The following is a 54,699-nucleotide window of genomic DNA, read 5'->3' on the forward strand; positions in this document are numbered from 1 at the left end:
GATCGCGAGGTGCCGCTCGACGGTGGAGCGGATCACCGCCTGGGCCAGCGGGTGGCGGGAGTGGACCCTCCGAGCTGGCGGCGTAGGCGAGGACCTGCTCGGGTTCCCAGGCGGGGTCGAAGGAGACCACGTTGGTCACCACAGGCCGGCCGACGGTCAGGGTGCCGGTCTTGTCGAACACGACGGCGTCTACCCGCCCGGCCGCCTCCAGGTACGAGCCGCCCTTGATCAGGATGCCGCGCCGCGCGCCGTTGCCGATCGCGGCGCTGATCGCCGTCGGGGTGGCCAGGCCCACCGCGCACGGGCACGCGATCAGCAGCATGGTCATCGCCCGGCGGACGTCGCCGGTGACGGCCAGGGTGACGGCCGAGACGATCAACGAGGTGGGAACGAAACGGCGGGAGAAGTTTTCGCCGACCGTCTCGATCGGCGCCCGGTCGTGCTGGGCCTCCTCGACCCGGGCGATGATGCGGCCGATGGTGGTCTGGTTGCCGACGGCGCGGGCGCGCACCACGAGGCGTCCGCGCACCACGACCGAGCCGGCGTGCACCCGCGAGTCGACCGTGACGCTGACGGGCAGGTTTTCGCCGGTGACCGCGGACTGGTCGACGATGGCCTCGCCGTCGACCACCTCGCCGTCCACCGGTATCGCCACGTGGTCGTGGACCACCACCTCGTCGCCGATCTGCACGCTGTCGATGGGCACCTGAACCTCTTGGCCGTCCGTCAGCCGGATCCACGCGGTGTCCTGGCTGCCGCGCAGCAATTCGGAGATGGCCCGCCGGGTCCGCCGCAGGGTGAGGTCCTGCAGGTACTCGCCGATGTTGAGCAGCCACAGCACGGTCAGGGCGACGACGTTCTCCCGCAACACCAGGCTCGCCACGGTGGCCGCCGAGACGAGCGCGTCGGTGCCGGCCCGGCCCGAGCGCAGCGAGCGCAGAGCGCCGCGCAGGAAGGGGTAGCCGGTGAAGACGGTGACCCCGGTGGCGAACAGCCGGCCGCTCGGGCCGAGCAGCGGCGGCCGGGCGAACACGTAGCGGCGCACGCCGAGCAGGGCCAGCGCCGCGCCGCCGATCACCATGCGCAGCACGTCGGCGTTGCGGATCTCCGACGAATGCGGCGCGCGCGCCGGGATCAGCTCGGCGGCGACGTGCGCGGCACCGCCGATCGCGTCCAGCACCGCTTGGCGGTCGCCGCGCCGGGGCGAATACCAGACGACCACCGAACCGGTGCGCGGGTAGGCGTGCACGGCGCGCACGCCCTGCTGCTGGGCTATGGCCGCTACGGCCTCCTCGACCGCCACGGCACGCCGGGGGTCGCCGCGCACCCACCCGACCGACACCCGCATGCGCCCGGCCGCATCCGAAAGCACCTGCAGCGCGGGGCCTTCCGCCTGTGTCAAGCGATCAGTGCTCGTGGGTGTCGGCGACCGACGGAGTGGGCGCTTCCTCGCCGATGCGCTCGCGGGCCTCGGCCATGACGTCGGCGAGCTTGAGGCGCGCCGACTCGGCGGCCTCCTCGGCCTTGCGGGTGCCGCGCAGCCCCAGTTCCGCGGCCGACACCGCGGTCTCGTGCAGTGGCGCCTTGGCCATGGCCTTGCGCACCACCTCGTAGGCCGTCACGCCGACCAGGCCGGTGACCACCGTCCCCGCCGCCTTCGCCAAGAGCCCGTACACCGCCATCGCCTCAAACCCTCCAGTCATTGCCGCGTCGGCCCATGCTCGCACGACGTTAACATTGAAATATTGCGATATCAACATGCGTCTTCGGCCGTTGACCATTGCCCACCCCCGGCATTGAGCCTATGGTTAACGGGCGCTCGTCACTCATCGGCGGGCTCTGCCGTCTAGCAGGTGGCGGCAATCGATACCCCATGTTCCGTGGGAGGGACAACCGCGCGGCGGGACATTTCGGTTTACCGAAAGGTGCTGCCGTTCATGGCTTTTCCCATTGCGCCCGCAGATGCGGTGTTCCTGGCCGCCGAGACGGCCAACCGGCCGATGCACGTGGGCGCGCTCGCGCTGCTGAGCCCGCCGGACGGCGCCGGCCCGAGCTTTGCGCGAGACGCGTTCGCCGCCGCCGTGGATCGCGATCGGGTGGCACCGCTGTGGCGGCGGCGGCCGCGCCGCTCGGTTGGTTCGCTCGGTCAGTGGTATTGGCACACCGACGCCGCGGTCGACCTGGATTACCACGTCCGGGTCAGCGCGCTGCCGCGGCCGGGCGCCCGAAACCTGCTGTGGGACACGGTGTCCGAGCTGCACGCCGAAACGCTGGACCGGTCCCGCCCGCTGTGGCGAATGCATGTGATCGAAGGCCTCGGAGACGGTCAGTACGCCCTCTACCTGAAGATCCACCATGCGCTGGCCGACGGCGTCTCGACGATGCACCTGCTGCGGCAAACCGTCGGCCCGGACCCCGATCGGCGCGGGATGCCGGCCCTGTGGGAGGTGACCGGGCGCGCACCGAACGCCGGCGCAAACGCGCCGGCCCCCGGCGTCGGGCCCTTGGCCGCCGCCCGGCGGGTGTTCGCCGCGGCCCGCGACCTGGCGAGCGTTCCGCCGGCGCTGGCCGACACGGCGTGGCGGGCGGCGCGCCGGCGCGGCGGTCCGCTGACCCTGACCGCCCCGCGCACGCCGTTCAATGTGTCGATCGAGGGCGCCCGGTCCTTCGCCGGCCGCAGCTTCGCGATCGATCGGCTGCGGCTGGTCGCCAAGCACACCGACGCGACCCTCAACGACGTCGTGCTCGCCATGTGCGGAGGGGCGCTGCGCCGCTATCTTCTCGCCCGGCACGCGCTGCCGGGCTCGTCGCTGATGGCGACCGTGCCTGTCTCGCTGCGTGGCGACGAACCCTTCGGCGCGCCAGACCCGGTGCCGGGCAACAAGATCGGGACGCTGGCCTGCTGCCTGGGCACACACCTGGCCGACCCCGCCGAGCGGCTGGCGGCCGTGCAGGCCAGCATGCGCGAGGGAAAGGCGGCGTTGGCGGGCCGAACCCGGACGCAGGTGCTGGCGATGAGCGCGCTCGGCGCCACCCCGCTCGCGCTCGCCGTCGCGCTGGGCCGCGCGGCCGGACCGCTTCGCCCGCCGAACGTGATGATCTCCAACGTCCGGGGACCCGAGGACCCGCTGTACTGGAACGGCGCCCGCTTCGATGCGCTGTACCCGCTGTCGGTCGTGGCCGACGGCCAGGCCCTCAACATCACCTGCACGAGCATCAATCACCAGGTCTCGTTCGGATTGACGGGCTGCCGCCGCGCCGTTCCCCGGATCGACACGCTCGCCGATGCCCTCGGCCGCGAACTCGATCTGCTCGACGCCTTCCACCGGATCGGGCGGACGCGACGCGGTGGGCGCCGCGGCCCGCGACGACGCCGCATGTGACGCTCGCCGGGCCCTAGAGGACCCGGGTGACCTTTTCCGTCTCGATCCTGCGCTGCAGCGCCGCCGGGTCGGGGTTGGCCACCTGCACTAGCGACGCGCCGGCGGCCAGGATTGCCAGCAGGCCGTCCACCAGATCGCCGGGTCGCGTCCAGGACGCGCTGGACAGCACCCGGTCCGCGGCCGTCAATCCCCTTGCGGCGGCGGATCTTCGGCAATCGGCCAGGACCTCGTCCACCGAGCGTCCGGCCAGCGCGGGACCCGGGCGGCGTTCGCCGACGATCTGGTCGGCGTGGACCCGCACGGCGGTGGCGTAGTCGGTCACGCCGATCGGCACGTCCGGTGCCGGCCGGCCGAACGGGTCCAGCGACAGCACCGCCACCTCGCCGGCGCCCGTTTCGTCCGCCTCGTCGAGCCGCTCCGCGGTGCACAGCGCCAGGTCGGCGGGGCCGTCGAGCACCGCCTCGGCCCCGATCCACCACACCCCGAACAGGACGGCCGCCGTCTGCCAGTGCGCCGGCAGCAGGATCGCGACCCGGCTTTCCGGGCTGGCGCCCAGCTCGTCGCGCAACAGGTTGCCGGTCTTGGCGGCCCAGTTGGCCAGGGTCGCCGCGGACAACTCGATCCGCTCGCCGGTCGCGTCGTCGTAGTAGGTGATGCGCGGGCCGACCGGGTCGTCCCGCAGCATCGGGTCCAGGATGGCGCCGGCGAGCGTGCTCAGTTGATGCACTCGGGCTTGTCGGAGCCGGCGGTGAGGATCGGCGACGGCGGCGGCACGTTCGGGTCGGCCCCCGGTGCCGGGAAGGCCCCGGCGTTCGACACCCGGGCGGACACGGCGGAGCCGCCGCCGCCCGACAGCCCCGAGCCGGGCCCGGTGTAGTCGTTGGCCAGCACCACCCGGACCGAGCCGGGCGGCAGGGAGGGGTCGGCGACGACCGGCAGGCCGCCGAGCTCCTTGGCGACCTCCTGCGCGCCGAGGTCGTCGGTCTTGGCGGCGCGCACCTGGCTGCTCTTGACGTGGCCGCCGTCATTGTTGCCGACGGTGCCGGTGGCGAATCCCTTGGCGCTCAACACCTCTGACACCGACGCCGCCAGGCCGTTGATGTCGGTGTCGTTGACCACGCTGGCGGTGGTCTTCGCCGGGGTGTAGGCCAGTTCCTCGGTCTTGCCCTGGGCCTGGTCGTGCAGCAGGCCGGCGACCCACTCCTGTACCTGGTGCGGGTCCACCCGCACCACGCTTTGCATGCCGTCGTCGCTCCAGCCGGCCCCGTCGAGCACCGGGACGGTGGCGAAGGCGACGTTGCCGCCGGCCAGCTTCTGCATCTGCTGGACGAAATCCATGACGTCCCAACCCGAGGAGATCACCACCGAGCGCTGGACGGCCGCCTCCAGCCGGCGCAGCGTGGTGGGGCTGGACAGCGTCTTGCCGGAGATGACCCGGTGGGCCAGCGACGCCATCACCACCTGCTGGCGCACCACGCGGTCCAGGTCGCCGCGCGGCAGGTCGTGGCGCTGGCGCACGAAGCTGAGCGCCTCCGGGCCGTCGAGCCGTTGCTGTCCGGCCGGGAAGTCGGCGCCCGAAAGCGGTTCGAAAACAGGCTGTTTGAGGCAGACGTCGACGCCGCCGAGCGCGTCGGTGATCAACGCGAAACCGAGCAGGCCGATCTCGGCGTAGTGGTCGACGGTGACGCCGGTGAGGTCGGCGACGGTCTTGATCAGGGCCTCGCGGCCGGCCTCGGTGCCCTGGGCCGCCGCTTCGGCGGCGGAAGCGCCGGCCTTGACGAGGCTGGCCCGCTTGGCCTCCCTGGTCTGGCCGTAGACGCCGTTGATCTTGGTCTTGCCCAGGCCGGGGGCCGCGACGTAGGAGTCCCGGGGGATCGAGATCGCGGTGGCCGACTTCCCGTTGTTCGGTATCCGGATCAGGATGATCGTGTCGGTGTTGGTGGCTTCCTCGTCGCCGGCCCGCAGGGTGGCCAGCTCCTCCTGGGACAGCGGGTTGCCGTGCGCATCGGTGCGGCTGTCCAGCCCGACCAGCAGGATGTCGATCGCGCCGTCGTCGCCGCCCTTGCCCAGCGAGGGCGCGGACATGTGGAAGATGCCGTCCTCGAAGGACCGGACATTGCCCCAGGCCATTCCGGTGCCGACGACGACCGCGGTGGTCAGGACACTGGCAACCACACGAAGCACACGTTGCACAGGCATCACACTAGGTTACTTGCGACACAGCCGCTTCGCGGGTAGCCGGGGGCGGCGTGCCCGCGCCGTGCCAAACTCGACACATGTCGGGCAGGTCGGAAAGAATCGCGATCACTGGAGCCGGGGGGCAACTGGGCAGCTGTTTGGCCGCGCTGGCGAGCGAGCGGGGGCGCGAGGTGCTCGCGCTGGCGTCGGCGCAGTGGGACATCACCGACCCGGCGGCGGCCGAACGGATCATCCGCAACGGCGACGTGGTCATCAACTGCGCGGCCTACACCGACGTCGACGGCGCCGAGAGCGACCAGGCACGCGCATACGCGGTCAACGCGACCGGGCCGGAAATCCTCGCGCGGGCGTGCGCGCGGGTCGGCGCCCGCCTGATCCACGTCTCCACCGACTACGTCTTCAGCGGCAACTTTGACGGCGGGCCGCCCCGACCCTACGAGCCGAGCGACGAAACCGACGCGCGCGGCGTCTACGGGCTGAGCAAGCTCGCCGGCGAAAACGCCGTCCTGGCGGCGCTGCCGGGGGCCCGGGACGGGATAATCGTCCGGACCGCCTGGCTCTACACCGGCGGAACCGGCAAGGACTTCGTCGCCGTCATGCGCCGCCTGGCCGCCGGGGACGGACCGGTGAACGTCGTCGACGACCAGGTCGGGTCTCCGACCTACGTGGCCGACCTGGCCGTCGCGCTGCTGCAGGTCGCCGACGAGGGCGTGCCCGGCCCCATCCTGCACGCCGCCAACGAGGGTGCGGTGTCCCGCTTCGAGCAGGCCCGCGCGGTGTTCGAGGAGTCCGGCGCCGACCCCGAGCGGGTGCGGCCCGTCAGCACCGATGAGTTTCCGCGCCCGGCGCCGCGGCCGACCTACTCCGCGCTGGGCTCCCGGGAGTCCGCCGCGGCGGGCCTGACGCCGCTAAGACCCTGGCGCGCTGCGCTTGTCGCGGCGCTGGCCGCAGCGGGCAGTGACCGACCGTTACCCTCTACGCGTGACTGACATCCTGCCGGTCGTGACGGTGACCTACTCGCCGGGCCCGCACCTGGAGCGGTTCCTGGCCTCCTTGTCGCTGGCCACCGAGCGCCCCGTCAGCGTGCTTTTGGCCGACAACGGCTCCACCGACGGAACCCCGCAGGCCGCGGTCGAGCGCTACCCGAACGTGCGGCTCTTCGAGACCGGGGCCAACCTCGGGTATGGGACGGCCGTGAACCGCGCGGTGGCGCAGCTGTCCGAGGTTGGTGGGGTCGACGACGACTGGGTGATCGTGGCCAACCCCGACGTGCAGTGGGGCCCGGGCAGCATCGACGCCCTGCTGGACGCCGCCACCCGCTGGCCGCACGCCGGCGCCCTGGGCCCGCTCATCCGGGATCCGGACGGGTCGGTGTATCCGTCGGCGCGCCACCTGCCCAGCCTGATCCGCGGCGGCATGCACGCGGTGATCGGGCCGTTCTGGAAGGCCAACCCGTGGACGGCGGCATACCGCCAGGAGCGGCTGGAGCCCAGCGAACGGGCGGTGGGCTGGTTGTCGGGGTCGTGCCTGCTGGTGCGGCGGTCGGCCTTCAGCCAGGTCGGCGGCTTCGACGAGCGCTACTTCATGTACATGGAGGACGTCGACCTGGGCGACCGGCTGGGCAAGGCGGGCTGGCTGAGCGTCTACGTGCCGTCCGCGGAAGTCCTGCACCACAAGGGTCACTCCACCGGACACGACCCGGCGAGCCACCTTGCGGCCCATCACAAAAGCACGTATTTATTCTTGGCCGATCGGAATTCCGGTCGGTGGCGCGCGCCGCTGCGCTGGACGCTGCGGGCCTCGTTGGCGGCGCGTTCGCGCCTGATGGTGCGCAGTTCGCTGCGCAGCCGGAAACGGAACCTGGCGGAAGGAGGGCCCTGAAGTGGCAGGCCCTGACGTCGACGCCGTGGTCCTGGTGGGGGGCAAGGGCACCCGGCTGCGGCCGCTGACGCTCTCGGCCCCGAAGCCGATGCTGCCCACCGCCGGGCTGCCGTTCCTGACCCACCTGCTGTCGCGGATCGCCGCGGCCGGCATCGGGCACGTCATCCTGAGCACGTCATATCAGCCCCAGGTGTTCGAGGCCGAATTCGGCGACGGCTCCAAGCTGGGCCTGCAGATGGAATACGTGACCGAGGAGAGTCCGCTGGGCACCGGCGGCGGCATCGCCAACGTCGCCGGCCACCTGCGTCACGACACCGTGATGGTGTTCAACGGCGACGTGTTGTCCGGCGCCGACCTGGGTCAGCTGCTCGAATTCCATGAGGACGAGCGCGCCGACGTCACCCTGCACCTGGTGCGCGTGGGCGACCCGCGGGCGTTCGGCTGCGTGCCCACCGAAAACGGCCGCGTCACGGCGTTTCTCGAGAAGACCCAGGATCCGCCGACCGACCAGATCAACGCCGGCTGCTATGTCTTCGAACGCGCCGTCATCGACCGGATCCCCAGGGGCCGCGAGGTCTCGGTGGAGCGCGAGGTGTTCCCGGCCCTGCTCTCCGACGCCGACGTCAAGGTCTGCGGCTACGTCGACGCCACCTACTGGCGCGATATGGGCACCCCGGAAGACTTCGTCCGCGGATCGGCGGACCTGGTCCGCGGGATCGCCCCGTCGCCGGCCCTGCACGGCCACCGCGGCGAACAGCTGGTGCACGACGGTGCGGCGGTGGCGCCGGGCGCGGTGCTGGTCGGCGGCACGGTCGTCGGGCGCGGCGCCGAGATCGGCCCCGGCGTCCGGCTGGACGGGGCGGTCATTTTCGACGGCGCCAAGGTCGAGGCCGGCAGCGTGATCGAGCGCTCGATCATCGGCTTCGGCGTGCGCATCGGTCCTCGGGCGCTGATCCGCGACGGGGTGATCGGCGACGGCGCCGACATCGGCGCCCGCTGCGAGCTGCTGCGCGGCGCCCGGGTCTGGCCCGGTGTCTCCATCCCCGACGGCGGGATCCGCTACTCGAGCGACGTCTGAGCCAAGGCCCCTCTTTCCGCCGAGATCGACGCTACCGTGACGCCCACTCGAACTTCTTCGCGCTGGCGTCGATTTCGGTGAACCTGTCGGTGGTCCCGTCCACCATCTCCTCATGGGGGAGGTGTTCTTAGGCGGCGAAGCGATCGCAGCCGCCACGTTGACCGAATACCAGCTGCGCCGGTGGTATCGGCCGATCTTTCGCGATGTCTACATCCCGAAGCGGCACGAGCCGTCGCTGGATGACCGAATCCTCGGCGCCTGGCTCTGGTCGCGCCGGCGGGCGGTGATCGCGGGGGCCGCGGCCTCCGCTCTGCACGGTGCGCGGTGGGTCGGCGCGGACACGCCCGTTGAGCTCGTCTCGAAGAACGCCCGGCCCCAGCGCGGGCTGATCGTGCGCAACGAAACGCTGGCTGCCGACGAAGTGACCGCCATCAAGCGGCTGCCGGTGACATCCGTCGCCCGCACCGCCTTCGACCTCGGTCGCCACCTGCCGCGCGGTCCCGCGCTGGCGCGACTCGACGCGCTGATGCGTGCGAAGCCGTTCTCATTCGAGGATGTCTCCATCTTGGCGAAGCGGTACAAAGGCGCACGTGGTTTGCGACGGCTTACAGATGTGCTGCCCCTGGTGGACGGCGGCGCCGCCTCGCCGAGGGAAAGCTGGCTGCGGCTGCTCCTCATCGACGCCGGCCTGCCGAAACCGACTACGCAGATACCGGTGAACGACGGCTGGCGATTAGTCGGTTTGCTGGATATGGGCTGGGAGGACTACATGGTCGCCCTGGAGTATGACGGCGACCAACACCGCACCGACCGAAGGCAATTCGTCAAGGACATCGACCGGCTGGCGAAGTTCGCCGACCTGGGCTGGACCGTGATCCGGGTCGTCGCCGAGCATCGGCCCGACGAGATTGTCCGCCGTGCGCGCGAGGCCCTCGTCCGCCGCGGCTATCGCCGAGATTGACGTCAGCGTTCGGGTTACTCGCACTTTTCCGCGCTGGCGTCGATTTCGTTGGCGCGAGCCACCAGATACGCCAGGGCGTGGTCGGTTCCGTGCGGCAGCGCATCGGCCGGCCACCACCGCAGGTCGTCGGACTCGTCGCTGATGGCGATCCGCGCGCCGGCCGGCGCGTGCACCACGAATTGCAGGTCCAAGTGGCGCGTCGGCACGCCCAGCGAGCAGGTGACGGGGTGGACGTGCACGGCGGCCAGCCTGGGATCGATGCGCAGGCCGGCGACACCGGATTCCTCGGTGGCCTCGCGCAACGCCGCCGCGACGACGTCGGCGTCGTCGTCGTCGCAGTGCCCGCCCAGCTGCACCCACCGGCCCAGCCGCGGGTGCAACGTCAGCAGCACCTGCGAAGCGGTGTGGTCGAGCACCAGCGCCGACGCCGTGACGTGGCCCGGCACGCACTCGCGGCGGCAGGCGTCGGGGCGGCCGTGCACGAAGGCCAGCACGGCGTGCCGCAGCGAATCCTGCGCCGGGCCGGGGGCCCGCCAGTCGCTCAGCAGCGAGATCGCGGATTCGCGGAGGCTCAACGGGATCCGCGCCTCGTCCGGCGATCCCGCAGCGAAACCCAGGCCGCGCGGCATGCCCCGACCACCTCGGCGGACAGGCCGAGCCCGTCGATCAGGACCTGACGGTCGACGAGGTCGAGCGCCTTGTCGATCTCGTTGGCCCGCAAGAGCAGGTCGACGTCGCAGGCGAGTTCGGCGCCGGCGTGCCGCGGCGCGGGAAGGGGAAGCTGCTCGGCTTCCGCGGGCTCCAGCTCCAAGACGCCCCCGCCGTAGCTGCGGCCGAGGATTTCGGAGAAGGCGAACGTCACGCTGTTGTGGAACACCGCGGCCAGCGCGCCCGGTTCGACACCGGGCGCAAGCCGCACCCGGTGCACGGTGTCGGTGCTCGTCGCGGCCGCCGCGTTGACGGTCAGCCGCGGGGCCCGGTGGATCTGGCGCAGCAGGAACAGGTCGGGGATCCACAGCGAGGGGGTGACCCACCACGGCTCGCGGATCGAGCACTTGTAGCCGCGGTGCACGCCGGCCGCCTCACCGGCGCCGATGTGCGCGACCAGGGCGGCGTCGCCCGGCTCGGCCGGCGCGTTGAGCAGCCAGGTCCGGTGGCCGGCGGCGACGTCGCTTGCCCGGCAGTCGGCGTCGTAGACCAGCCCGGACAGCTGCGCGCTGCGCGAGACCAGCGGCACGCAGTGGCGCCGCAGCGCGAGGTCGGCGGCTTGGGCGTCGGTGAGCGTGAAAAAGCTGTTGCGGCCCGTCACGATTCCCACGTCCACCTCGGCGACGGATCCGAGCCGGGTCATGGCGTGTGACTGCCTGAGCGTGCGCAGCATCCGGATCGCGGCGGGGTCCAGGAAGTACTTGGTCCACTTCTCCTCTTCGTGCAGCAGGGCAGGCGCTGAAGGAAGATGCGGCACGCCCAGGTCCGCGCCGGCCAGAGCGGCGGCGTCGCGGAGATGGACCGTCCGTATTCGCGCGGGACCCGCGCCGACGACGCCGCAGAACACCACGACCTCCTGCAGGATGCCGTCGAACACCAACCGCTCGAACGTCAGCAGCGTGATCTCGGAAAAGCGGCTCAGCAGATACTCGCGCAGCTGGGCGGCATAGCCGACCTGCAACAGCTCGGCCGGGAGCACCAGGCCCACCCGCCCGCCGTCGCGCACCAAGAGCGTGCTGGCGACGACGAACGGGACCCAGGCGTTGGTGAGCCTGCTGGGGCGCAAACCCTCGCGGCGCATGAGTTCCAGGGCGGGTTCCCGCTCGCCGGCGGCCCAGTTGCCGAACCGGATGTAGGGCGGGTTGCCCGCGGCGCCGTCCCAGCCGCCCGCCTCCGCGCGGGCCAGCCAGGTGAACAGGTTTTCGGCGTCGACGGGAGCGAACCGCCGGGACTTGGCCGCCTCCCGCGCGACCAGCTCCACGCCGTGCGCCCGGCTGCCGAGCTTGGCGAGCTCGCGCAAAATCTGGCCGTCGCCGCAGGAGGGCTCGACGATCCGCGGACCGGCCTCGCGGACCCAGCGGGCCAGGAACCGGGCCACCGGGGCCGGCGTGTAGTAGCCGCCGCGGACCTTGTCGGCCGACGCCGGCGTCTTGCCCGCGAAACCCATGGCCTCAAGTATCACTTGCGGATCAACAAATCCCCGGGGTCTCCCGCGTCGCGCGGCCCGGCGGGCTCCTCGGCGTAGCCGATCGCGATGGCGCCCAACGGCTCCCAGTCGGCGGGCAGCCGGAGTTCGGCGCCGACCAGCTCGGCGGCAAAGATCGTCGAGCCGATCCAGCAGCTGCCCACCCCGCGCACCGCCAGCGCGACCAGCAGGGCCTGCACGGCCGCGCCGACCGCGACCGTGAACATGGTGTGCTCGGCGCCGGTGCGGGCCGCATCGGGATAGACGTGGGCGCCCTCGGGGACCAGGAACGGGATCACCACTTCCGGTGCGTCGTAGAGGATCTGCCCGCGCGCCACCCGCCGGTCGATCGAATCGGCGGGCCGGCCGTCACCGGCGAGGTCGGAGCGCCACTTGTCCTTCATGCGGTCGAGCAGCCTCATCCGCGTGGCCGGCGTCTGCAACCACACGAACCGGACCGGCCGGGTGTGGTGGGGGGCCGGCGCGGTGAGGGCCTCGGCGACGGCCTCCTCGATCAGTCCCGGCGGCACGGGCCGGGCGCTGAACCGTCGCACCGACCGGCGCAACAGCTGGGCCTGCCGGCGGCCCAGGTCGAGGGCCTCGGCGGTGCCGAGCCAGAACAGGTCTTCCTCGCCGGGCCGCAGCAACTGCCGGGCCGTCGAACCGTCGTCGGTCACGGAAAGCCCGCGCACCACGGCCACCGGCACCGCGGTCAGTTTGCCCTTGACCAGATCGGCCGCGGCCGCGACCTCGTCGGCGATGGCGATCTCGGTGACCACCAGCTCGTTGCCGTGCGCATCGACTGCCCCGGAATAGCCGTGCAGCACCCGAAGACCGGCCGCACCGACGGCCGCGTCGGTCTGGCCGTTGCGCCAGGCACGGCCCATCGTGTCGGTGACGACGACGGCGACGTCGACGCCGAGGCGCTCGCGCAGCCCGGCGCGCAGCGTCGCGGCGCTGGCGTCGGGGTCGACCGGCAGCAGCGCCAGCTCGTCGCGGCCGACGTTGGACCCGTCCACGCCGGCGGCGGCCTGGACCAGACCGAGCCGGTTCTCGGTGATCAGGGTTCGGCCCTTGCGCGCCAGCACGCGCACCGCCTCGTCTTCGACGAGCTTGCGGCGCAGCCGATCGCGCTGCTCGCCATCCTGGGGGGCCGGCACCAGGCGCCCCTCGCACTTGGACACCACTTTGCTGGTCACCACCACGACGTCCCCGTCGCGCAGCCAGGGCGCCGCCGCGGCGACGGCCGCGCCCAGGTCGTCACCGGGCCGGAACTCGGGGAGCCCGGCGACGGGCAGGATCTCGACGGTGGCCGCGGTGCCGTGCTCGCTCACCGGGCCACGCCCGCAAGCTCCAGCCCGGCGGCGACCATCTCGGCCGTCGCCCCGGGGTCGCTCATCAACAGCGGCACCGCGCGCACGGCCACCCCCTCGATGCCGGCCTCGTCGCCCTCGTGGACCAGCCAGCCGTCCAGGATCCCGGTGCCGACCCGCGCCCCGAAATGCCGGCCGACCGCCTCGGCGGTGGACTGCACCCCGATCACGGACAGGCAGGCATCGGCCATGCCGCGCAACGGCTTTCCGCCGATGATCGGGGAGTAGCCGACGACCGGGCCGCGGGCCGCCCGCAGCGCCCCGCGGATGCCCGGGACGGCGAGGATGGCCCCGACGCTGACCACCGGGTTGGACGGCGCCAGCAGGATGACGTCGGCATCGGCGATGGCCGACACCGCTTCGGCTGCGGCGCTTGCCTTTTCGGCGCCGACGAACGCGAAGCTGTGCGTGGGCACCTGCGCGCGGTAGCGCACCCACCACTCCTGGAAGTGGATCGCCCGGCGGCCGCCGTCGGCCGGATCGGTGATCACGACGTGGGTTTCACAGCGGTCGTCGGTGGCCGGCAGCAGTCGCGCGCCCGGTTGCCAGCGATCGCACAGCGCGGTGGTGATCTGCGACAGCGGGTAGCCCGCGTTCAGCATCTGGGTGCGCACCAGGTGGGTGCCCAAGTCGCGGTCGCCGAGCTGGAACCAGTCGGGCTGCACGCCGTAGCGCGCCAATTCCTCCTTGGCGTGCCAGGTTTCGTCGCGGTGACCCCACCCGCGCTCCGGGTCGACGCCTCCACCTAAGGTGTACATGCAGGTGTCCAAATCCGGACAGACGCGCAACCCGTGGATCCAGGCGTCATCGCCGACGTTGACGATCGCGGTCAGCTCGTGGCTGTCGGTTGATGGGCGCTGTTGCGTTTGGAACTGACCCAGCCCGAGCAGCTGTTGAACCCCCAGCAGGAAACGGGCGCCGCCAACCCCACCCACCAAGACGGTGACCTTCACTTGACCTTCACAGGGCTCGACAGTACTGCGCGACGACCAAGCGGTCGTGGGCCGTCAACGGCCGGCTGACCGGATGTGATGGACACGCCGAAGATCCCAAAACAACAGAAACGCCGAAATTTCGTCACGAGATGATATGGAAATTGGCCTTTGCGCTTGACCAGGCAGGTCAACAAGTGTCTAATCACATCAGTGTCATTTCCCGGTTGGCCGGCCGATTCCGGTGTCGCAGACCGAGATTCGATCACTTGTTCGAATTGTCTGTACATCAGAACAGTGGGAATCACTCACTCTCTCAAATCAAAGCTGAGGAGGCGGACGAAGCATGTCTTATGAGCACCTTCGGGGCGTTATGACAGGCACACCGCACACCATGATCGGCTCGGCGCTGGCGGCACCCGTCCGTCCGCACCTGACTGTGGTTCCCGACGCCCCAGTCGCTTTCGAGCCCGAGCCCCTGCCGCCGGCGACCCCGGATCAGTGGCAGGACCGCGCGCTGTGCGCCCAGACCGATCCCGAGGCGTTCTTCCCCGAGAAGGGCGGCTCCACCCGCGAGGCAAAGAAGATCTGCCTGGGTTGCGAGGTTCGCCACGAGTGCCTGGAGTACGCCCTGGCGCACGACGAGCGCTTCGGCATCTGGGGCGGTCTCTCCGAGCGCGAGCGACGCCGCCTCAAGCGCGGCGTTATCTGACCTTCGCGCGGCTGCGCGGTATTCGGGTCATTCGTCGTCGATCGTGGGGTCGATGACCGAGGGCTCGACGTCCAGGTAGATGGCCACCTGGGCCACCAGAATCTCATGCAACAACTCGCCAAGTTCGACGGTGTCCTTGGCCCGTCGCTCAATCGGCTTGCGGAACAACACAATTCGTGGGCGCGTGGCGTTGCCGCGGACATCGACGCCGGCGGGGATCAGCCGGGCGAGCGCGATCGGCCCGTCGGCGATGACCTCCGGCGGCCACTGCACGCTGTCGGGGTCCTTGGCGGCGATGCGCGGGATCTCGTCGACGGCGACGTCGAGCTCGGACACCCGCTCCTGCCAGCGCCGCTCGATGGGCTCGTAGGCCTCCAGCACCGCCATGTCGAACCGCTCCGCGCGGCTGCGCCATCCGGGCACCGTCGGCGGCAGCAGCGGACCGCGCATGCCGCGGCCCCGGCGCGCCGCCCGGTAGGAAGCCGAGGGACGCCCCGGCCGATCGCTTTGCGGGGAGCCGCGGGAATCGCCCACGCGCCGATGGTAACGGTTGTACATCGTGGGTCGAGCAGATGCGCGTGTCCGGCGCTTCCGTGGCGTTTGCGCACGATAGCCTTTCGGCGTGAACGTTCCCCGTCGCTGTTGCCGGCCCGGGTGTCCGCACTACGCCGTGGCGACCCTGACGTTCGTCTACTCGGACTCGACGGCAGTGGTGGGCCCGCTGGCCACCGCGCGCGAACCGCACTCGTGGGACCTGTGCGTCGGCCACGCCGGCCGGATCACGGCACCCCGCGGCTGGGACCTCGTGCGTCACGCCGGACCCCTGATCTCTGAGCCCACCCACCCCGACGAGGACGACCTGGTCGCCCTGGCCGACGCGGTGCGTGAGGGCCGCCCGGGCGACGTGGGGCTGTCCCGTCCGGCCGCCGGCGCGCCCCGGAACGGCTTTGACGGCTTCACCGATTCCCACATCCACGCCGGAGCCCAGGCCACCGCGCCGAGCAGCGGGCTGCTCGCGCCACCTGAGCACCGCTCCGGGCGCCGCCGCGGACATTTGCGGGTGTTGCCGGACCCCTCCGACTAGCTCTGACTAGCCGGGTCTCGCTCTGACTGGCCGGGTCGAACGCGCCGCAGGTTTTTCCCGGGCCGATAGGCTGACGCCAAGGGTCCCACCGTCAGGAGCGTCAGGAGTTTCCCATGTCTCGGTCCGCCGCGACCGTTCGCCGCGTCGTCAAGGCGTATGACGTCCGCGGGCTGGTCGGCGAGGAGCTCGACGAGTCGCTGGTTACCGATCTGGGCGTCGCGTTCGCCGCGTTGATGCGCGGCGAGGGCGCCCGGCAGGTGGCGCTCGGCCACGACATGCGGGACAGTTCGCCGGCGCTGTCCGCGGCCTTCGCGCGCGGGGTGATGAGCCAGGGCCTGGACGTGGTCCGGATCGGTTTGGCGTCCACCGACGAGCTCTATTTCGCCTCCGGGCTGCTGGACTGCCCGGGCGCGATGTTCACCGCGAGCCACAACCCGGCGGCCTACAACGGCATCAAGCTGTGCCGGGCCGGCGCCAAACCGGTCGGGGCGGACACGGGGCTGAGCACCATCAGCGACGACGTGATCGCCGGGGTCGGGGCGTACGACGGCCCGCCCGGGACGGTGACCGATCGCGACGTGCTGGCCGAGTACGGGACGTTCCTGCGTTCGCTGGTGGACACCTCCGGGCTGCGCCCGCTGCGGGTGGCCGTGGACGCCGGCAACGGCATGGCCGGCCACACCGCCCCGGCCGTCCTCGGCCCGATCGACTCGATCACCTTGCTGCCGTTGTACTTCGAACTCGACGGGTCGTTTCCCAACCACGAGGCCAACCCGCTGGACCCGGCCAACCTGGTGGACCTGCAGGAATTCGTTGGGGCCGTCGGTGCTGATATAGGGCTGGCCTTCGACGGCGACGCCGACCGGTGCTTCGTGGTCGACGAGCGCGGGCATCTGGTGTCGCCGTCGACGGTGACCAGCCTGGTGGCCGCCCGCGAGCTGGGCCGGGAGATCGGCGCCACGATCATCCACAACGTGATCACTTCGCGCGCGGTGCCCGAACTGGTCACCGAGCGCGGCGGCACCCCGCTGCGCTCGCGGGTCGGCCACTCCTACATCAAGGCGCTGATGGCCGACACCGGCGCGATCTTCGGCGGTGAGCATTCGGCGCACTACTACTTCCGCGATTTCTGGGGCGCCGACTCCGGGATGCTGGCGGCTCTCTACGTGCTGGCCGCCCTCGGCGAGCAGCGTGGCGCCCCAGGGCCCCCAAGAACATTGTCGGAGCTGGCCGCCGACTACCAGCGCTACGAATCGTCCGGCGAGATCAACTTCACGGTGGCCGACGCGCCGGCTTGCGTGGACGCGGTGCTGAAATCCTTCGGCAGCCGGATTCAGTCCATCGATCACCTGGACGGGGTGACGGTCGATCTGGGCGACGGCAGCTGGTTCAACCTCCGCAGCTCCAACACCGAGCCGTTGCTGCGGCTCAATGTGGAGGGGCGCACCACCGAGGACGTCGACGCGGTGGTCGCCCAGGTCCGGGCCGAGATCGCGGGGGCCGCCGGGTGAACGCCACCCACGCGATCGACCTCGAAGACGGCCAGGGCCTGCTCGCCGCCGACCGCGATGGCCTGCTGCGGGCGGCGTCGTCGGCGGGGGCGCAGGTGCGCGCGATCGCGGCCGCGGCCGACGAGGGCGCGCTGGACCCGCTGCGGACCAACGACCGTGCGCGCAGCCTGATCTGGGTGGCCGGCCGCGGCCCCGCCGAGACCGCCGGGGCCATGCTTGCCGCCACCATGGGCGGGGTGGCCCCCGCGCCGATAGCGCTCACCGGCGAGGTGCCGCCCTGGGTCGGCCCGCTGGACGTGCTGATCGTCGCGGGCGACGACCCCGGCGACCCCGCGCTGGTCATCGCCGCCGCCACCGGCGTACGGCGCGGCGCCCGGGTTCTCGTCGTGGCGCCCAACGAGGGTCCGCTGCGCGACGCCGCGGCCGGGCGCGCCGCAGTGCTCGAGCCGCGGATCGAGGTGCCCGACGAGTTCGGTTTGTGTCGCTACTTCGCGGCCGGGCTGGCCGCCCTGCAAACCGTCGACACCGGACGGGGCACCGATCTGGGGTCGCTCGCCGACGCGCTGGACGCCGAGGCACTGCGCAACAGCGGCGGCCGCGAGTTGTTCACCAACCCGGCCAAGGCGATCGCGGCGCGCCTGGCCGGTCGCCGGTTGGTGCTGGCGGGCGACTGCGCCGCCACGCTGGCGCTGGCCCGGCACGGCAGTTCGGTGCTGCTGCGGCTCGCACACGAGGTGGTCGCCGCCACCGGGCTGGCGGATGCCGTGCTGGCGCTGCGCGCGGCGGCGGATTCGCGTTCTGCGGGCTCGGCCGCGGTGGACGACCTCTTCCACGACGAGGAGATCGACGGGCCGCGGCCCGAGCGGTTGCGGGTGCTGGCGCTGACCCTGTCGGCCGAACAGACGGTGGTGGCGGCCCGGACCGCGGGTCTCGAGGACGTGTACCTGCTCGCTGCCGAGGACGTGCCCGACGGGCCCGGCGGCTCGGCCGGCTTTACGGTCGCGCCGGCGTTAGGGGGCGCCATCACCGCCGAGCAGCAACTGGCAGTATTGGCCGTTCGGCTGGAGATGGCCGCGGTTTACATGCGACTGGTGCGGGGATAGATAGACAAGTGGAACTGCTTCGCGGGGCCTTGAGGACGTACGCGTGGGGATCGCGCACCGCCCTGGCGGAATTCACCGGTCGCACGGTTCCGGCGGCTCACCCGGAGGCCGAGCTCTGGTTCGGCGCGCACCCCGGCGACCCGGCCTGGCTGGAAACGGACAAAGGCGAAGTCTCGTTGCTGGAGGAGCTGGTCGCCGACCCGGAGGGGCAGCTCGGCGCGGGGTCGCGCGCCCGGTTCGGGGACGTGCTGCCGTTTTTGGTCAAGGTGCTGGCCGCCGACGAGCCGCTGTCGCTGCAGGCCCATCCCAGCGCAGAGCAGGCGGTCGAGGGCTACCTGCGTGAGGAGCGACTGGGCATCCCGGTGAACTCGCCCGTCCGCAACTACCGTGACGCCTCCCACAAGCCGGAGTTGTTGGTGGCGCTGCACTCGTTCGAGGCGCTGGCCGGATTTCGGCAGGCATCGCGGACCGTGGAATTGCTGCGGGCGCTGGCCGTCTCCGACCTCGACCCGTACATCGACCTGCTGAACGACCAGTCCGACGCCGACGGCCTGCGCGCGTTGTTCACCACCTGGATCACCGCCCCGCAGCCCGACATCGACGTGCTGGTGCCGGCCGTGCTGGACGGCGCCATCCAGTACGTCAGCTCCGGGGCAACCGAATTCGCGGCCGAAGCCAAGACGGTGCTCGAACTCGGCGAACGCTATCCCGGCGACGCCGGGGTGCTGGCGGCGCTGTTGCTCAACCGCATCACCCTGGCCCCGGGCGAGGCCATCTTCGTGTCGGCCGGCAACCTGCACACCTACCTGCGCGGCTTCGCGGTCGAGGTGATGGCCAACTCCGACAACGTGTTACGCGGCGGGCTCACCCCCAAACACGTCGACGTGCCCGAGCTGCTGCGGGTGCTGGACTTCACGCCCACCACCGAGGCCCAGCTGCGCCCGCACATCCGCCGCGAGGGGTTCGGCCGGGTCTACGAGACGCCGACCGACGAGTTCGCCGTCGCCCTCTTGACGCTCGACGGCCAGTACCTCGGCCACGAGGTCGACGCGTCGTGCAGCCACGAGGGCCCGCAGATCCTGTTGTGCACCGAGGGCTGCGCGACGGTGCACGGCAAGTCCCGGTCGCTCACGCTGGAACGTGGGATGGCCGCGTGGGTGGCGGCCGACGACGGACCCATCCGGCTGGTCGCGCGGGAGCCCGCCAAGCTGTTCAGGGCGACCGAAGGGCTGTAGCTAGGCCTGATGGTGGCGACCTGGGGGCACCTCCCGCTTGCGGGGGAGTTCGCCCGGTCCCCCGCAAGCGGGAGGTGCCCCCACCGCCGCGGTCGCGATCGCCATGCGCCGGTCCCGGGCGGCTTCCCGGCGCTCGCGCAGCCACAGCCGCATGTTGTGCGCCATGGCGCGGCCGACGATCCGCGGCGGCGGGACCATGTACAGGCTGTCCAGGAGTGAGAACCGGCGCAGAAACCATTCGGCCAGAACGGGTTCGGTTTCGGCGGCCCCGAGGAACTGGTCGAACAGCGCCGCCGACGGCCGCCACCACCACGGGGCGGGCGCCTTGGTGCCGGCGTGGTGGAAGTTGACGTCGGCGACGCCGTTCATCATCCACACCGGGTAGGTGGTCTTGGCCGTGGCCCGATTCAGTTCGCGGGCGAGGTCGGGGGATCGCAGTGCGCGCCGCAGGTGACCGGCCTGCAACGACGTCATCGTCATGCCCTGCCCGAACGTGGGGTTGAAGCTGGCGACGGCGTCCCCGAAGGCGACGATGCCGGCCGGGAAGCGGTTCAGCTTGTCGTAGCGGCGCCACTTGCTGGCCGGAAACGCGTGATACGCCGGCTCGCCGATGACCTCGGCCTGCGCCAGCGCGGCGTTGAAGTGGGCCGGCAGCAGCTTGTCGGCCAGCGCCAGCATCTCCGGAAACGTCCGGGGCGGTTTGGCGCCCGCCACCCCGAACGTGGTGAGCACCCAGGTGCGGTCCTCGTAATACAGCATGCCCAGCCCGAGCGACTGGTCGTGGGAGGCGCCGGCGACCACCACCTTCTCGGCGATCAGGCCCTCCGGCATCCGGAACCGGTGGGTGGCGTAATTGATGCCGATGTCGATGGTTTCCTCGACGGGGCGCTCAAATCCCCACTGCTCCAACCACACCGGCAGCCGGGTGCCGCGGCCCGCCGCGTCGACGACGAGGTCGGCGGACACGAACTCCGGCTCGCCCTGGCCGGGCGGGTCGAGCAGCACACCGGTCACCCGCCGGCGCGCCCGGTCGAAGCGCGGCTCGAAGACCGACCGCCGCTCGATCTCGACGTTGTCGATGTCTTGCACCCGCCGGCGCAGCTGCCACTCCAGGTGCGGCCGGCTGGGCACGTAGGCGGTGAACTCGTCGCGCAAGGTGTGCCCGGTACCGAGGACGTGGCCGGCGGCGCCCAGGTGGATGCAGTCCGGCCGGTTCTCCAGCATGGGCACGCCGGCGGCCACCATGTCGTCCAGCAGGCCCGGGAACAGGCTCTCGAACTCGGCCGCCCCCCGCGCCATCAGCATGTGCAGGTGCCGGTCCTGCGGGACGGCCGCGCGGTTCGCCGGGGCGCCCGGCAACTCGTCGCGCTCGTAGACGGTCACCCGGGAGTAGCAATTCGACAGCACCCGCGCGGCACACAACCCGGCGATGCTGCCGCCGATGACTACCGCGTGGTCCCACGCGTCCCCCCCGCTGTCCGCCATCCTCGCAGACTACCCAGTACTGTGCGGTCCAACGAGCGTCGGCACTTCGGGAAGGGGCGGGCGGATGGCAAATCGATGGCGCACCAAATCGGTCGAACAATCGATCGCCGACACCGACGAGCCCGAAACCCGGCTGCGCAGGGAGCTGACGTGGCGGGACCTGGCGGTGTTCGGCGTCGCGGTGGTGATCGGCGCCGGCATCTTCACGGTCACCGCGTCGACCACCGGCGACATCACCGGGCCGGCCATCTGGATCTCGTTCTTGATCGCGGCCATCACCTGCGCGCTGGCGGCCCTGTGCTACGCCGAATTCGCCTCGACGCTGCCGGTGGCCGGCAGCGCCTACACGTTCTCCTACGCCACCTTCGGGGAGTTCCTCGCCTGGATCATCGGCTGGAACCTGGTGCTGGAATTGGCGATCGGTGCCGCCGTCGTGTCCAAGGGCTGGTCGAGCTACCTCGGCAACGTGTTCGGATTCGCCGGTGGCACAGTGCAACTCGGGTCCGTCCCGCTGGACTGGGGCGCGCTGCTGATCGTCGCGACGGTGGCCACGCTGATCGCCCTGGGGACGAAATTGTCGTCGAGATTCTCCGCCGTGATCACCGGCATCAAGGTGTCGGTGGTGGCGCTGGTCGTGGTCGTCGGCGCCTTCTACATCAAGGGCTCCAACTACTCGCCGTTCATCCCGAAGCCGGAGTCCGGGCAGGAGGCGTCTGGCATCAATCAGTCGGTGCTCTCGCTGCTGACCGGGGCCCACAGCAGTCACTACGGCTGGTACGGCGTGCTGGCCGGGGCGTCCATCGTGTTCTTCGCGTTCATCGGGTTCGACATCGTCGCCACCATGGCCGAGGAGACCAGGAACCCCCAGCGCGACGTCCCGCGGGGGATCCTGGTGTCGCTGGCGATCGTCACCCTGCTGTATGTCGCCGTCGCGGTCGTGCTGTCCGGCATGGTGTCCTACACCCAGCTCAAGACCGTCCCCGGCCACCAGCCGGCCAACCTCGCCACGGCATTCGCAGCAAACGGGCTCCACTGGGCCAGCAAAATCATCGCCATCGGGGCCCTGGCCGGATTGACCACCGTGGTGATGGTGCTGATGCTCGGGCAGTGCCGGGTGTTGTTCGCGATGGCGCGCGACGGGTTGTTGCCGCGGCCGCTGGCCAAGACCGGTGCGCGCGGCACCCCCGTGCGGATCACGGTCCTGGTCGCGGTGGTGGTGGCGGCGACGGCGTCGGTGTTCCCGATCGCCAAGCTCGAGGAGATGGTCAACGTCGGAACGCTGTTCGCGTTCGTCCTGGTGTCGGCCGGCGTCATGGTCCTGCGCCGGACCCGGCCGGACCTGGAGCGGGGCTTTCGGGCGCCGTGGGTGCCGGTGCTGCCCATCGCGTCGATCTGCGCCTGCGTGTGGCTGATGATCAACCTCACCGCGCTGACCTGGGTGCGGTTCGGCATCTGGCTGGTGGTGGGAACCGCGATCTATGCCGGCTACGGGTACCGCCATTCGGTGCAGGGGCGCCGGGACGCCGGGCGGGGCGAACCGGCGCGCGCCGGGGCGGGACAATTTACAAACTAGCATTCTTTGTCTAGACACGAGACGCAGACGACGGTAATGTCCAACTCCAACGTGGCATGACTCACAAGGAGGTTTGGCATATGACCGCACTGAGCCCGGACGCGAGCCCACTGGCCCCGGAGGTCTGGCGCGACAAGAAACGCCATCTGTGGCTGATGGGACTGATCGCCCCGACCGCGCTGTTCGTGATGCTGCCGATCGTCTCGGGGCTGAACCGGCTCGGCTGGCACGCCGCCGCGCAGGTGCCCTTGTGGATCGGGCCGATCCTGGTCTACGTCCTGCTGCCGATCCTCGACGTGCGTTTCGGGCCCGACGGGCAGAACCCGCCCGACGCGGTGATGGAACGCCTGGAGAACGACAAGTACTACCGCTACTGCACCTACGTCTACGTCCCGTTCCAGTACCTCAGCGTGGTCCTGGGCGCCTATCTGTTCACCGCGTCGAACCTGAGCTGGCTCGGTTTTGACGGCGCGCTGGGCTGGGCGGGCAAGCTCGGCGTGGCGCTGTCCGTCGGGGTCCTCGGAGGGGTGGGGATCAACACGGCGCACGAGATGGGGCACAAGAAGGATTCGCTGGAGCGGTGGCTGTCCAAGATCACCCTGGCGCAGTCCTGCTACGGGCACTTCTACATCGAGCACAACCGCGGTCACCACGTCCGCGTGTCGACCCCCGAAGACCCCGCGTCGGCGCGCTTCGGCGAGACGTTCTGGGAGTTTTTGCCGCGCAGCGTTCTCGGGAGCCTGCGTTCGGCGTTGCGGCTGGAGGCCCAGCGGCTGCGCCGGCTTAACAAGAGCCCCTGGAACCCGGCTACCTATCGGTCCAACGACGTGCTCAACGCCTGGCTGATGTCGGTGGTGCTGTGGGGTGCGCTGATCGCGGTGTTCGGCCCGGCGCTGATCCCGTTCGTGGTCATCCAGGCGGTCTTCGGGTTCAGCCTGCTGGAGGCGGTCAACTACCTCGAGCACTACGGGCTGCTGCGGCAGAAGAACGCGAACGGCCGCTACGAGCGGTGCGCGCCCGTGCACAGCTGGAACTCCGACCACGTGGTGACCAACCTGTTCCTGTACCACCTGCAGCGGCACAGCGACCACCACGCCAACCCGACCCGTCGGTACCAGACGCTGCGGAGCATGGAGGGCGCGCCCAACCTGCCGAGCGGGTACGCGTCGATGATCTCGCTCACCTACTTCCCGCCGCTGTGGCGCAGGGTGATGGACCATCGGGTGCTGTCCCACTACGGCGGCGACATCACCAGGGCGAACCTGCAGCCCCGCCTGCGCCAGAAACTGCTGGATCGCTACGGCGCCCCCCGGGAGGCCGCGGCATGAGCGCCGCCTACCGGTGCCCGGTCTGCGACTATGTCTACGACGAGGCCAAAGGTGATGCGCGGGAAGGCTTCCCGCCGGGTACCCGGTGGCAGGACGTGCCCGACGACTGGTGCTGTCCGGACTGTGCGGTGCGCGAGAAGCCAGATTTCGACCGGATTCGAGAAGGGGTAAGCCAGTGACCGACTACAAACTGTTCCGCTGCATCCAGTGCGGGTTCGAGTACGACGAGGCGCTGGGCTGGCCGGAGGACGGCATCGCGCCCGGGACCCGCTGGGACGACATTCCCGAGGACTGGAGCTGCCCCGACTGCGGCGCCGCGAAGTCCGACTTCGAGATGGTCGAGGTAGCTCGATCGTGAGCCGCCCAACCACTACAGTCGCGGCTGTGAAGCGGATGCCGTACGCGGAGGCGTCACGCGCCCTGTTGCGCGACTCCGTGCTGGACGCGATGCGGGAGCTGCTGCTGGCGCGCGACTGGTCGGCCATCACGCTGTCGGACGTGGCCCGCGCCGCAGGCATCAGCCGGCAGACCATCTACAACGAGTTCGGCTCGCGGCAGGGCCTGGCGCAGGGTTACGCCCTGCGCCTGGCCGACCGCCTGGTCGACGCGGTCGGAAACGCGATCGACGCCAACGTCGGCAACCTCTACGAGGCATTCCTGCAGGGATTTCGTTCCTTCTTCTCCGAGTCGGCGGCCGACCCGTTGGTGATCTCGTTGCTGACCGGGGTCGCCAAGCCCGACCTGTTGCAGCTCATCACCATCGACAGCGCGCCGATCATCACCCGGGCCTCGGCGCGGCTGACCTCGGCACTGACCCACAGTTGGGTGGCCATTAGCGACGAGGACGCCGGCGTGCTGGGGCGCGCCATCGTGCGCCTCGCGCTCAGCTACGTGTCGATGCCGCCGGAGGCCGATCACGACGTCGCGGCCGACCTGGCGCGGCTGATGACGCCCTTCGCCGAACGCCACGGCGTCACCGAGGTTCCCTGACGCCCAGCGCCGGCGCACCCGCGGCTACAGTGGCGGAAGAACATACCTAAGCTAAGTACCGCTTGGATCCGATAAGCCCCTGAAAAGGAAATCACGCTATGACGACGACCGAAAGTTCCCTGACCGCCGACGTTGGCAACGGCATCGATTTCAAGGTCGCCGACCTGTCGTTGGCGGATTACGGCCGCCGGGACATCGAGCTCTCCGAGCAGGAGATGCCGGGTCTGATGTCGTTGCGCCGCGAGTACGCCGAAGTGCAACCGCTGAAGGGGGCGCGGATTTCGGGCTCGCTGCACATGACGGTGCAGACCGCGGTGCTGATCGAGACCCTCGTCTCGCTGGGCGCGCAGGTCCGGTGGGCGTCCTGCAACATCTTCTCCACCCAGGACCACGCCGCCGCCGCGGTGGTCGTCGGCCCGCACGGCACGCCGGAGGAGCCCAAGGGTGTCCCGGTATTCGCCTGGAAGGGCGAGACGTTGGAGGAGTACTGGTGGGCGGCCGAGCAGATGCTGACGTGGCCTCCGCTCGCGGACGGGACTGAGGCGCCCGCGAACATGATCCTCGACGACGGCGGCGACGCCACCATGCTGGTGTTGCGGGGCGCGCAGTACGAGAAGGCCGGTGTGGTGCCGCCCGCCGAGGACGACGACCCCACCGAGTGGAAGGTCTTCCTGGAGCTGCTGCGCCGCCGGTTCGAGACCGACAAGGACAAATGGACCAAGATCTCCGAGTCGGTCAAGGGCGTCACCGAGGAGACCACCACCGGCGTGCTGCGGCTCTACCAGTTCGCGGCGGCCGGCGACCTGGCGTTCCCGGCGATCAACGTCAACGACTCGGTCACCAAGTCCAAGTTCGACAACAAGTACGGCTGCCGCCACTCGCTGATCGACGGCATCAACCGCGGCACCGACGTGTTGATCGGCGGCAAGAAGGTGCTGATCTGCGGCTACGGCGACGTGGGCAAGGGCTGCGCGGAGTCGGTCAAGGGCCAGGGCGCGCGCGTGGTCGTCACCGAGATCGACCCGATCAACGCGCTGCAGGCGCTGATGGAGGGCTACGACGTCAAGACGGTCGAGGACGCGATCGGCGAGGCGGACATCGTCATCACCGCGACCGGCAACAAGGACATCATCACGCTGGCGCACATGAAGGCGATGAAGGACCACGCCGTCCTGGGCAACATCGGGCACTTCGACAACGAGATCCAGGTCGCCCAGCTCGAGAAGTCCGGCGCCACCAAGGTCAACATCCGTCCCCAGGTCGACGTGTGGACGTTCCCCGACAGCGGCAAGTCGATCATCCTGCTGTCCGAGGGCCGGCTGCTGAACCTGGGCAACGCCACCGGCCACCCGTCGTTCGTGATGAGCAACAGCTTCTCCAACCAGGTGATCGCCCAGATCGAGCTGTGGACCAAGAACGACGAGTACGACAACGAGGTGTACCGGCTGCCCAAGCACCTCGACGAGAAGGTGGCGCGCATCCACGTCGAGGCGCTCGGCGGCCGGCTGACCAAGCTGACCAAGGAGCAGGCCGAGTACATCGGCGTCGACGTCGACGGCCCGTACAAGGCGGACCACTACCGCTACTGAGCGCCGGTCTTGCGCCCAGCGTGAAGCTGTTGCGAAATTCCGCGCCGAAACTAGCAACAGCTTCACTTTCGGCGCGCGACGATAGGCTCGCGCCGTGCTGATCGCGATCGAAGGCGTCGACGGCGCCGGCAAGCGGACGTTGTCGGCGGGACTGCAGAAGGCTTTCGAGTCCGCCGGGATGTCGGTGGCCACGCTGGCCTTCCCGCGCTACGGGCGATCGGTGACCGCCGACGTCGCCGCCGAGGCGCTGCACGGCGAGCACGGCGACCTGGCGTCGTCGGCGTATGCGATGGCGATGCTCTTCGCGCTCGACCGCGCGGGGGCGATCGGCGAGATCGAGGCCCTGCGCCGCGACTACGACGTGGTGATCCTGGATCGCTACGTGGCCTCCAACGCGGCCTACAGCGCGGCGCGGTTGCGCGAGGGCGCGGCGGGGGAGGCGGTGGCCTGGGTGGGACGGCTCGAATACCAGCGGCTGGGGCTGCCCGCGCCCGACTGGCAGGTGCTGCTCGCGGTTTCCGCCGAGCTCGCCGCGCAGCGGGCCCGCCACCGGGCCGAGACCGAGCCCGGCCGCGCGCGCGACAGCTACGAACGCGACGACGAACTGCAGCAGCGCACCGGCGCGGTATACGCGCAGCTGGCCGCGGCGGATTTCGGAGGACGATGGCTGGTCGTCGACAAAGACGTCGATCCGCGGGATCTGGCGGCATCTTTGACCGCCGGGTAGCACAAATTTGTCACGATTTGGCCGTATCGAAAAAGAAACGCCCGTGTGGCGCCCCAAATTTATCCCGATCTGGTGACACCATGGACTGCATGAGGCAAAGGATTCTGGTCGTCGACGACGACGCTTCGCTGGCCGAGATGCTCACCATCGTGCTGCGTGGGGAGGGCTTCGACACCGCGGTCATCGGCGACGGCACTCAGGCCCTGACCGCGGTGCGCGAGTTGCGCCCCGACCTGGTGCTGCTGGACCTGATGCTGCCGGGCATGAACGGCATCGACGTGTGCCGGGTGCTGCGGTCCGACTCCGGGGTTCCGATCGTGATGCTCACCGCCAAGACCGACACCGTGGACGTGGTGCTCGGCCTGGAGTCGGGCGCCGACGACTACATCATGAAGCCGTTCAAGCCCAAGGAGCTGGTCGCGCGGGTGCGCGCGCGGCTGCGGCGCAACGACGACGAGCCCGCCGAGATGCTGTCCATCGCCGACGTCGACATCGACGTGCCGGCGCACAAGGTCACCCGCAACGGCGAGCAGATCTCCCTGACACCTCTGGAGTTCGACCTGTTGGTCGCGCTGGCACGCAAACCGCGCCAGGTGTTTACTCGTGATGTGCTACTCGAACAGGTGTGGGGATATCGGCACCCGGCGGACACCCGCCTGGTGAACGTGCACGTCCAGCGTCTGCGGGCCAAGGTCGAGAAGGACCCTGAGAACCCGACTGTGGTGTTGACCGTTCGAGGAGTGGGATACAAGGCCGGACCCCCGTGATCCGCGCCGGCGACGAAGCAGAGCGTCGTGAGCGACGCGATGCGGAGAAGCGGCGCAAATGATCTGGGCCTCGCGGCGACGCACTCGCAGCCGCTGGGGCCGCTCCGGCCCCATGACCCGCGGCATGGGTGCGTTGAGTCGAGCCGTTGGCGTTGCCTGGCGCCGATCGCTGCAGCTGAGAGTCGTGGCGCTGACGCTCGGGCTGTCGCTGGCGGTCATCCTCGCGCTCGGCTTCGTGCTGACCAGCCAGGTCACCAACCGGGTGCTGGACGTCAAGGTCAAGGCCGCCATCGAGCAGATCGAGCGGGCGCGCACCACCGTCGGCGGCATCGTCAACGGCGAGGAGACGCGCTCGCTGGACAGCAGCCTGCAGCTGGCCCGCAACACCTTGACCTCGAAGACCGACACCGCCTCGGGAGCCGGGCTGGCCGGGCCGTTCGACGCGGTGCTGATCGTGCCGGGCGACGGTCCGCGCGCCGCGACCACGGCCGGACCCGTCGACCAGGTACCCGGCTCGCTGCGCGGCTTCGTCAAGGCCGGACAGGCGGCCTACCAGTACGCCACCGTGCACACCGACGGCTTCTCGGGACCGGCGCTGATCGTCGGGACCCCGACGTCCTCGCAGGTGGTGAACGTTGAGCTGTACCTGATCTTCCCGCTGAAGAACGAGCAGGCCACGATCCAGCTGGTGCGCGGCACGATGATCACCGGCGGCGCGGTGCTGCTGGTGCTGCTGGCCGGCATAGCGCTGCTGGTCTCGCGCCAGGTGGTGGTGCCGGTCCGGTCGGCGTCGCGGATCGCCGAGCGGTTCGCCGAGGGGCACCTGTCCGAACGGATGCCGGTGCGCGGCGAGGACGACATGGCCCGGCTGGCGGTGTCCTTCAACGACATGGCCGAGAGCCTGTCCCGCCAGATCACCCAGCTCGAGGAGTTCGGCAACCTGCAGCGCCGTTTCACCTCCGACGTCAGCCACGAGCTCCGCACCCCGTTGACCACCGTGCGGATGGCTGCCGACCTGATCTACGACCACAGCGCGGACCTCGACCCGACGCTGGCCCGGTCCACCGAGCTGATGGTCAGCGAGCTGGACCGGTTCGAGACGCTGCTCAACGACCTGCTGGAGATCTCCCGCCACGACGCCGGTGTGGCCGAGTTGTCCGTCGAGGCGGTGGATCTGCGCACCACCGTGCAGAGCGCGCTGGGCAATGTGGGCCACCTGGCCGAGGACGCCGGCATCGAGCTGCAGGTGGACATGCCGTCCGAAGAGGTCATCGCCGAGGTCGATCCGCGCCGGGTGGAGCGCATCCTGCGCAACCTGATCGCCAACGCGATCGACCACGCCGAGCACAAGCCGGTGGACATCCGGATGGGCGCCGACGAGGACACCGTCGCCGTGACCGTGCGCGACTACGGCGTCGGGCTGCGGCCGGGTGAGGAGAAGCTGGTGTTCAGCCGGTTCTGGCGCTCGGACCCGTCGCGGGTGCGCCGGTCCGGCGGCACCGGTCTCGGGCTGGCGATCAGCGTCGAGGACGCGCGGCTGCACCAGGGCCGGCTGGAGGCCTGGGGCGAACCCGGCCAGGGCGCGTGCTTCCGGCTGACGCTTCCCCTGGTCCGCGGACACAAGGTCACCACCAGCCCGCTGCCTTTGAAACCCATCCCGCAGCCCGTCCCGGAACCGAACGGCCAGGAACGCAAGGCCCGCCCGCGCGAACCCGCCGAGAGGAGCGTCTGATGCGGGCGCTGCGGACAGTAGTCGCCCTGCTGTTCCTGGCGGTGCTGCTCGCCGGGTGCGCGGGGGTGCCCAGCTCGTCGGCCCCGCAAGCCATCGGCACCGTCGAACGACCGGCCCCGTCGAATCTGCCCAAGCCCACCCCGGGCATGGATCCCGACGTGCTGCTGCGCGAATTCCTCAAGGCCACAGCCGATCCGGCGAACCGACACCTGGCCGCGCGGCAATTCCTCACCCAGTCGGCGTCCAACGCGTGGGACGACGCCGGTAGCGCCCTGCTGATCGACCACGTGGTGTTCGTGGAAACCCGGGGCGCCGAACGGGTTTCGGCCACCATGCGCGCGGACATCCTGGGCTCGCTGTCCGATGTGGGCGTGTTCGAAACCGCCGAGGGAGTGCTGCCGGACCCGGGCCCGATCGAGTTGGTCAAGACGTCCGGCGGCTGGCGGATCGACCGGCTGCCCAACGGGGTGTTCCTGGACTGGCAGCAGTTCCAGGAGACCTACAAACGCAACACGCTGTACTTCGCCGACCCGACCGGCAAGACGGTGGTTCCCGATCCCCGCTACGTCGCGGTGGCCGATCACGACCAGCTGGCCACGGAGCTGGTCTCCAAGATGCTGGCCGGGCCGCGGCCCGAGATGGCCCACACGGTGCGCAACCTGCTCGCCCCGCCGCTGCGGTTGCGCGGGCCCGTGACCCGGGCCGACGGCGGAAAGAACGGGATCGGGCTCGGTTACGGCGGCGCCCGCATCGATCTGGAGAAACTGTCCACCACCGATCCGCACAGCCGGCAATTGCTTGCGGCACAGATCATTTGGACGCTGGCCCGCGCGGACATCCGGGGCCCCTATGTGATCAACGCCGACGGCGCGCCGCTGGACGACAGGTTCGCCGAGGGGTGGACCACCTCCGATGTCGCGGCCACCGACCCGGGCGTGGCCGACGGCGCAGGGGCGGGCCTGCACGCCCTGGTCAACGGGTCGCTGGTCGGGCTGGACGGGCAGCACACCACCACCGTGGCCGGGGCCTTCGGGCGGATGGGGGACCAGACCGGCGCCGCGCTGTCGCGCAGCGGGCGGCAGGTGGCGTCGGTGGTGACGCTGCGGCGCGGCGCCCCGGACCAGGCGGCGTCGCTGTGGATCGGTGACCTGGGTGGTGAGGCGGTCCAGTCCGCCGACGGACACAACCTGACCCGGCCCAGCTGGTCGCTGGACGACGCCGTCTGGGTGGTGGTGGACAACAACAACGTGCTGCGGGCGATTCAGGAACCGGCGTCGGGTCAGCCCACGCGGATCCCGGTGGATTCCGCGCTGGTGGCGGCCAGCTTCCCCGGGCCGATCACCGACCTGCAGCTGTCCCGCGATTCCACGCGCGCCGCGATGGTGATCAACGGCCAGGTGATCCTCGCCGGCGTCGAGCAGACGCAGGCGGGGCAGTACGCCCTGACCTACCCGCGCCGGTTGGGCTTCGGGCTGGGCAATTCGGTGGTCTCGCTGTCGTGGCGAACCGGGGACGACATCGTGGTGACCCGCACCGACGCCAGCCACCCGGTGTCCTACGTCAACCTCGACGGGGTGAACTCCGACGCGCCGGCCCGCGGTCTACAGATCCCGGTGACGACGGTCGCGGCCAACCCGTCGGCGGTGTATGTCGCCGGCCCGCAGGGGGTGCTGCAGTATTCGGCGTCGGCGCCCGAAAGCCAGCAGAGCTGGTCGGACGTGTCCGGGTTGACGATGCCCGGGACGGCGCCGGTGCTGCCGGGTTAGTGGCGATCGCAAGCGCGGCGAAGCCGGGCGCAGGGTGTCGCCACCATTGGGCTCGTGGCGACGCGTTCAGTTGTCGGCCCCGCCCGCCACACTGTCCCTGTGCTCGATCTCATCCTGCCGCTGGAATGCGGCGGCTGCGGGGCGCCGTCGACCCGCTGGTGTGACGCCTGCGCGGCCGAGCTGGAAGCCGGGCCCGACGAGCCGCACGTGGTCAATCCCCGGATCGACCCGGAGGCGCCGGTGTTCGCGCTGGGCCGCTACGCCGGGGCCCGCCGCCGGGCGATCCTGGCGTGCAAGGAGCGCGGCCGCGGCGACCTGGTGACACCTCTGGCCCGGGCGCTGGCCGTCGGGGTGCACCGGCTGCTGACGTGGGGGATGGTCGAGACGCCACTGACGATCGTGCCCGCGCCGACGAGGCGTTCGGCGGCGCGCCGGCGCGGAGGTGACCCCGTCGCCCGGCTGGCCCGGGCCGCCGTGGCGGGACACCCGGACGTCACCGTCGCGCAGGCCCTGCGGATGAAGGCGCTGGCCCGCGACTCGGTGGGCCTTTCCACGTCGGCCCGCGAACGCAACATCGCGGGCCGAGTGGTGCTGCGCGGCGAGCCCGCACGGCTGCTGGGCGCAGAAGTCGTCGTCATCGACGACATCGTCACCACCGGGGCGACGGCGCGCGAGTCGGTGCGGACCCTGCGTGCCGCGGGGGTTCGCGTGGCCGCCGTGCTGGCGATCGCGGCCGCGTGACGCTGTGGCCCACCCAAGAGGTTGTGAAGAACTCGCAACAGCTGTGCGAAATTGGTGGCATCCCAAGGCGAACACGAGCTAACGTCGAGAACAACCTTCAGGAACATCCTGGGCGTCGGAGATCAGCGACGGCACCGTCGCGATCACCCAGGTTGAAACGCCATACGCAGAGGAGGTGAGTATTCGACTCCTTGCACCGGCGGGCAGCCTGCGGCCAAAACCGCTCCCACCCCGTCGGCGCGTTTCGTAACAAGCCGGCACGCAGCGCGTGCAATGTGGGAAAAGGAAACGAGTTGACACGTATGTCAAGGCTTACCGTGGATTCCGGTCAGACTCTCGACCAACCGCCGGCAGAAACCGCCGGGCCGGCCGAACAGACACTTAACGCCGAAGTCGTGTTCAAGGGCCGCAACGTCGAAATCCCCGATCACTACCGCATCTACGTCTCGCAGAAACTCGCCCGCCTCGAACGATTCGATCGCTCCATCTACCTTTTCGACGTCGAGCTCAAGCACGCTCCCAACCGCCGCCAGCGCAAGTCCTGTCAACGCGTGGAGATCACCGCCCGCGGGCGCGGGCCGGTCAGCCGCGCGGAGGCCTGCGCCGACAGCTTCTACGCCGCCTTCGAGTCGGCGGTCGACAAGCTGGAGAACCGGCTGCGCCGCGTCAAGGACCGGCGCAAAGTCCACTACGGCGACAAGACGCCGGTGTCGCTGGCCGCGGCCACGGCGGTCGCCCCGCTACCGGCGACGGCCTTCGACAACCAGCCGGTCGAGGCGCACGAACACGATAGCGCCGGCCTCGACGGGCATGACCGCACCGACCGCGAGCCGGGGCGGGTGGTGCGCACCAAGGAGCACCGGGCCAAGCCGATGACGGTCGACGACGCGCTCTACGAGATGGAACGCGTCGGGCACGACTTCTTCTTGTTCTACGACAAACAGACCGAGCGGCCGTCCGTCGTCTACCGCCGCCACGCCTACGATTACGGCCTGATCAGCCTCTCCTGACGACGTTCGACGGCTTTTCCGGCGTGTCACCTACGATGGATGGCGCCGAACACTAGACCGGCGAAGAAGAACGCCATCCAACAGGGAAACATCCCAAGAGGGACATAGCTGTGCTATCGAAGTTGCTGCGCCTTGGTGAAGGTCGCATGGTCAAGCGCCTCCAGCGGGTGGCCGACTATGTCAACACGTTGTCCGACGACGTCGAGAAGCTCACCGACGCGGAGCTGAGGGCCAAGACCGACGAGTTCAAGAAGCGGCTGGAAGAGGGGGAGACCCTCGACGACCTGCTTCCCGAGGCGTTCGCCGTGGCCCGCGAGGCCGCGTGGCGGGTGTTGGACCAGCGCCCGTTCGACGTGCAGGTGATGGGCGCCGCCGCGCTGCATCTGGGCAACGTGGCCGAGATGAAGACCGGTGAGGGCAAGACCCTGACCTGCGTGCTGCCGGCCTACCTCAACTCGCTGGCCGGCAAGGGCGTCCACATCGTCACGGTCAACGACTACCTGGCCAAACGCGACAGCGAGTGGATGGGCCGGGTGCACCGCTTCCTGGGCCTGCAGGTCGGGGTCATCCTGGCGCAGATGACGCCCGACGAGCGGCGCGTCGCCTACAACGCCGACATCACCTACGGCACCAACAACGAGTTCGGCTTCGACTACCTGCGCGACAACATGGCGCACTCGCTGGACGACCTGGTGCAGCGCGGCCACAGCTACGCCATCGTCGACGAGGTCGACTCCATCCTGATCGACGAGGCCCGCACCCCGCTGATCATCTCCGGCCCCGCCGACGGCGCGTCGAACTGGTACCTCGAGTTCGCCCGGCTGGCGCCGCTGATGCAAAAGGACGTGCACTACGAGGTCGACCTGCGCAAACGCACCGTCGGCGTGCACGAGAAGGGCGTGGAGTTCGTCGAGGACCAGCTGGGCAGCGACAACCTCTACGAGGCCGCCAACTCGCCGCTGGTCAGCTACCTCAACAACGCGCTGAAGGCCAAGGAGCTGTTCACCCGCGACAAGGACTACATCGTCCGCGACGGCGAGGTGCTCATCGTCGACGAGTTCACCGGCCGCGTGCTGATCGGCCGCCGCTACAACGAGGGCATGCACCAGGCCATCGAGGCCAAGGAGCACGTCGAGATCAAGGCCGAGAATCAGACGCTGGCCACCATCACGCTGCAGAACTACTTCCGGCTCTACGACAAGCTCGCCGGCATGACCGGCACCGCCCAGACCGAGGCGGCCGAGCTGCACGAGATCTACAAGCTGGGCGTGGTCTCCATCCCGACCAACAAGCCGATGATCCGCACCGACCAATCCGATCTCATCTACAAGACCGAGGAAGCCAAGTACATCGCGGTGGTCGACGACGTCTCCGAGCGCTACGAGGAGGGGCAGCCGGTCCTGATCGGCACCACCAGCGTGGAGCGCTCGGAGTACCTGTCGCGGCAGTTCCAGAAGCGCCGCATCCCGCACAACGTGCTCAACGCCAAGTACCACGAGCAGGAGGCGGGCATCATCGCGGTGGCGGGCCGCCGCGGCGGCATCACCGTCGCCACCAACATGGCCGGCCGCGGCACCGACATCGTGCTGGGCGGCAACGTCGACTTCCTCACCGACCAGCGGCTGCGCGAGCGCGGCCTGGATCCGGTGGAGACGCCCGACGAGTACGAGACCGCCTGGCACCAGGAGCTTCCGCTGGTCAAGGAGGAGGCCGGCAAGGAGGCCACCGAGGTGATCGAGGCCGGCGGCCTGTACGTGCTGGGCACCGAACGGCACGAGTCGCGCCGCATCGACAACCAGCTGCGCGGCCGCTCCGGCCGGCAGGGCGACCCCGGCGAGTCGCGCTTCTACCTGTCGCTGAGCGACGAGCTGATGCGCCGCTTCAACGGAGCCGCGCTGGAGGCGATGCTCAATCGGCTGAACCTGCCCGACGACGTGCCGATCGAAAACAAGATGGTGACCCGCGCGATCAAGAGCGCCCAGACCCAGGTCGAGCAGCAGAACTTCGAGGTCCGCAAGAACGTCCTCAAGTACGACGAGGTGATGAACCAGCAGCGCAAGGTGATCTACGCCGAGCGCCGCCGCATCCTCGAGGGCGAAAACCTCAAGGATCAGGCGCTGGACATGGTCCGCGACGTGGTCACCGCCTACGTCAACGGCGCGACGGCCGAGGGCTACGCCGAGGATTGGGACCTCGAGGCGCTGTGGTCGGCGCTCAAGACGCTCTACCCGGTCGGGATCGACCACGAGACCCTCACCCACCACGACGCGGACTCCGAGCGCGACGACCTCACCCGCGAAGAGCTGCTCGACGCGTTGCTCAAGGACGCCGAACGCGCTTACGCCGCAAGGGAAGCCGAGCTCGAGGAGATCGCCGGCGAGGGCGCGATGCGCCAGCTGGAACGCAACGTGCTGCTCAACGTCATCGACCGCAAGTGGCGCGAGCACCTCTACGAGATGGACTACCTCAAGGAGGGCATCGGGCTGCGGGCGATGGCGCAGCGTGACCCGCTGGTGGAGTACCAGCGCGAGGGCTACGACATGTTCATGGCCATGCTCGACGGCATGAAGGAGGAGTCGGTCGGCTTCCTGTTCAACGTCACCGTGGAGGCGGTGCCCGCGCCGCAGGTTGCGCCGCAGGCGACGCCGGAGGGGCTGGCGGAATTGGGGACGGCCGCCGGCGAACAGCCCGACGGCGACACCGAACCGCCCGCCGCGCCGCGCGAGGAGGCCCCAAGTACCTTGCGCGCCAAGGGCATCGACACCGAGGCGCCGGCGCTGACATATTCGGGTCCGGCCGAGGACGGTTCGGCGCAGGTGCAACGCAACGGCGGCGGCGCGCAGAAGACACCGGCCGGTGTGCCCGCCGGCGCCAGCCGCCGCGAGCGCCGCGAGGCCGCGCGGCGGCAGGGCCGCGGCGCCAAGCCGCCGAAGTCGGTCAAGAGGCGCTGAACCGCCGGGTCTCTCGACACGGCAGCAACGCCTATGCCATAGGGTTATCAGGCATCGGCTTCTGTGTGGCTACACTGACGCCGCCACCGTGACGGGTCGAGAAAGGGGCACGTTTCATGCCCTTCGGCGGAGCTGTGTCCCGGACCGAGGTCCTGGCGGCGCTATCGTTGGCGATCGACCTCGGGCTCGGGCAACCGATGGATCACATGCTGCGATCGGCGGCGATGGGCACCAGGCTCGGCGAGCGGCTCGGGCTCAGCGAGCGTGAGCGCGGCACGGTTTTCTACACGGGTCTGGTCATGTGGATCGGGTGCCATGCCGACTCGCACGAATACGCGCGGTGGTTCGGCGACGACATCGCGGTGCGACGTGACAGCCACTTCATCGACTGGTCCGGCGCGCCGTACCGGCGATTTCTCGTGAGCAACCTGGGGCGTGGCGCGAGCCTGCCGAAGCGAGCCCAATTGGCGGCCAAAGTGTTCTGGGACGCACGCGGGAACCTCGGCGGGTTGGTGCAGTCCCATTGCCTGTCGGCGGCACTGCTCGCCGAGGAGATCGGTTTGGGCGCCGACGTGTGCGAAGCCCTGCCCTACGCGTACGAACGGTGGGACGGCAGCGGCCTTCCGGCCAGGGCCGCCGGACGACAGATACCCGTGGCGATGCGGGTGGCTCAGGTTGCCGACATCGCCGAAGTGCACCATCGCGCTTACGGCGCGGAGGTCGCGACGGCGGAGGTTCGCCGGCGCAGCGGCAAACAGTTCGACCCGGATATCGTCGCGGTGTTCACCGCGGCCGCCGACGACCTGCTTCGGGAGGACGAAGACGTCTGGTCGACGGCCGCGGCCCTGGCGCCGGACCCGGGGGAAGCGCTGAGCGGTCCCGCGCTGGACCGGCTCCTGCGCGCGATGGGCGACTTCGCGGACCTGAAATGCCCTTTCACGCTTGGTCATTCACGTGCGGTGGCCGAGCTGGCAGGCAACGCCGGGAAATGTGCCGGGCTGCCGCAGGACGAGATCGACATCCTCCGCCGCGCAGGCTACGTTCACGACCTCGGTCGCATTGGTGTGTCCAACCGGGTGTGGGAAAAGCCCGGTGAACTTTCCCACGCCGAACGCGAGCGGGTGAATTTGCATCCGTACCTGACCGGCAGGATCCTGGCCCGGGTCGGCGGGCTCAAGGCTGTCCGGGAGGTCGCGGTGAACCATCACGAACGACTGGACGGGTCGGGATATCCGAACGGCCTGCGGGGTGATGACCTGTCCGTTCGCGACCGCGTACTCGCCGCCGCCGAAAGCTATTGCGCCTCAATGGAGCCGCGCCCGTATCGCGATGGGTTGGATGAGGCCGCCGCGGCCGGGCGACTGCGCAGCGAAGCGGCGCGCGGCCGCCTCGACGGCGACGCGGTAGAAGCCGTGCTGGAAGCCGCGGGCCACCGGCCGTCGCGCAAGGCCGCCAGGCCGGCGGGATTGACCCGGCGCGAGGCCGAGGTACTGCTCCACGTGGCGCAGGGACTCTCCAACCGCGAGATCGCTTCGGCCCTTTGGATTTCGGAGAAGACGGTGCGCAATCACGTCGAGCACATCTATGCGAAGATCGGCGTTTCGAACCGGATCGGGGCCAGCCTGTACGCGACACGGCACGGCCTGACCGGCAGCGCACCGGCCGGGCTTTGATATTTGGGGCGGATGCCCCATGTGCGGGCTCGAGATCGACGCGACCATTTCCGCATGACCAGCACTGGGCGCTTGACCGCGGGGCCTTCGTCGGGGGTGTGGGAAAAGGTGCTCATCGACGGCCACGCGTCTTTGGTCAGAGCGCGGCGCGCATTTCGCTATCTGCCCTCCGCGCCGCGATGCAAGCTGTGCAACAACCCGTTCGGCGGGCCGGTCGGCCGGATCTTCGCCGCTGCCGGATTCCGCCGATCGCGTAAGAACCCCAACCTGTGCATGCGCTGCTGCGATGCGTTGCCGCGGGGCGGGGCGGAGGTCGATATCGCGGTGCTGTTCGCTGATGTCCGCGGCTCCACGGCGTTGGGTCACCGTCGGGCGCCCGCGGACTTCGCCGCGTTGCTCAACCGGTTTTACATCGCCGCGACGCAGACATTGCTGCGCCATGACGCGGTGATCGACAAGCTGATCGGCGACGAAGTGATGGCGTTCTTCGTCCGGGGCATCAGCGGGGCCCGGTATCGGCAGCGAGCCGTCGAGGCGGGAGTCGATCTGCTGGAAGCGGTTGGGTACGGCACGCCAGGTGGGCCCTGGCTGGACGTCGGGGTCGCGGTGCACGCGGGCGTCGCCTACGTTGGCAACGTCGGCGACGCCGTGGTCGATTTCACCGCGCTGGGCCGCCCGGTCAACGCCGCGGCACGGATCCAACAACGCGCCGCCGGCGGCGAGTTGCTGGTCGCCAGCGGAGTCGCCGATGAACTCATGGCCAACGCGCAGCGACGCACGCTGATTCTGCGGGGACAGGAAGAGCCGATCAACGTCTTCGCCCGGAAAATGTGAAGCTTCCCCAAACGTGTTGTAATCGTTCAGGTTAGAGACCGTGATGACGTAACGCTCGCGGCCTCGTGGGGCCACGCTATCGTCAGGTAACGGGAGACGACGGTTGCGAACCTGTGCCGGTTAGGTGACGCGGCTTGGACGAGTGTTCTTGCCGCGCATGACCGGGTCGTCGAGCGACACGTGACTGCCTGGCGGGGCAACGTCGTGAAGTTCACTGGCGACGGTGTGCTGGCGAGGTTCGACGGACCGGCACGGGCAATCGAATGTGCTTGTGCAATCCGAGATGTCGTGGAAGATCTGAATTTGCAAATCCGTGCCGGGTTGCACACTGGTGAAATCGAGATGGTTGACGGTGACATCCATCGCATCGCTGTCCATGTCGCCGCACGCATCATGGCTTTGGCCGGAGCATCTGAAGTGCTCGTATCGGGTGTGATGGCGCCGCTCGTGCTCGGCTCACGGATGGCCTTCGACGACCGCGGCAGCCACGAATTGAAGGGCGTTCCGGGCACTTGGCCGGTGTTTGCCGTTCGCGGCTGAATACGGCGGACTGGGTAACCGGCATCCGCCGTATCCACACCGTTCCTGGGTCAGTCGGGGAATCAGGTGACGCCGTTATCGGGTAGAAGCGCCGGGACGGGATCGCCGGTCCAGCAGCCAGGCGGTTGCCAGCGTCAGGGCAACCGCGAACGAACCGAGTGCGATGACGCTGGCCGCGGTGCCCCCGTGGAAGGTGGCATGGTAGGCCGACATGGCCGGCAGCGTGCTGGTATAGCGATCGAGCCCCAGCTCGCGACCCAGTGCGTCGAAGGCGTGGCGGTTCGACAGGACCAGGCTCATCAGGCGTCCGGGCGTGGCCATCTGGTCGACGGGGACGATCGCGCCGCCGAACAGAACCTGGGGGAAGCACAGCATCGGCAGGGCCAGCGCCGCCTGTGCGGCATTGGAGACGGCCGCCGAGGCGAAAAGGCCCAGGGCCAGCGCCGAGGTCGCTTCGATCACGATCGTCGCGAACAGCGAGGCGTACACGTCCCATCCGACGGCGGGGAGCCGACCGAACGCGCGCAGCACCACCAACAACACCGCGCTCACTCCCGCCAGAACCGGAAGCAGGGCCGCCGCCTTGGATCCCACGTAGGCGCTCACGCTGAGCCCGGCCAGGCGTTCGCGGCGGAAGACGGCCATCTCGCCAACGATCTGGAGCAGGCCGTACGTCAGGCCGAAGAAGAAGCCGTCGAAAGCAATCCAGAACACCAGCTGCGCAGGGCCGGCACCGGCCGCGCTACCCGGATCGAACGCGCCGCGCCTGAACAACGTCGCCATCATCGCCGTCACGAGCACCGGTGAGCCGAGCAGGATCGCAAGCGTCAGGCGGTTGCGGACGAGGACATCCACATTGCGCCGGGTGAGCAGCCACCATTGCCGTGCCATGCCCGGGCGCTTGACTTCGGGCGGCGCGGCCGGGACGGGCCGTTGGGTTGAGTCGGGCCGGGTCGAATTGACCCGGCTTTCCGCGAACCGCTTCGCCCAGGTCTGCGGAGTGTGCTCGCCGGCCAGGCGCTCGTAGACCTCGGTGAGGTCTGCCACACCGAAGTAGCGCCGCGCCGCGACCGCACTGCCGGTAAACGCCAAGTGGCCCTCGCGGGCCAGGAAGACCACCCGGTCACACCGGTCGATGCCGGCCGGCTCATGGGTCGTGAGGACGACGGTGATTCCGCGTTGGCTGAGTCGGCGCAACAAGCGCATCACGTCGGCCGCGGTGGACGGGTCGAGCCCGGAGGTGGGTTCGTCCAGGAAGAAAAGGCGCGGCCGGGTCAACAGCTCCACCGCGATGCTGGCCCGCTTGCGTTGCCCGCCGGACAGCGCGCGCACCGGCACGTCGGCCCGATCGGCCAGGTCGAGATCGTGCAGGGTCTCGTCAACGATCCGTTCCGCTTCCGCCGCAGTGGTGCCGGCGGGGAGCCGCAGCAGCGCCGCGTAGCGCAGCGTGCGGCGCAGGGGCATCTCCAGGTGGATGATGTCGTCCTGGGGCACGTAGCCGATCGGGAAGCCGGCACCGACGCGGGCAGCGACGCCGTCGTGCCGAAGCTCCCCCGCGGACGGCGGTTGCAGCCCGGCGAGGATTTCCAGCAGTGTGGTCTTGCCCGCCCCGCTGCCGCCGGCGATGGCGACCAGTTCGCCGGGTTCCACTGAGAGCGACAGCTCGTGGAGGAGCTGCCGCCCACCGACGCGCCGGCTGATGTCCATCGCGTCGATCCGCACGCCGCTGGGTGCGGATCGCCGGCAACCGAGCCGCTCGGTAGTCGTTGCCTTGCATGCTGATTCGGTCATGATCTGGTCTCCGTGCTTTCCTCGAAGTGGCTTCGTCACAGGCGATCGTCGGCCACCGCCGCCGCGGCCGCATGAGGCATCTGCCCCATCTGCCCCCAACTCGCTTGGACTAGTCAGAAATGACTAGTCGCCGGCGGGCGAAATTTGAGGCAAATGACCTATATGCCAGCGCATCTGCGCGGCGGACACTTGGGCCATGAAGCGTTACTTGATCATCGGTTACGGCGCGGCGGCTTACTTGCTGTTCCTCGCAGCCTTCTTGTATCTCGTTGGTTTCGTGGGCAACCTATTGGTGCCCCGATCCGTCGATCACGGGCTCCCCGCTCCGATCGGCCAGGCGGTGCTGGTCAACGCATTGCTGGTCGGCGCGTTCGGCGTCCAGCACAGCGTCATGGCGCGGCAGGGGTTCAAGCGGTGGTGGACGCGGTTCGTACCGCCGTCAATAGAGCGCAGCACCTACGTGGTGCTGTCAAGCGCAGTGCTGGTGCTGCTCTACTGGCAATGGCGAGACATGCCGGCCGTCATCTGGGATGTGCGGCAGCCGGCGGGGCGTCTGGCGATATGGGCGCTTTTCTGGCTCGGCTGGGCGATCGCGCTGGCGTCGACCTTCATGATCAACCATTTCGACCTGTTCGGCCTGCGGCACGTCTTTCTGGCGTGGCGCGGAAAGCCTTACACCGAGCTCGGTTTCCGAACCCACCTGTTCTACCGTTTGGTGCGCCACCCACTCATGCTGGGGTTTTTGATCGCGTTCTGGGCGGCACCCACCATGACGGCCGGACACCTGCTCTTCTCGATCGCCATGACTGGGTACATCTTGATCGCATTGCGAATCGAGGAGCGCAGCCTCGTCGCGGCGATCGGCGATCAGTACCGCGATTACCAGCGCGACGTGCCGATGCTGGTTCCGAAAACACGCCTGCCACAACGAAACTCGACCGAAGCGGTCGGCCAGCACTAACTCTCGAGGAGGCCGGCGATGCGCGCCAGGGTGGCGCGCATCCCGGCTTCGGTCTGCTTGGGCATCGAACCGCTGGTGATCATCCGCTGCTGCTTGTCCCGCGAGACGTCCCAGGTTTCGCGCACCAGCGTTCCGCCCTCGGCTGGTGCCAGTTCGTAGCGCCAGATGCGCCCGCCGACCAGGCCGCCCAGCCCGAAAGTCTGCCACGCGATGCGCCGGTCGGGTTCGTACTCGATGACGGTGTTGGTGGTGCGGTAGGGGATGAACAGCGTCTGCTTGCGCCCCTTCATCGCCATCGCGAATGTCGAGCCCAGCGATAAGGGAACCGACTGCTGTGAAGCGTGATTGACCGACTCCGAGCCGTCGAAGCTGGCGTGCTTGCCGGCATCGGCCAGCAGCGCGAAGACCTTTCCGGGTGGCGCATTGATGACTCGTTCGACGCTGACCGTGCTTGAATCCATGCGATGACACTAACGCCGCACGCCTGCAAGTATGGACGGTATGGATGTCAAGGAGGTGTTGCTGCCGGGCGTCGGTCTCCGCTACGAATTCACCAGCCACAACGGTGAGCGGATCGGGATCGTCGCGCGCCGCGGCGGCGATTTCGACGTCGTCCTGTACGGCCCCGACGATCCCGACCAGGCCCGGCCGGTCTTTCACCTGACCGATGACGAGGCCGAGGCCATGGCCCAGATCCTGGGCGCCCCGCGCATCGCCGAGCGGTTCACCGAACTTTCCCGAGAGGTGACCGGGCTCGAGACGGGGCAGGTCCACATCGTCGCCGGCAGCCCCTTCGTGGGCCACCCGCTCGGCGACACCCGCGCCCGCACCCGAACCGGGGCGTCGATCGTCGCGATCGTGCGCGACGAGGAGGTGCTAGCCTCGCCCGGTCCGGCCGAAATGCTGCACGCGCGAGACGTTCTGATCGTGATCGGCACCGAAGACGGCATCGCCGGCGTCGAGCAGATCATCGACAAGGGCTGAGCCGATGCAGGTTTCGGGGGCGCTGCTCTTCCAGCTCGGCGCCCTCCTGGCCACGCTGGCCGTATTGGGCACCGTCGCAAGGCGTTTCGCGCTCTCGCCGATACCCGTCTACCTGCTGGCGGGCCTCTCGCTCGGCAAGGGCGGCCTGCTGCCGGTCGCCGCGGCGGGCGAGTTCATCGAGACGGCGGCGCCCATCGGCATCGTGTTGTTGCTGCTGACCCTGGGCCTGGAATTCTCGGCGACCGAGTTCGCCAGCAGCCTGCGCCACCACCTGCCGTCCGCCGGTGTCGACATCGTCCTCAACGCCACACCCGGCGCCCTGGCCGGCTGGCTGCTGGGGCTGGACGGCGTGGCCATCCTGGCCCTGGCCGGCGTCACCTATATCTCCTCGTCGGGCGTCATCGCCCGCCTGGTGCAGGACCTGGGCAGGCTGGGTAACCGGGAGACGCCGGCCGTGCTGTCGGTGCTGGTGCTCGAGGACTTCGCGATGGCGGCCTACCTGCCGTTGTTCGCGGTCCTGGCGTCCGGCGGCGGCTGGGTGCGTGCCGTCGCCGGCATGGCGGCCGCGGTCGGCGCGCTGCTGGTGGCATTCGCCGCGTCCTACCGCTGGGGCCACCACGTCGGCCGGCTGGTCGAGCATCCCGATTCCGAGCAACTGCTGCTGAGGGTCCTGGGGATCACGCTGATGGTGGCGGCGGTGGCGGAGGTCCTGCACGCCTCGGCCGCCGTCGGCGCGTTTCTGGTGGGGCTGACCCTGACCGGTGCGACGGCCGAGCGGGCACGCGGGGTGCTGGGCCCGCTGCGCGACCTGTTCGCCGCCATCTTCTTCCTGGCGATCGGCCTCGCGGTGGACCCGCACGAGCTGCTTCCGATGCTGCCGGTGGCGCTGGCCCTGGCCGCCGTCACCGCCGCGACGAAGGTGGCCACCGGGATGGTCGCCGCCCGGCGCGACGGCGTGGCGCGGCGCGGGCAGGTGCGCGCGGGCACCGCGCTCATCGCCAGGGGTGAGTTTTCGTTGATCATCATCGGATTGGTGGGCACCTCCATCCCCGCCGTGGCGGCGCTGGCGACGTCGTACGTCTTCGTGATGGCGATCGTGGGCCCGGTGCTGGCCCGCTATGCGGTGGGCTGACCGTCAGCCGATGTGCAGCGCCACCACCAGCCACCGGGCAGTTCCGTCGCCGGTGGGCACCTGCTCCACCCGACAGGCGATGGCGTGGATCCGGTCCCCGCGGCTGTAGGACCCGAAAACCTCGGCCGCGGTGTCGGGGAGGCGCTGTCCGGACGGCTGCAGCCGCAACCGGCGCAGCACCGCGGCGCCCGGCTGTGCGGGTGGGTGTCGGCCGGCCGCGGCGCGGCCGATCGAGAGCACGGAGTCGAGCAGGCCGGGCGCCAGCATGGGCCGCAGCTGGGCGGCGGGACGGCGACGGTCGATGACTTCCAGCACCCGGCGCAGGGCGGCGTCGGCGAAGACGGCCGCGGCACGCATCGGCGCGGACGTCGGTGCCTGCGGTGGTCTCCCCGGTTGTCCGGTGCAAGCCCGGCGGGGCGCAGGCGCACGGCGGCGCGGGGTTGCGTGGGAAGACGGCCGGCACGGGGGGACGTCAGGCCGCACGTCCCGTCTGGGCGGCTCGTAGTCGACGACGGGCGTCACGGCGAATACGGTCAACGCGCACTCTCCCACTCGAACGGTTGCGTCAGAGCCTGCTGGAGAGTGGCAGACATCGGTTGGTCAGTGGTCATCATGGCACAGGCCGGGCCGGCGCGTATCCGCGCCGATCGAGCCGACGCGCACCCACGCCGAGCTCCGGCCCGTTGGGACGATTACGGTGGGCGGGTACATCAGTCCACTAAACGAACCGAGGACGAATTGATCAGGAGGACAGCGCCGTAATGGTGGCTCGGTTGTCCCCGGCGGACGCCTCCTTCTATCGGCTGGAGAACACGGCCACCCCGATGTACGTCGGATCGCTCTCCATCCTGCAGCGGCCGCGCGCCGGGTTGAGCTACGAGACGCTGCTGGCGACCGTGGAGAAGCGGCTGCCCCAGATACCGCGCTACCGGCAGAAGGTCCGGGAGGTGCGCGTCCCCGGGGCCCGCCCGGTGTGGATCGACGACAATGACTTCGACATCACCTATCACGTGCGGCGGTCGGCGCTGCCGTCGCCGGGCAGCGATGCGCAGCTGCACGAGCTCGTCGCGCGGCTGGCCGCCCGGCCGCTGGACAAGTCGCGGCCGTTGTGGGAGATGTACCTGGTCGAGGGCCTGGCGAAAAACCGGATCGCCCTGTACACCAAGTCCCACCAGGCCCTGATCAACGGCATGGCCGCGCTGGAGATCGGCCATGTCATCGCCGACCGGACGCGGCGCCCGCCGCCCTTCCCCGAAGACATCTGGATACCGGAACGCGACCCCGGCAACACCCGATTGGTCCTGGGCGCGATCGGTGACTGGCTGGCGGGGCCGGGCACGCAGCTGCAGGCCGTAGGTTCCGCGGTGGCCGGCGCGGTGACGAACTATGGCGAGCTGCTGGATGCCGGACGCCGCGTCGTCGACATCGCGCGCGCGGTGGCGCGGGGCAACCCGCCCAGCAGCCCGCTCAACGCCACCGTTTCGCGGCATCGGCGGTTCACGGTGGCTCGTGGCAGCCTCGAGGACTACCGCGCCGTCCGCGAGCGCTACGACTGCGACATCAACGACGTCGTGCTCGCCGTCATAGCCGGCGCACTGGGCAACTGGCTGCTGTCCCGGGGGGTGGCGGTGTCGCCCACCGCGACGGTCCGCGCGATGGCGCCGCTCTCGGTTTATGCCGACGACCACCTCGACGCGTCCGGGCCCGGCCAGACGATGAGTCAGGTCACGCCTTTCCTGGTCGACCTGCCGGTGGGGGAGGCGAACCCGGTGGTGCGGCTGTCGCAGATCGCCCATGCCACCGAATCGAACGCGGCGTCCGTTAGCCTGGTCGACGCGAGGACCATCGTCACCCTCTCGGGTTTCGCGCCACCGACCCTGCACGCCATGGGCATCCGGGTCGCCACCGACTTCCCGAGCTTTTCCAAGCTCACCTTCAACCTCTTGATCACCAATGCGCCGGGCGCCCAGTCGCAGATGTACATCGCCGGCACGAAACTGCTGGAGACGTACGCCGTCCCGCCGCTGCTGCCCAACCAGGCCCTGGCGATCAGCGTGACGTCCTACAACGGCATGCTCTATTTCGGAATCAACGCCGACCGCGAGGCGATGAGCGATGTCGACCTGCTGCCCGGCCTGTTGAAGCAGGCCCTCGAGGAACTTCTGGAAGCTTCCCGTTAGTTAGCCGGGGTGAAAATCGCTGCCTGGTTCTATCATCCGTTGTTGTGAGCACCGCGACAAACGACGGCTCGTCGGCCAAGCCGAGCGGCAAGCGTTCGGCCACGCCGCCCGCACACATCGTCAGCAACGCTGTCTACGAAGCCGAATTATTCCGTCTGCAAACGGAATTGGTGAAGATGCAGGAGTGGCTGCGGCATACCGGTGCGCGTCTGGTGATCATTTTCGAAGGCCGCGACGGGGCGGGCAAGGGCGGAACCATCAAAAGGATCACCGAATACCTGAACCCCCGGGTCGCCCGCATCGCGGCCTTGCCCGCACCGAGCGATCGCGAGCGCGGTCAGTGGTACTACCAGCGCTATATCGCGCACCTGCCCGCCACGGGCGAGATCGTGCTCTTCGACCGGTCCTGGTACAACCGCGCCGGCGTCGAAAGGGTGATGGGATTCTGCACGGCGCAAGAGTATGTGCTGTTTCTGCGGCAGACGCCGATCTTCGAGCAGATGCTGATCGACGACGGGATCCTGTTGCGCAAGTACTGGTTTTCCGTGTCCGAGGACGAACAGCTGCGCCGCTTCCGGGCGCGGCTGCATGATCCTGTCCGGCAATGGAAACTCAGCCCGATGGACATGGAATCGCTGTACCGGTGGGAGGACTATTCGCGCGCCAAGGACGAGATGATGGTGCACACCAACACCCCGGTAAGCCCTTGGTATGTCGTGGAATCCGACATCAAGAAGCACGCGCGGCTGAACATGATGGCCCACTTGCTGTCGACGATCGACTACCACGACGTCGAGCGTCCCAAGGTCAAACTGCCCAAACATCCGGTGGTCAGCGCGAACTACCAGCGCCCGCCGCGTGAGCTGTCGAAGTACGTCGACGACTATGCGGCCACCTTGATCGGGAAGCGATGATCCAGGTCTACATCCCGGCCACCCTGGAGATGTTGCAGCAGCTCGTCACCGACGGCTCCCTGTGGCCGGTCAACGGCACCGCGTTCGCGGTGACGCCGACTTTGCGCGAGGCCTACGCGGAGGGCGACGACGACGAGCTCGCCGACGTGGCGCTGCGCGAGGCGGCGCTGGCGTCGCTGCGCCTGCTGGCCTCCGAAGAGGACCGCGCACCGGAAGGGCAGGCCGGTCCGCCGCCCCGGCGCGCGGTGCTGGCCGCCGAGGTCGACTTGGGCGAATCCGGGGCCAAGTACCGCCCCGACCTCGACGACGCCGTCGTCAGGCTGGGCGCGCCGGTGACGATCGATCAGGTGGTCGCGGCTTACGTCGACAACGCCGCCGCCGAGCCCGATGTCGCCAGAGCGATCGAGGTGATCGACGATGCCGACCTGGGCGACGAGGATGCCGAGCTGGTCGTCGGCGACGCCATGGACCACGACCTCGCCTGGTACGCGAACCAGGAGCTGCCGTTCCTGCTTGACCTGCTGTGACGCGCCCAATGTGACGCAGTCCTGGCCGGCGCGTCTGGGCGCGCCGACGTAACCTACGGTACCGTAGCCTTTGTGAGGGGCGTCGTGAGCAGGAGTTTCGTATGAGCAAGAAATACGCGCCGGTCACCGCCAATGTCGTCGACACCAAGCGCCCGGTCGTCGCCGGGGCCGACCGGCATCCCGGCTGGCACGCGCTGCGCAGATTGGCCGCGCGCATCACCACGCCGCTGCTGCCCGACGACTACCTGCACCTGGCCAACCCCCTGTGGTCCGCCCGGGAATTGCGGGGCCGCATCCTCGACGTTCGCCGGGAGACCGAAGATTCGGCGACCCTGGTGATCAAGCCGGGCTGGGGCTTCAGCTTCGACTACCAACCGGGGCAGTACATCGGGATCGGGTTGCTGGTCGACGGGCGCTGGCGCTGGCGGTCCTATTCGCTGACTTCGAGCCCGGCCGAGACCTCCGGCGCACCGCGCACGGTGACCATCACCGTCAAGGCGATGCCCGAGGGGTTCCTGTCCACCCACCTGGTGGCCGGTGTCGAGCCGGGGACCATCGTGCGGCTGGCGGCGCCGCAGGGCAACTTCGTCCTGCCGGATCCGGCGCCGCCGTCGATCCTGTTTCTCACGGCGGGGTCCGGGATCACCCCGGTGATGTCGATGCTGCGAACATTGGTGCGGCGCAACCAGATTGGTGATATCGCCCACCTGCATTCGGCGCCCACCGAATCCGACGTGATGTTCCGCTCCGAGCTGGCCGCCCTGGCCGCCAACCAGCCGGGCTATCGCCTGCAGGTGCGGGAGACTCGCAGGCAGGGTCGGCTCGATCTCGATACGCTGGGCGACGAAGTCCCAGACTGGCGCGAACGTCAGACCTGGGCGTGCGGGCCGGAGGGCATGCTGGCCCAGGCGCAGAGGGTGTGGTCGTCGGCGGGCATCGGCGACCGGCTGCACCTGGAGCGATTCGCGGTGTCCAAGGCCGCACCCGCCGGAGCCGGCGGGACGGTCACCTTCGCCCGCAGCGCGCGCACCGTTGCGGCGGACGCGGCGACGTCGTTGATGGACGCCGGGGAAGGCGCCGGTGTGCAGATGCCGTTCGGCTGCCGGATGGGCATCTGCCAGTCCTGCGTCGTCAGCCTGGTGGACGGCCACGTCCGCGACCTGCGCACCGGCGCCGAGCACGATCCCGGAACGCGGATCCAGACCTGTGTTTCGGCCGCCTCCGGCGATTGTGTGCTCGACATCTAAAGGCTACTCACAGGTAACCTACGGATTCGTAGGTTACGATAACGTAGGTAACTGACCGGACAACGACCGCAGGGAGAAGAAGACGATGGCGATCACCGACGTCGACGTATTCGCCCATCTGACGGACGCCGACATCGAAAGCCTGGCCGTTGAGCTGGACGCCATCCGCCAGGACATCGAAGACTCACGCGGGGCGCGCGACGCCCGCTACATCCGCCGCACCATCGCCGCGCAGCGCGCGCTCGAGGTGGCCGCCCGGCTGCTGCTGACCGCCAGTTCGCGCCGTTCTGCCTGGTGGGCCGGGACCGTCACGTTGGGCGTGGCCAAGATCATCGAGAACATGGAGATCGGCCACAACGTCATGCACGGCCAGTGGGACTGGATGAACGACCCCGAGATTCACTCCTCGACGTGGGAGTGGGACATGAGCGGGTCGTCCAAGCACTGGCGGTACACCCACAACTTCGTGCACCACAAGTACACCAACATCCTCGGGATGGACGACGACGTCGGCTACGGCTTGCTGCGCGTCACCCGCGACCAGCGCTGGAAGCGCTTCAACCTGTTCAATCTGCTCTACAACACCATGCTGGCGCTCGGGTTCGAATGGGGCGTGGGCCTGCAGCACGTGGAGCTCGGCAAGATCGTCAAGAAGCGGATGGACAACGACGACGCCCGGCAGCGGGCCGACGAGTTCCTGGCCAAGGCGGGCCGGCAGGTGCTCAAGGACTACGTCGCGTTCCCGGCGCTGACCTCGCTGTCGCCCGGGGCGAGCTACCGGTCCACGCTGACGGCCAACGCGACCGCCAACGTGATCCGCAACGTGTGGGCCAACGCCGTCATCTTCTGCGGGCATTTCCCCGACGGCGCAGAGAAATTCACCAAGACCGACATGATCGGCGAAACCAAGGGCCAGTGGTACCTGCGCCAGATGCTGGGCAGCGCCAACTTCGAGGGCGGCCCGGCGCTGCGGTTCATGAGTGGCAACCTTTGTCACCAGATCGAGCACCACCTGTACCCCGATCTGCCGAGCAACCGGCTGCACGAGATCTCGGTGCGGGTCCGTGCGATCTGCGACAAGTACGACTTGCCCTACACGACCGGCTCGTTCCTGCTGCAGTACGCCAAGACGTGGCGCACGCTGGCCAAGCTGTCGTTGCCGAACAAGTACCTGCGCGACGACGCCGACGACGCGCCGGAGACGCGCAGCGAGCGGATGTTCGCCGCATTGGAGCCCGGTTTCGCGGGCACCGATCCGGCGACGGGCCGACGGCGCGGTCTGAAGACCGCCATCGCCACTGTGCGGGCCTGGCGGGGCGCCCAGCGCGCCAAAAAGCAAGGGGCACAGGCAGATACGGACGATCTGGCGGCCTGAAGCTCGACCGCTGAACGGCGGTTTCTCCCATCATGCCCGTCCTGCACGCCGCCTCCGGGCGGGTTATGGTGCAGCATCGGCAGGTCATCCGCTGGGAGGAGAGATCGCCATGGGTGATGACGATGTGCGCGCCGCGCTGCGGCGCCACTGGGCGGCCTCCGACGCCAACGACTTCGCGGCGGAGCACCAAATCTACCGAGCCGACGCGGTTCTCGAGTATCCCCAATCGGGCGAGCGGATCCGGGGTCGAGCCAACATCGAGGCGTCGCGCGTCGCCCAGCCGAACGCGAAGCGCTTCACCGTGCGACGCATGCTTGGCGGCGGCGACCTGTGGATCAGCGAACTCGTCCTGACCTATGACGGGCAACCCTATTACGCGGTCAGCATCATGGAATTCGAGGATGGCGAGGTGGTCCGCGAGACCCAGTACTTCGCCGATCCGTTCGAGCCGGGTCCCTCACGCGCTCAATGGGTCGAGCGCATGGAATGAGAGACCGGCCGGATCTACCCTCTAAGGGAGGCAAGGAAAGGTAGTACGCGATGCTCGCAGCGTTCGGATTCGAAGCCCTCGGTGTGGTCGTGGGGGACATGTACTTCGTCGACCCGCGCCCGCTCGCCGGTCAGGAAACCCCGGAGCGGGGAGTCAGGCTGGAACTCCGCCTCATCGAGCGGGGCGAGCCCCAGGGATCCATCTACGCCGGCGTCCCGATCGCCTTCACGCGGCCGGTGTGGCGGGTGGACCTTTTCGGGTCCACGGAGAGCCCGCCGGGGACGCTGGACCGCGCCCATCACCACCCCCGTTTCGACGGTTGGGAACCCGGACGCCGGAACTTCGTCCCCGAGCTGTCAGCCGACCCGCTGTCCTGGCTGGCCGGGCAGCTGGCCGACCCGGCCGCCGTGCTGGCCCGCGCGGGCGTCGACGCCGATGAGGTCAGCGAAGCCGACCTGGCCGGGCTCGCCGCGGCGGCGCCGGAGATCGTCGCCGCGGTGAAACGGATGCTCGACGAGGTGCGGGACGGCACGTTGGCGCCGGCGCCCGCCGAGCCGGTTGCGGCCGCCCGCACCGGCTGGCTCTGATCCGACCCGGGCGCCGGGGCGAACTTCAGGCTGGCATTGTATGACCGCTGCGCTGTAGCGTCCCGACCATGAGTGAGACCGTCCACCTGCTGACCATCACGCGCCTTGTCCGCGAAGGCAAAACGGAAACGGTCTCAATCCCCGCCGGGGCACCGCTCGACCACGTACCGACCACCTGAGACGGAGTCGGTAAGCACTGACCGCCGTCGTGGCATCGCATTCGGCGTCGGTATCGACGGTCAGCGTGCGCACAACCGGTCCAATGCCGCCCGGCTCTCGTCGTCCGCGGCGCGGCAGATCATCAACCGCTGATCCGTATCTTCAAGTGGCGTGAGCACTTCGAAGTGAATCGCGAGCGCGCCGACGTCGGGATGTCGCATCGCCTTGCGTCCGCGGCCGTTGACCTTGACCTCCCGCTCGTCCCACAATCGCGCGAATTCATCGTCGCGAGTGATGAATTCGGCGATGAGGTCGGTCAGGGCCCGATCCTCCGGATGGGCGGCCCACGCGGCGCGCAGGTGGGCGACCCCCTCCCGCACGACGCGGTCGCGGTCGACATAGAAGTCGCGGATCTCCGGATGCATCAGGCACAGCCACATCGCATTGCGCCGCGACGGCGGCAGGGTGTCGAAATCCAGCAGCAGCCTCGCCATCTCGCCGTTCCAGGCCAGGATGTCGAAGCGGTGGTTCATCAGCATGGCCGGCAGCGGCGACAGGTCGGTGACCAGCTGCGCCAATGCTGGCGCCGCAGCGGTCGCGGGCCTGTCGGTGTTGCGTGGGCGCTGCCGGGCCAGGTCGAAGAGGTAGGCGCGTTCGTCGGGGGCCAGGCGCAACGCGCGGGCCAGCGCCTCCACCACGTCCGCGGAAGGCCGCAGTCCGCGCCCCTGTTCCAGCCGCACGATGTAGTCGACGCTGACCCCGGCCAGTTCGGCGATCTCTTCGCGGCGCAGTCCCGGCGTCCGCCCGGACTGCCGACGCGACGGCAGGCCAAAGTCGTGCGGATCCAGCCGTTCACGTCGGGCCCGAAGGAACGCGGCCAGCTCCTGTGTCGTGTCCACGGTGCGGGTTGTCACGTGCGGTCCAACGGCCATGGTGGGACTCGTGTTCCCAGGAACTTCTTTCCCTTACCCCCTGCTGGTTGCGGTGACAGAGTTCTTGTCGAGAGCGTGATCACGAGCACAGGAGGACACGATGTCGCTCACCCTGGACACCTATCGGCTGCTGGGTCGCTCCGGCCTGCGGGTCTCGCCGCTGGCGCTGGGGGCGGCGACCTTCGGCACCGAGTGGGGCTGGGGCGCCGAGCAGGACGAGGCGCACAAGCTGTTCGATCTCTATGTCGAGCGCGGCGGCAACTTCATCGACACCGCCAACACCTACACCTACACGGACGGCAGCTCCGAGCGCCTGCTGGGCGAATTTGCCGCATGCAATCGCGAAAGCCTGGTGCTGGCAACGAAATACACGACGCTGCGACGGCCCCGCGATCCGAATTCCGGGGGCGCTCACCGAAAGAGCCTGTTCGCGTCGGTGGAAGCCAGCCTGCGGCGGCTGAATACGGACTACATCGATCTGCTCTACCTGCACGTGTGGGATTTCACGACGCCGGTCGAGGAAATATTGCGCGGCATGGACGATCTGGTCCGCCAGGGCAAGGTCTTGTACGTGGCGATCTGCAACGCCCCGGCCTGGCAGGTGTCGCGCATGCAGGCGATCACCGATCTGCGCGGCTGGTCCCCGCTGGTCGCGCTGCAGATCGAATACAACCTGATCGAGCGCACCGGCGAACGGGACTTGATCCCCATGGCACGTGAGATGGGGTTGGGTGTGATCCCGTATTCACCGCTGGCCGGCGGGGTGCTCAGCGGCAAGTACAGCCTCGACGACCTGACCGCGACGAACGTCGCTTCCGGCGACGGCAGCCGCAAAAGCTTCAACCTCGCGCTGGGCACGCTGACCGAGCGCAACCTTGCCATCGCTGACGTCGTGAAGGAGGTCGCCGCCGAGCTGGGCCACACGCCCGCCCAGGTCGGCCTGGCCTGGATCCTGCGGAACCCGGGCGTGACGGCGCCGATCATCGGCGCGCGCACCGCCGCTCAGCTCGAGGAGAACCTGGGCGCTCTGGAGGTCGACTTCACCGCCGCACAGCTGGCCCGCCTCGACGATGCCAGCGCGATCGCGCTCGGCTTCCCGCACGACATACTCGCCAGTGACCACATTCGTAATGTGACCGCAGGCGACCTCAAGATCGAAACGCGCGGCTGATACCCGATCGGGCCAGCTGGCTGAGCCGCCCACCCCAGCCGCTCGATAATGGTGGCGTTGGCCATGCCCCCGCCCTGGCACATGGTCTGCAGGCCGTAGCGACCGCCAGTCTGCTGCAGCGCGTTGACCAGCGTGGTCATGATGCCGGCTCCGCGAGCGCCGAGCGGGCGGCCAATCGCGATTGCGCCGCCGTTGACGTGGTCCGGGCCATCAGGCGCTCATCCAGTGACTTATCTTCGACACTTGCCGATGCACTGGACAGCCAACAAGTCGCTGCGCTGAGTGGTGCGGGTTTCCATGCCGCTCGCGCTTACCTCGCTACCTCGCGGCCTCGAATCGTCCATCACCCAGTCTCTCCGAACGGGCTCAGTGGAGCCGGTTCTGGATGACCTCACCGCCGCGAACAATGAGATCTAATCGGTCGCCCTGGCCACCAAGTATGGAAATGTCCTCAAGCGGGTTCCCGTCGACCAGAACAACGTCGGCGAATGCTCCGGGGGCTACGACGCCGAGTTCGCCGGCCTTTCCGATCAGCTCGGCATTCGTGATCGTTGCCGACCGCAAAACGTCAAGGGGCGACTGAACTTCCGCACGTAACTCGAACTCTCGGGACTGCTGGTCATGGGCTTCGCCGAGCAGGTCGGTTCCGAAGCCGATGCTCACTCCCGCAGCCACGGCGATCTCGATTGCACTCGCACCGGCCTCAAGCACGTCAGTCAGTTTGCGCAAGCTTTCGGGCGGGAAATTGAATTGGTTCCCGAGGCTGGCGAGGGCGTCGTATGTGGCGAGGGTGGGAACGAGGAAACAGCCGTGTTTTGCCATGACCCGCGCCGCCGATTCGTCGATGAGGTTGCCGTGCTCAATGGAACGGACACCTGCCTCGACCGCCTGAATGATCGCTTCTGGAATGTAGGCGTG

At 69.3% G+C, this 54,699-nt stretch carries 51 protein-coding genes and 2 pseudogenes; 37 read left to right on the forward strand and 16 right to left on the reverse strand.

Annotated elements, in window-relative coordinates; genetic code table 11:
• Window positions 1–1,348 (reverse strand): annotated as a pseudogene (locus VMD50_RS17610) (heavy metal translocating P-type ATPase); the annotation flags it as partial.
• A gap of 58 nt (window positions 1,349–1,406) precedes the next feature.
• Window positions 1,407–1,682: a DUF1490 family protein gene (locus VMD50_RS17615; protein ID WP_325429169.1), complete on the reverse strand. Its 276-nt coding sequence runs from the start codon at window positions 1,680–1,682 to the stop codon at window positions 1,407–1,409.
• Window positions 1,683–1,937: 255 nt separating this feature from the next.
• Between VMD50_RS17615 and VMD50_RS17620 the strand changes: the two genes are divergently transcribed.
• Complete coding sequence (locus VMD50_RS17620; protein WP_325429075.1) at window positions 1,938–3,383, forward strand: WS/DGAT/MGAT family O-acyltransferase; 1,446 nt, start codon at window positions 1,938–1,940, stop codon at window positions 3,381–3,383.
• Window positions 3,384–3,396: 13 nt separating this feature from the next.
• Here the strand turns inward: VMD50_RS17620 and VMD50_RS17625 are convergent, their stop codons facing one another.
• A complete protein-coding gene (locus VMD50_RS17625) occupies window positions 3,397–4,110 on the reverse strand; it encodes a TIGR03089 family protein (protein ID WP_325429077.1) in 714 nt (237 codons plus the stop codon).
• Entirely contained in the window at window positions 4,098–5,585 is a 1,488-nt protein-coding gene (locus tag VMD50_RS17630; protein WP_414686102.1) for an LCP family protein, read from the reverse strand. The genes VMD50_RS17625 and VMD50_RS17630 overlap by 13 nt, the downstream gene beginning before the upstream one ends.
• Before the next feature lie 74 nt (window positions 5,586–5,659).
• Here VMD50_RS17630 and rfbD point away from each other — a divergent pair, with 74 nt between their 5' ends.
• The 4 genes from rfbD (at window position 5,660) to VMD50_RS17650 (ending at window position 9,502) form a co-directional block, all read left to right on the forward strand.
• Complete coding sequence (gene rfbD / locus VMD50_RS17635) at window positions 5,660–6,571, forward strand: dTDP-4-dehydrorhamnose reductase (RefSeq protein WP_325429081.1); 912 nt, start codon at window positions 5,660–5,662, stop codon at window positions 6,569–6,571.
• A complete protein-coding gene (locus VMD50_RS17640) occupies window positions 6,564–7,463 on the forward strand; it encodes a glycosyltransferase family 2 protein (RefSeq protein ID WP_325429083.1) in 900 nt (299 codons plus the stop codon). The genes rfbD and VMD50_RS17640 overlap by 8 nt, the downstream gene beginning before the upstream one ends.
• A 1-nt stretch (window position 7,464) precedes the next feature.
• Window positions 7,465–8,541 (forward strand): mannose-1-phosphate guanylyltransferase, encoded by a 1,077-nt coding sequence (gene manB, locus VMD50_RS17645; RefSeq protein WP_325429085.1) that lies wholly within the window; start codon window positions 7,465–7,467, stop codon window positions 8,539–8,541.
• A gap of 112 nt (window positions 8,542–8,653) precedes the next feature.
• Window positions 8,654–9,502, forward strand: coding sequence for a hypothetical protein (locus VMD50_RS17650; RefSeq protein ID WP_325429087.1), 849 nt, complete (start codon window positions 8,654–8,656; stop codon window positions 9,500–9,502).
• 14 nt (window positions 9,503–9,516) lie between these two features.
• Here the strand turns inward: VMD50_RS17650 and VMD50_RS17655 are convergent, their stop codons facing one another.
• Genes VMD50_RS17655 through cofD form a run of 4 tightly spaced genes read right to left on the reverse strand, consistent with a single transcriptional unit; the run spans window position 9,517 to window position 14,001 of the window.
• Window positions 9,517–10,131, reverse strand: coding sequence for an NUDIX hydrolase (locus VMD50_RS17655; RefSeq protein WP_414686103.1), 615 nt, complete (start codon window positions 10,129–10,131; stop codon window positions 9,517–9,519).
• Window positions 10,074–11,657: a class I SAM-dependent methyltransferase gene (locus VMD50_RS17660; RefSeq protein WP_325429089.1), complete on the reverse strand. Its 1,584-nt coding sequence runs from the start codon at window positions 11,655–11,657 to the stop codon at window positions 10,074–10,076. Before VMD50_RS17660 ends, VMD50_RS17655 begins: the two co-directional genes overlap by 58 nt.
• 11 nt (window positions 11,658–11,668) lie before the next feature.
• The gene (locus VMD50_RS17665) at window positions 11,669–13,009 is read right to left on the reverse strand and encodes a coenzyme F420-0:L-glutamate ligase (protein ID WP_325429091.1); all 1,341 of its coding nucleotides are present in this window, start codon (window positions 13,007–13,009) and stop codon (window positions 11,669–11,671) included.
• On the reverse strand, window positions 13,006–14,001 hold the full coding sequence (cofD, locus tag VMD50_RS17670; protein WP_325429093.1) for a 2-phospho-L-lactate transferase: 996 nt from the start codon (window positions 13,999–14,001) through the stop codon (window positions 13,006–13,008). The genes VMD50_RS17665 and cofD overlap by 4 nt, the downstream gene beginning before the upstream one ends.
• Before the next feature lie 352 nt (window positions 14,002–14,353).
• On the opposite strand from cofD, the gene VMD50_RS17675 reads away from it, so the two are divergent.
• Window positions 14,354–14,692 carry a WhiB family transcriptional regulator gene (locus VMD50_RS17675; protein WP_325429095.1) on the forward strand — a complete coding sequence of 113 codons (339 nt, stop codon included), beginning with the start codon at window positions 14,354–14,356 and terminating at the stop codon, window positions 14,690–14,692.
• A 27-nt stretch (window positions 14,693–14,719) separates the two neighbouring features.
• On the opposite strand, the gene VMD50_RS17680 is transcribed toward VMD50_RS17675, so the two are convergent.
• Window positions 14,720–15,142 (reverse strand): metallopeptidase family protein, encoded by a 423-nt coding sequence (locus VMD50_RS17680; protein ID WP_325429174.1) that lies wholly within the window; start codon window positions 15,140–15,142, stop codon window positions 14,720–14,722.
• 172 nt (window positions 15,143–15,314) lie between these two features.
• On the opposite strand from VMD50_RS17680, the gene VMD50_RS17685 reads away from it, so the two are divergent.
• The 4 genes from VMD50_RS17685 (at window position 15,315) to manA (ending at window position 19,625) form a co-directional block, all read left to right on the forward strand.
• The gene (locus tag VMD50_RS17685) at window positions 15,315–15,776 is read left to right on the forward strand and encodes a DUF3499 domain-containing protein (RefSeq protein ID WP_325429097.1); all 462 of its coding nucleotides are present in this window, start codon (window positions 15,315–15,317) and stop codon (window positions 15,774–15,776) included.
• Window positions 15,777–15,889: 113 nt separating this feature from the next.
• Window positions 15,890–17,287, forward strand: a complete 1,398-nt coding sequence (locus VMD50_RS17690; protein ID WP_325429099.1) for a phosphomannomutase/phosphoglucomutase — start codon at window positions 15,890–15,892, stop codon at window positions 17,285–17,287.
• Window positions 17,284–18,390 carry a TobH protein gene (locus VMD50_RS17695; protein WP_325429101.1) on the forward strand — a complete coding sequence of 369 codons (1,107 nt, stop codon included), beginning with the start codon at window positions 17,284–17,286 and terminating at the stop codon, window positions 18,388–18,390. Before VMD50_RS17690 ends, VMD50_RS17695 begins: the two co-directional genes overlap by 4 nt.
• Window positions 18,391–18,398: 8 nt before the next feature.
• The gene (manA, locus tag VMD50_RS17700; protein WP_325429103.1) at window positions 18,399–19,625 is read left to right on the forward strand and encodes a mannose-6-phosphate isomerase, class I; all 1,227 of its coding nucleotides are present in this window, start codon (window positions 18,399–18,401) and stop codon (window positions 19,623–19,625) included.
• Here manA and VMD50_RS17705 read toward each other — a convergent pair whose 3' ends face one another.
• A complete protein-coding gene (locus VMD50_RS17705; protein WP_325429105.1) occupies window positions 19,626–21,110 on the reverse strand; it encodes an FAD-dependent oxidoreductase in 1,485 nt (494 codons plus the stop codon).
• Between the two features lie 64 nt (window positions 21,111–21,174).
• On the opposite strand from VMD50_RS17705, the gene VMD50_RS17710 reads away from it, so the two are divergent.
• From VMD50_RS17710 to VMD50_RS17785, 16 genes are all read left to right on the forward strand, one after another.
• On the forward strand, window positions 21,175–22,683 hold the full coding sequence (locus tag VMD50_RS17710; RefSeq protein WP_325429107.1) for an amino acid permease: 1,509 nt from the start codon (window positions 21,175–21,177) through the stop codon (window positions 22,681–22,683).
• Window positions 22,684–22,763: 80 nt separating this feature from the next.
• Window positions 22,764–24,011, forward strand: a complete 1,248-nt coding sequence (locus VMD50_RS17715; protein ID WP_325429109.1) for an alkane 1-monooxygenase — start codon at window positions 22,764–22,766, stop codon at window positions 24,009–24,011.
• Entirely contained in the window at window positions 24,008–24,190 is a 183-nt protein-coding gene (locus VMD50_RS17720; RefSeq protein WP_325429111.1) for a rubredoxin, read from the forward strand. The genes VMD50_RS17715 and VMD50_RS17720 overlap by 4 nt, the downstream gene beginning before the upstream one ends.
• Entirely contained in the window at window positions 24,187–24,369 is a 183-nt protein-coding gene (rubB, locus tag VMD50_RS17725; protein WP_325429113.1) for a rubredoxin RubB, read from the forward strand. The genes VMD50_RS17720 and rubB overlap by 4 nt, the downstream gene beginning before the upstream one ends.
• The gene (gene alkX, locus VMD50_RS17730) at window positions 24,366–25,001 is read left to right on the forward strand and encodes a TetR family transcriptional regulator AlkX (RefSeq protein WP_325429115.1); all 636 of its coding nucleotides are present in this window, start codon (window positions 24,366–24,368) and stop codon (window positions 24,999–25,001) included. The genes rubB and alkX overlap by 4 nt, the downstream gene beginning before the upstream one ends.
• A 98-nt stretch (window positions 25,002–25,099) precedes the next feature.
• Window positions 25,100–26,590 carry an adenosylhomocysteinase gene (gene ahcY, locus VMD50_RS17735; protein ID WP_325429117.1) on the forward strand — a complete coding sequence of 497 codons (1,491 nt, stop codon included), beginning with the start codon at window positions 25,100–25,102 and terminating at the stop codon, window positions 26,588–26,590.
• Between the two features lie 94 nt (window positions 26,591–26,684).
• The gene (locus VMD50_RS17740) at window positions 26,685–27,317 is read left to right on the forward strand and encodes a dTMP kinase (RefSeq protein WP_325429119.1); all 633 of its coding nucleotides are present in this window, start codon (window positions 26,685–26,687) and stop codon (window positions 27,315–27,317) included.
• 80 nt (window positions 27,318–27,397) lie between these two features.
• Window positions 27,398–28,084, forward strand: coding sequence for a two-component system response regulator MtrA (mtrA, locus tag VMD50_RS17745; RefSeq protein ID WP_325429121.1), 687 nt, complete (start codon window positions 27,398–27,400; stop codon window positions 28,082–28,084).
• 58 nt (window positions 28,085–28,142) lie between these two features.
• A complete protein-coding gene (gene mtrB / locus VMD50_RS17750; protein ID WP_325429123.1) occupies window positions 28,143–29,816 on the forward strand; it encodes an MtrAB system histidine kinase MtrB in 1,674 nt (557 codons plus the stop codon).
• Window positions 29,816–31,582, forward strand: coding sequence for an MtrAB system accessory lipoprotein LpqB (gene lpqB, locus VMD50_RS17755; protein WP_325429125.1), 1,767 nt, complete (start codon window positions 29,816–29,818; stop codon window positions 31,580–31,582). Before mtrB ends, lpqB begins: the two co-directional genes overlap by 1 nt.
• A 99-nt stretch (window positions 31,583–31,681) precedes the next feature.
• Window positions 31,682–32,323, forward strand: coding sequence for a ComF family protein (locus VMD50_RS17760; protein WP_325429127.1), 642 nt, complete (start codon window positions 31,682–31,684; stop codon window positions 32,321–32,323).
• Window positions 32,324–32,640: 317 nt separating this feature from the next.
• Window positions 32,641–33,333 carry a ribosome hibernation-promoting factor, HPF/YfiA family gene (hpf, locus tag VMD50_RS17765; RefSeq protein WP_414686104.1) on the forward strand — a complete coding sequence of 231 codons (693 nt, stop codon included), beginning with the start codon at window positions 32,641–32,643 and terminating at the stop codon, window positions 33,331–33,333.
• A 110-nt stretch (window positions 33,334–33,443) separates the two neighbouring features.
• Window positions 33,444–36,284: a preprotein translocase subunit SecA gene (gene secA, locus VMD50_RS17770; RefSeq protein ID WP_325429131.1), complete on the forward strand. Its 2,841-nt coding sequence runs from the start codon at window positions 33,444–33,446 to the stop codon at window positions 36,282–36,284.
• Between the two features lie 116 nt (window positions 36,285–36,400).
• A complete protein-coding gene (locus VMD50_RS17775) occupies window positions 36,401–37,957 on the forward strand; it encodes an HD domain-containing phosphohydrolase (protein ID WP_325429133.1) in 1,557 nt (518 codons plus the stop codon).
• A gap of 54 nt (window positions 37,958–38,011) precedes the next feature.
• Window positions 38,012–38,791, forward strand: a complete 780-nt coding sequence (locus tag VMD50_RS17780; protein ID WP_325429135.1) for an adenylate/guanylate cyclase domain-containing protein — start codon at window positions 38,012–38,014, stop codon at window positions 38,789–38,791.
• 180 nt (window positions 38,792–38,971) lie between these two features.
• On the forward strand, window positions 38,972–39,331 hold the full coding sequence (locus tag VMD50_RS17785) for an adenylate/guanylate cyclase domain-containing protein (RefSeq protein WP_325429137.1): 360 nt from the start codon (window positions 38,972–38,974) through the stop codon (window positions 39,329–39,331).
• 75 nt (window positions 39,332–39,406) lie between these two features.
• On the opposite strand, the gene VMD50_RS17790 is transcribed toward VMD50_RS17785, so the two are convergent.
• Entirely contained in the window at window positions 39,407–41,038 is a 1,632-nt protein-coding gene (locus VMD50_RS17790; protein WP_325429176.1) for an ABC transporter ATP-binding protein/permease, read from the reverse strand.
• Between the two features lie 280 nt (window positions 41,039–41,318).
• Between VMD50_RS17790 and mddA the strand changes: the two genes are divergently transcribed.
• Complete coding sequence (mddA, locus tag VMD50_RS17795) at window positions 41,319–42,083, forward strand: methanethiol S-methyltransferase (protein WP_325429139.1); 765 nt, start codon at window positions 41,319–41,321, stop codon at window positions 42,081–42,083.
• On the opposite strand, the gene VMD50_RS17800 is transcribed toward mddA, so the two are convergent.
• A complete protein-coding gene (locus tag VMD50_RS17800) occupies window positions 42,080–42,544 on the reverse strand; it encodes an SRPBCC family protein (protein WP_325429141.1) in 465 nt (154 codons plus the stop codon). The genes mddA and VMD50_RS17800 overlap by 4 nt on opposite strands.
• A gap of 40 nt (window positions 42,545–42,584) precedes the next feature.
• On the opposite strand from VMD50_RS17800, the gene VMD50_RS17805 reads away from it, so the two are divergent.
• Together VMD50_RS17805 and VMD50_RS17810 are read left to right on the forward strand one after the other, a co-directional pair.
• Entirely contained in the window at window positions 42,585–43,067 is a 483-nt protein-coding gene (locus tag VMD50_RS17805) for a cation:proton antiporter regulatory subunit (RefSeq protein WP_325429143.1), read from the forward strand.
• Window positions 43,068–43,071: 4 nt separating this feature from the next.
• Window positions 43,072–44,199, forward strand: a complete 1,128-nt coding sequence (locus VMD50_RS17810; RefSeq protein WP_325429145.1) for a cation:proton antiporter — start codon at window positions 43,072–43,074, stop codon at window positions 44,197–44,199.
• A 3-nt stretch (window positions 44,200–44,202) separates the two neighbouring features.
• Here VMD50_RS17810 and VMD50_RS17815 read toward each other — a convergent pair whose 3' ends face one another.
• Complete coding sequence (locus tag VMD50_RS17815) at window positions 44,203–44,751, reverse strand: Rv3235 family protein (RefSeq protein WP_325429147.1); 549 nt, start codon at window positions 44,749–44,751, stop codon at window positions 44,203–44,205.
• 209 nt (window positions 44,752–44,960) lie between these two features.
• Here VMD50_RS17815 and VMD50_RS17820 point away from each other — a divergent pair, with 209 nt between their 5' ends.
• From VMD50_RS17820 to VMD50_RS17850, 7 genes are all read left to right on the forward strand, one after another.
• Window positions 44,961–46,379 (forward strand): WS/DGAT/MGAT family O-acyltransferase, encoded by a 1,419-nt coding sequence (locus tag VMD50_RS17820; protein ID WP_325429149.1) that lies wholly within the window; start codon window positions 44,961–44,963, stop codon window positions 46,377–46,379.
• A gap of 44 nt (window positions 46,380–46,423) precedes the next feature.
• Window positions 46,424–47,293, forward strand: a complete 870-nt coding sequence (gene ppk2, locus VMD50_RS17825) for a polyphosphate kinase 2 (protein WP_325429151.1) — start codon at window positions 46,424–46,426, stop codon at window positions 47,291–47,293.
• Entirely contained in the window at window positions 47,290–47,820 is a 531-nt protein-coding gene (locus VMD50_RS17830) for a DUF6912 family protein (protein ID WP_325429153.1), read from the forward strand. Before ppk2 ends, VMD50_RS17830 begins: the two co-directional genes overlap by 4 nt.
• 101 nt (window positions 47,821–47,921) lie before the next feature.
• Window positions 47,922–49,067: a ferredoxin reductase gene (locus VMD50_RS17835; protein ID WP_325429155.1), complete on the forward strand. Its 1,146-nt coding sequence runs from the start codon at window positions 47,922–47,924 to the stop codon at window positions 49,065–49,067.
• 85 nt (window positions 49,068–49,152) lie between these two features.
• Window positions 49,153–50,442 carry a fatty acid desaturase family protein gene (locus tag VMD50_RS17840; RefSeq protein ID WP_325429157.1) on the forward strand — a complete coding sequence of 430 codons (1,290 nt, stop codon included), beginning with the start codon at window positions 49,153–49,155 and terminating at the stop codon, window positions 50,440–50,442.
• Between the two features lie 109 nt (window positions 50,443–50,551).
• A complete protein-coding gene (locus tag VMD50_RS17845; protein ID WP_325429159.1) occupies window positions 50,552–50,932 on the forward strand; it encodes a nuclear transport factor 2 family protein in 381 nt (126 codons plus the stop codon).
• Between the two features lie 50 nt (window positions 50,933–50,982).
• On the forward strand, window positions 50,983–51,519 hold the full coding sequence (locus VMD50_RS17850; protein ID WP_325429161.1) for a hypothetical protein: 537 nt from the start codon (window positions 50,983–50,985) through the stop codon (window positions 51,517–51,519).
• 239 nt (window positions 51,520–51,758) lie between these two features.
• Here VMD50_RS17850 and VMD50_RS17855 read toward each other — a convergent pair whose 3' ends face one another.
• Window positions 51,759–52,592: a helix-turn-helix transcriptional regulator gene (locus VMD50_RS17855; RefSeq protein WP_325429163.1), complete on the reverse strand. Its 834-nt coding sequence runs from the start codon at window positions 52,590–52,592 to the stop codon at window positions 51,759–51,761.
• A gap of 118 nt (window positions 52,593–52,710) precedes the next feature.
• On the opposite strand from VMD50_RS17855, the gene VMD50_RS17860 reads away from it, so the two are divergent.
• Window positions 52,711–53,781, forward strand: coding sequence for an aldo/keto reductase (locus tag VMD50_RS17860; RefSeq protein WP_325429165.1), 1,071 nt, complete (start codon window positions 52,711–52,713; stop codon window positions 53,779–53,781).
• Window positions 53,782–53,816: 35 nt separating this feature from the next.
• On the opposite strand, the pseudogene VMD50_RS17865 reads toward VMD50_RS17860, so the two are convergent.
• Window positions 53,817–53,981 (reverse strand): annotated as a pseudogene (locus tag VMD50_RS17865) (steroid 3-ketoacyl-CoA thiolase); the annotation flags it as partial.
• 166 nt (window positions 53,982–54,147) lie between these two features.
• Window positions 54,148–54,699, reverse strand: a 552-nt coding sequence (locus VMD50_RS17870; protein WP_325429167.1) for an amidohydrolase family protein, incomplete at its 5' end; no start/stop codon positions are given.

The sequence above is a fragment of the Mycobacterium sp. genome, from assembly GCF_035506235.1.
Lineage (GTDB): Bacteria > Actinomycetota > Actinomycetes > Mycobacteriales > Mycobacteriaceae > Mycobacterium.

What these genes read in the sequence shown, in the direction of transcription:
- VMD50_RS17615 (WP_325429169.1), bottom strand. Translation starts at nt 1,682, where the DNA reads ATGGCGGTGTACGGGCTCTTGGCGAAGGCGGCGGGGACGGTGGTCACC.
- VMD50_RS17620 (WP_325429075.1), top strand. Translation starts at nt 1,938, where the DNA reads ATGGCTTTTCCCATTGCGCCCGCAGATGCGGTGTTCCTGGCCGCCGAG.
- rfbD (WP_325429081.1), top strand. Translation starts at nt 5,660, where the DNA reads ATGTCGGGCAGGTCGGAAAGAATCGCGATCACTGGAGCCGGGGGGCAA.
- VMD50_RS17650 (WP_325429087.1), top strand. Translation starts at nt 8,654, where the DNA reads ATGGGGGAGGTGTTCTTAGGCGGCGAAGCGATCGCAGCCGCCACGTTG.
- VMD50_RS17655 (WP_414686103.1), bottom strand. Translation starts at nt 10,131, where the DNA reads ATGCCGCGCGGCCTGGGTTTCGCTGCGGGATCGCCGGACGAGGCGCGG.
- VMD50_RS17660 (WP_325429089.1), bottom strand. Translation starts at nt 11,657, where the DNA reads ATGGGTTTCGCGGGCAAGACGCCGGCGTCGGCCGACAAGGTCCGCGGC.
- VMD50_RS17675 (WP_325429095.1), top strand. Translation starts at nt 14,354, where the DNA reads ATGACAGGCACACCGCACACCATGATCGGCTCGGCGCTGGCGGCACCC.
- VMD50_RS17680 (WP_325429174.1), bottom strand. Translation starts at nt 15,142, where the DNA reads ATGCGCGGTCCGCTGCTGCCGCCGACGGTGCCCGGATGGCGCAGCCGC.
- VMD50_RS17690 (WP_325429099.1), top strand. Translation starts at nt 15,890, where the DNA reads ATGTCTCGGTCCGCCGCGACCGTTCGCCGCGTCGTCAAGGCGTATGAC.
- VMD50_RS17705 (WP_325429105.1), bottom strand. Translation starts at nt 21,110, where the DNA reads ATGGCGGACAGCGGGGGGGACGCGTGGGACCACGCGGTAGTCATCGGC.
- VMD50_RS17710 (WP_325429107.1), top strand. Translation starts at nt 21,175, where the DNA reads ATGGCAAATCGATGGCGCACCAAATCGGTCGAACAATCGATCGCCGAC.
- VMD50_RS17715 (WP_325429109.1), top strand. Translation starts at nt 22,764, where the DNA reads ATGACCGCACTGAGCCCGGACGCGAGCCCACTGGCCCCGGAGGTCTGG.
- VMD50_RS17720 (WP_325429111.1), top strand. Translation starts at nt 24,008, where the DNA reads ATGAGCGCCGCCTACCGGTGCCCGGTCTGCGACTATGTCTACGACGAG.
- ahcY (WP_325429117.1), top strand. Translation starts at nt 25,100, where the DNA reads ATGACGACGACCGAAAGTTCCCTGACCGCCGACGTTGGCAACGGCATC.
- mtrA (WP_325429121.1), top strand. Translation starts at nt 27,398, where the DNA reads ATGGACTGCATGAGGCAAAGGATTCTGGTCGTCGACGACGACGCTTCG.
- mtrB (WP_325429123.1), top strand. Translation starts at nt 28,143, where the DNA reads ATGATCTGGGCCTCGCGGCGACGCACTCGCAGCCGCTGGGGCCGCTCC.
- lpqB (WP_325429125.1), top strand. Translation starts at nt 29,816, where the DNA reads ATGCGGGCGCTGCGGACAGTAGTCGCCCTGCTGTTCCTGGCGGTGCTG.
- VMD50_RS17775 (WP_325429133.1), top strand. Translation starts at nt 36,401, where the DNA reads ATGCCCTTCGGCGGAGCTGTGTCCCGGACCGAGGTCCTGGCGGCGCTA.
- VMD50_RS17780 (WP_325429135.1), top strand. Translation starts at nt 38,012, where the DNA reads ATGACCAGCACTGGGCGCTTGACCGCGGGGCCTTCGTCGGGGGTGTGG.
- VMD50_RS17790 (WP_325429176.1), bottom strand. Translation starts at nt 41,038, where the DNA reads ATGGACATCAGCCGGCGCGTCGGTGGGCGGCAGCTCCTCCACGAGCTG.
- mddA (WP_325429139.1), top strand. Translation starts at nt 41,319, where the DNA reads ATGAAGCGTTACTTGATCATCGGTTACGGCGCGGCGGCTTACTTGCTG.
- VMD50_RS17800 (WP_325429141.1), bottom strand. Translation starts at nt 42,544, where the DNA reads ATGGATTCAAGCACGGTCAGCGTCGAACGAGTCATCAATGCGCCACCC.
- VMD50_RS17805 (WP_325429143.1), top strand. Translation starts at nt 42,585, where the DNA reads ATGGATGTCAAGGAGGTGTTGCTGCCGGGCGTCGGTCTCCGCTACGAA.
- VMD50_RS17810 (WP_325429145.1), top strand. Translation starts at nt 43,072, where the DNA reads ATGCAGGTTTCGGGGGCGCTGCTCTTCCAGCTCGGCGCCCTCCTGGCC.
- VMD50_RS17820 (WP_325429149.1), top strand. Translation starts at nt 44,961, where the DNA reads ATGGTGGCTCGGTTGTCCCCGGCGGACGCCTCCTTCTATCGGCTGGAG.
- VMD50_RS17830 (WP_325429153.1), top strand. Translation starts at nt 47,290, where the DNA reads ATGATCCAGGTCTACATCCCGGCCACCCTGGAGATGTTGCAGCAGCTC.
- VMD50_RS17835 (WP_325429155.1), top strand. Translation starts at nt 47,922, where the DNA reads ATGAGCAAGAAATACGCGCCGGTCACCGCCAATGTCGTCGACACCAAG.
- VMD50_RS17840 (WP_325429157.1), top strand. Translation starts at nt 49,153, where the DNA reads ATGGCGATCACCGACGTCGACGTATTCGCCCATCTGACGGACGCCGAC.
- VMD50_RS17845 (WP_325429159.1), top strand. Translation starts at nt 50,552, where the DNA reads ATGGGTGATGACGATGTGCGCGCCGCGCTGCGGCGCCACTGGGCGGCC.
- VMD50_RS17850 (WP_325429161.1), top strand. Translation starts at nt 50,983, where the DNA reads ATGCTCGCAGCGTTCGGATTCGAAGCCCTCGGTGTGGTCGTGGGGGAC.
- VMD50_RS17860 (WP_325429165.1), top strand. Translation starts at nt 52,711, where the DNA reads ATGTCGCTCACCCTGGACACCTATCGGCTGCTGGGTCGCTCCGGCCTG.